The organism is Bacillus sp. JJ1566, assembly GCF_036962685.1.
Taxonomy (GTDB): domain Bacteria; phylum Bacillota; class Bacilli; order Bacillales; family Bacillaceae_L; genus Ferdinandcohnia.
The window spans coordinates 120,176-177,846 of sequence record NZ_JBALOP010000003.1 but is presented as its reverse complement, the minus strand read 5'-3'; the positions used below and the strand labels follow the sequence as shown (position 1 = coordinate 177,846).

Here is a 57,671-nt window from a genome sequence, read left to right as displayed (position 1 = left end):
GAAAGTAAGCCATTACTAACAAAGATTGATAGCGCGATCGGTGATGGTGACCATGGAATCGGAATGTCGGTTGGTTTTACGAAGGCCGATGAGAATTTAAAAGCTAATGAATTTACAACAGTTAATGATGTGTTTAAAACGATTGGTATGTCGATGATTTCCTCCATGGGAGGGGCATCTGGTGTGATTTTTGGTACAATGTTTGTTGGCGGAATCAAGGGGCTAGAGCGAAAGGAAACACTTGAACTGGCGTCATTAACTGAGATTTTTGAAAAGGCACTAGACGCAATTAAACAACGTGGAAAAGCTGAACTCGGAGACAAAACAATGATTGATGCATTTCAACCTGCTGTTGAAGCTTTAAAAGCAAGTGCTGCTGCGAATGATAGCTTCATAGATGGACTTCGTAAAGCAGAATCTGCAGCCCTTGAAGGTGTGGAAGCTTCAAAAGATTATATCGCGAAGTTTGGTCGAGCAAAATCTCTAGGAGATAGAGCAATTGGCCATCAGGATGCAGGTGCTACAACCGTTTCGATTATCTTCAAATCGATGAAGGAATGGGTAGAAGGTCAGGACCAATGAGTAGGGTATGGATCGGCACCAATTGGAAAATGACGAAAACAATTGCTGAAGGAATTTCTTATACAAAGGAATTAAAGCAAATTGCAAGCGAGCTTCATTCAAATATTGAGTTGTTTATCATTCCTTCTCACACAGCATTAGTTGATATAAAAAAGGAAGTCGCTGACTCAAGAATCAAGCTTGGTGCACAAAATATGCACTGGGAGGATTCAGGTGCTTATACAGGCGAAATCTCGCCCAAAATGTTAAATGAGATTGGTTTAGACTTAATCGAGTTGGGTCATTCCGAGCGTAGACAATATTATAATGAAAATGATGCAGATATTAATAAAAAGGTGTTCGCAGCGCTGAAGTATGGAATGAAACCTTTAGTTTGTATTGGTGAAAATATCGTGCAAAAGAATAACTCAATTTCACGTGAGGTACTTGCTTCGCAGTTAAAGGTATGTTTAAAAGGACTCTCCGAGGAACAGGCTAAGCAAGTTCTCATAGCCTATGAGCCTGTTTGGGCAATCGGAGAAAATGGAATTCCAGCGGATCCTGAATATGTCTGGGAAATTCATTCCTTTTTACGTGAGACATTAGTCGAAATGTTTCCAGAAATCGGCCTTGAGATTCCAATTTTGTATGGTGGAAGTGTCAACCTCGATAATTTCCTAAAATACATAGATCATCAGGATGTTAACGGATTGTTCGTAGGAAGAACTGCGTGGAATATGGAGACATTTACAATCCTGCTTCACGAGCTTGAAAAGCATCTATATCATCAAGAAAGGATACTCTGAGTGAGTATCCTTTCTTAGCGTTTATATAACTTTAATGTTTTGTTTTGCTAATTCTTTTAGGAAGCTGACATCCAATTCCTTTTCACAAATAATCGTATCAAGCTGGTCACAGGTTGCAAAGGTTGCAATTGAACTTGTACCAATCTTTGAATGGTCTAATAATGCAACAATCTTATCTGCCTTACCTGCCATCACCTTTTTTAATTCTACTTCATAAACATTAAAATCGGTCAGCCCTTCCTCAATTGAAAAACCTCTGGCAGATGTAAACATGGTATCGATATTGATTTTATTTAAAACATTCGTACCTAATAAACCTTCAAGTGCCATTGAACCCATTCTCGCCATACCACCAACTAATATAACATTTACTCCTGGGTTTTCCTTTAATTCAATCGCGGCAGAAATCCCATTTGTTACAACTGTTATATTTAAAGTAGACTGTCTTATTAATCTAGCTAAAGCAAGGGCTGTCGTACTAGCATCTAGCAAGATACAGTCTTTTTGGTTGATTAGATTAATTGCTTTTTGTGCAATGATGTTTTTCGAATCAGGATTTTTCTTCTCACGCTCAGAAAAGCTTACCTTCGGCGATGTTAAATCTTCGTTTAACACTGCGCCGCCATGAGTACGAGTCAACAGACCTTCGTCTTCCAACACATTAAGATCGGTTCTTAATGTCGCTTCGGAAACGTTTACATCTCTGGCTAAGTCCTTAACTGTTACTCGTTTTTTTTCCTCGAGTATATTTAATATTAATTGCCTTCTTTCAGTAGCGAATAATTTATTCATGTTTACCCCTCATTTGAATCAAAATAAAAATAAAAAATAATTAAAATAAAAAATATTAAGGTTACCTAAGTATTCATCACTAATTAAAGTTTAATCCTATTTCTTATAGAAGGCAAGGGTTTATTTGATTAATATAGGATATTTTGTTTATTGTAAAAACAAAAACAAACGAAAATAAATGTTGATAAAAGAAAATAATTAATATAGAATAATAGTATAGTAATAATGAATAATAACTCCGTGTAAACAAACGAAAGGGGATTCGAAATGAAAATTGGTATTGGGTGCGATAACAATGCTTTCGATTTAAAAGAAATCGTAAAAAGCTTTGTTGAGGAACTTGGTCATGAGGTTGAAGACTTTGGCTGCTTTTCAAAGGATGCGGTTGATTATCCAGATGTAGCTTTTAAGGTAGCAGCAGGTGTAAGTAATGGCGAGGTGACAAGGGGAATTTTACTTTGCGGTACTGGAATTGGAATGTGCATTGCAGCCAATAAATATCCAGGAATTCGTGCAGCTCTTACTCACGATGTATATTCCGCTGAAAGAGCTCAATTAAGTAACGATGCTCAAATTATCACGATTGGCTCTCAAATTATCGGACCAGAAGCTACGAAAAAGGTTGTTGCGGCATACCTAAATTCCCATTGGGCTGGTGGCTCTCAACGTAAGGTCGATAAAATCGTAAATCAAGAAAAAGAGTTTTTCACAGAAATCAGTAAAGAAATCTCTTCAAATTCTTGTAGCTAATTTTGGGACGAAAAGCATTTGCTAAGGAGTGTTCTCCAATGAATCAATTAATCTATGATTTTTTACGTGTAACAGAATCTGCTGCCATTGCTTCACTTCCTTGGGTTGGAAGCGGAAACAAAATAGAAGCCGATCGGGCCGCAACGAATTCAATGAGAACAATGTTAAGTCAAGTTGAGATGGACGGCATAATTGTTATTGGTGAAGGTGAAATTGACGAGGCGCCAATGCTTTATATTGGTGAAAAGGTTGGAACAGGTAAGGGGAAACAAATCGATATAGCGGTAGATCCGATTGATGGAACAACCTCCACATCGAAAGGGCAAAATGATGCGATTGCTGTTATTGCCGCTGCTCCAAAGGGTACCTTACTACACGCACCAGATATGTACATGGAAAAAATCGCAGTTGGTCCAAAAGCAGCAGGAAAAATCGATATAAATGCGCCACTTGAAGAAAATTTGTATGCGGTTGCAAAGGCGTTAGGAAAGAAAGTACATGAGCTAACCGTCATTATCCAGGATCGGGGCAGACATCAGGAATGGATTGATATTGTTCGGGGTTTAGGTGCAAAAACATATTTATTTGAAGATGGGGATGTTATTCCAGCGATTTCTACTTGTATTGAATCATTGCACGCTGATTTGTTTATTGGAATTGGAGGCGCTCCTGAAGGTGTATTAGCGGCTGTTGGTATTAGAGGCTTAGGCGGAGAAATGCAGGCTCGACTTCTTCCAAGAACAGATGAAGAGCTCGAAAGATGTAGAATTATGGGGATTGAAGATATTAATAAAGTATTGAAACTTGAACAATTAGTTGCAACCAACGATTGTGCATTCGTTGCAACAGGTATCACAAGTAATATGCTTCTCAATGGAATCAAACGAGATGAAAACAAAATCATCACCCACTCTATCATGATTAATGGCAATGATCAAAACTTAAGATGTACCGAAACAGTGCATCTGGGTCAGAGGGACAGGTTCCTTGTCCCATAAATCAATAAACTGGGACAAGGGACCTGTCCCCATGTCCCAAAAGGAGGTAACGATAATGGTAAAAACAGTTTCAGTTGATCAATTATCGGTAAATGCCATTCGTACGTTATCGATTGATATGATTGAAAAAGCAAACTCAGGGCATCCCGGATTACCAATGGGTGCAGCGCCAATGGCATACGTACTTTGGACGGACTTTTTAAAGCATAACCCTAAAAATTCAAACTGGTTTGATCGTGATCGCTTTGTTTTATCTGCTGGTCATGGTTCCGCTCTTTTATATAGTCTTTTACACCTCTCTGGCTACAATGTGACTATTGATGATTTAAAAAACTTCCGTCAATTTGGTTCAAAAACACCAGGACATCCAGAGGTTCATCATACAGATGGTGTAGAAGCGACAACTGGACCACTTGGACAAGGGATTGCGATGTCAGTTGGAATGGCAATGGCAGAGCGGTTTTTAGCAGCTAAATACAATAAGGAAAATTTTTCGATCATTGACCACTATACATATGCCCTTGTTGGCGATGGTGACTTGATGGAGGGAATTTCTCATGAAGCGGCATCATTAGCAGGTCATTTAAAACTCGGTAAGCTAGTCGTTTTATATGATTCAAATGATATTTCGTTAGATGGAGATCTAAATCGTTCCTTTTCTGACAGTACCGAAGAACGTTTTATAGCCTATGGCTGGCAGGTTATACGCGTTGAAGATGGCAATGATTTAGATGCCATTCGAGATGCTATTCAACAAGCAAGAAACAATACGAGCAAACCAACCTTAATAGAAATCAAAACTGTAATTGGCTATGGTTCACCAAATAAAGCGGGCTCTTCGGATGCACATGGAGCACCACTTGGTAAAGATGAAATTCATTTAGTAAAACAATCATTTAATTGGAATTACGCGGATTTCGAAGTTCCAACAGAAGTATATAATGATTTTAAAGAAAAGATTGTTGAACCTGGCATTGCTGGAGAAGAGAGATGGAATGAATTATTTGCAGCTTATAAAGGTGAAAATCCTAAAGATGCGGTCGAGCTAGAAAGAGCAATCCAAGGCGAGCTACCTGAAGGCTGGGAGCAAAATCTACCTCAATTCACACCAGGAATCGATACGCTAGCAACTCGTGCATCTTCTGGAAAAATCTTAAATGCGATTGCCAAAGCTGTTCCATATTTTATCGGCGGAAGTGCCGATTTAGCCGGATCCAACAAAACCACGATTACTTCTGAGGATGACTTCACACCAACTCATTTTGCAGGACGCAATATTTGGTTTGGTGTTCGTGAATTTGCAATGGGAGCAGCATTAAATGGAATGGCCCTTCACGGTGGGGTTAAAGTATTCGGAGGAACCTTCTTCGTATTTAGTGACTATTTAAAACCAGCAATCCGCTTATCTGCATTAATGAATACACCGGTTACTTATGTGTTAACACATGATTCAATTGCGGTAGGGGAAGATGGCCCGACACATGAACCGGTTGAACAGCTTGCTGGGTTACGTTCAATTCCAAATCTATCTGTAATACGTCCGGCTGATGGTAACGAAGTGCAAGCTGCGTGGCGCTTAGCTGTTGAAAGTAAGAATCAGCCAACAGCACTCGTGTTAACGAGACAAAATCTTCCTACCCTTGAAGGAACAAATGAGAAAGCCTATGATGGTGTAAAATTTGGAGCTTATGTTGTTAGTAAAGGGGAGAAAGAAGTCCCTGATGCATTACTACTTGCTACCGGTTCAGAGGTACAGCTTGCTGTTCGCGCTCAAACAGAACTAAAAGCAAAAGGCATAGACGTCAATGTTATCAGTATGCCTTCCTGGGATCGCTTTGAAAAACAAGATGAAGCATACAAAGCGAGTGTACTACCTGTAAATGTAAAGGCAAGGGTCGCTGTTGAAATGGCATCATCAATGGGCTGGCATAAATATGTCGGAGAAAATGGAATCATCTTATCGGTTGATACCTTCGGTGCATCTGGAAACGGAGATAAACTAATCGAAGAATTTGGATTCACTGTTGAAAATGTAGTGAAACAAGTAGAGAAACTAGTGATAGCATAAATGAGAGTGGAGTCAGCGGATTCGTGCTGGCTTCTTTTTTATCTTACCCACCCAGTGAATGAGAATAGGTAAACTTGTAAAATCTACTAGTAAGTAGAAACACAAATTTATTAAACTGGGGGTACTAACAATGAAGAAATTACTTTTTCTTTTTTCGATTTTATTTACAATATCCTTTGTCCTAGCAGGGTGCGGTGGCACGGATGAAGATAACAATGCTAATAATGAAGAAAACAACAATGCGGCACAAACGGGCACATTGTTTGATGAAATCAAGGACAAAGGTGTTTTAACTGTAGGAACAGAAGGTACGTATGCACCTTATACCTTCCATAATGAAGAGGATCAATTAACAGGCTATGACGTGGAAGTAATTAGAGAAGTTGCAAAGCGGATGGACCTTAAAGTGGAATTTATGGAGACCCAATGGGATTCGATGTTTGCGGGTCTTAATTCAAAACGTTTTGATTTAATTGCAAACCAAGTGGGAATTAACGAGGACCGTTTAGCCAATTATGATTTTTCAGAACCGTATACATACTCATCAGCTGTCCTTGTTGTTCCAAAGGATAATAGTGACATTACGACATTTGCGGACTTAAAAGGAAGAAAAGCGGCGCAATCCTTGACGAGTAATTACGGTGCAATCGCCCAAGAAAATGGTGCTGAAATAGTTGGTGTAGAAGGGCTTGCCCAGTCGATTCAATTAATCAAGCAAGGACGAGCGGAGGCGACCGTTAATGATAAACTCGCAGTCCTTGATTATATCAAATCACAGGGTGATAAGGATATTAAAATTGCAGCTAGCTCAGAAGATGTTTCAGAGATGGCCTTTACCTTTAATAAGGGTAATGAAGATTTGGTGAAAGCTATTAATGAACAATTGTCTGCAATGAGGGATGACGGAACTTTAGCTAAAATCTCCCAGGAATGGTTTGGTGAAGATGTTTCTACAAAATAGCCTACTATTAACAATTACTGCAAATATGGAGGGATGGGAGCTATTCATGAACTCCCTTCCTTCCATGCTTTCAGGTGCAATTCAATATACGATTCCACTCACCCTTATTTCTTTTATCGGTGGACTTATACTTGCTTTGTTCACAGCGATGATGCGATTGTCGAAATCAAGACTTGTCCAGGCTCCTGCTATTATCTATGTTTCAGCAATTCGCGGAACACCTTTACTTGTGCAATTATTTATTATTTTTTACGGACTACCCAATATCGGGGTGAATATTGACCCTTTCCCGAGTGCAGCAATCGCCTTTATTTTAAATGTTGGTGCTTATGCATCTGAAATTATTCGCGCATCCATTCTATCGATTCCAAAGGGTCAATGGGAAGCGGCATTTACGATTGGAATGACAAGATGGACAGCGCTAAGGCGGATTATTCTTCCACAGGCGACAAGGGTCTCGGTACCTCCGTTGTCCAATTCATTTATCAGTCTGGTAAAAGACACATCCCTAGCTTCACTAGTTTTAGTTGCAGAATTATTCCGTAAGGCACAGGAGATCGCAGCAAGGACATACGATTTCCTTCTATTGTATGTGGAAGCGGCCCTGATTTATTGGGTCATTTGTTTTATCTTATCCCTAGTCCAAGCAGGGCTAGAACGAAGATTAGACCGTTATGTGGCAAGGTAAAGTGAAATTTATATCAGTTGGGGGTTTCTTCATCCCCTACTGATGGTTAGTTGAGGCCACAGGATGTGGGTCACAAAGACGTTGCCACAGGAAGTGGCAATCTTATTATAGTCTTTGTTCATTTAATCGGGCTTTACGGGCAGTCTATCACCCACATAACCTTCTCTAGAGGGGGGCTTACTGCCCATTAATGCGGGGTAAAGAGGTGAGGGTATGTTTTTAACGGTAAAAGGCTTGGCTAAATCATTTGGTGAAAATGAAGTATTAAAAAATATCGAAATCAGTGTAGGAAAAGGAGAAGTAGTTTCCATTATCGGTCCGTCCGGTTCCGGAAAAACAACAATGCTCCGTTGTTTTAATGGGTTAGAGCAACCGGATAAAGGGATTTTTCAGTTCGAAGATGGGTTTTCGCTTAATTTTTCTGAAAAAATGAGTAAACAGGATAGAACCCGGTTAAGTAGAAAATCAGGGATGGTTTTTCAATCCTACAACCTTTTTCCACATAAAACAGCTCTTCAAAATGTAATGGAAGGTCCTGTTATTGTTCAAAAACGACATAAAACCGAGGCAAGAACTGAAGCAGAGGAACTGCTAGAAAAGGTCGGATTAAAGGAGAAAATGAATTTATTTCCCCACCAACTTTCAGGTGGACAGCAGCAACGGGTTGGGATCGCAAGGGCATTAGCCCTAAAACCTGAATTGATTTTATTTGATGAACCAACCTCAGCATTAGACCCTGAACTAATCGGAGAAGTTTTAAAGGTAATGAAGGACTTAGCAACCGAAAACTGGACAATGATCATTGTGACTCATGAAATTCAATTTGCAGGAGAAGTATCCGACAAAGTCCTGTTTATGGATGGGGGGTACATCATCGAACAAGGAACTCCTGATGAAGTATTGAAAAAACCAAAGGAAGAGCGGACAAAACAGTTTTTACAACGAATTCTAAATCCTACATAAAAATGGAAGAATAAAGTTCATATGGTCTAGGGAAATTAATATTGTAATGCTTTTCTTAACTACATAGGTGGTGTTAAGTATGGGCTTTTTAGACAAACTGTTTGGCAAAAACAAAGCAATGGAGGAACCAAGAATGACTGATGAAAAATTAAATATAGGGATTATTTTAGGAAGTACTCGTGAAGGACGCGTAAGTCCACAGGTCGGAGAATGGGTAAAGGGGTATGGTGACAAGAAAGGGAATGCGAATTACGAAATTGTAGACATTAAAGATTATGATTTACCGTTTTTAGGAACTGGAGATTCACCTGGAATTGCGAAATGGAATGAAAAATTAGCAAATCTCGACGGATTTATATTTGTTGTCGCTGAATACAATCACAGTATAACAGGAGCATTAAAAAATGCGCTCGATTCGGCCCGTGAAGCTTGGTACAACAAATCCGCTGGAATTGTTAGCTATGGTTCAACCGGAGGTGCTCGAGCAGCTGAACATCTCCGTGGTATCTGTGGTGAATTAAACATTGCAGATGTTCGCACCCATCCAACATTATCACTCTTCCTAGACTTTGAAAATGGAACTGATTTTAAACCACAGAATATTCACGACGATAATATGAACATGCTTTTAGACCAAGTCGTTTCTTGGGGTAAAGCATTGAAGACAGTACGATAGAATCATGAAAAAGCAACGTTCAACTTGTGAAGCGTTGCTTTTTTATGTTTGAATCAATGGAGACATCATATGGAAATCCTAAGAAGTGGGGAAAATCCCAAGTGATAGACCTAGTTTTTTATGTATTATGACCCTTTAATAAACACAGTTTTAATGGATGTAAAGAACTCAATTGCTGCCTGACCTTGTTCTCTGGAGTGGGAACTTGATTGTTTCATACCACCAAAAGGAGCCTGTAATTCAACTCCAGCGCTTTCAGCATTTACACGAACAAGACCTGCGTCCATATCTTCGATAAAATGTAGCATTTTTTGAATATTGTTCGTAAAGACCGACGCACTTAATCCGAACTTCACATCATTAGCAATGTTCAGAGCCTCTTCGAATGTCTCCACTTTCATTAATGCTAGGACTGGACCAAAGATTTCTTCCTGAGTTAACGTCAACTCATGATTATTTACTTCAAATACTGTAGGTTCAACAAAGAAACCATTGTTACATCCATTATCTAAATAACGGTTACCGCCGCAAAGAAGCTTGGCACCTTCCGCTTTTCCTTTTTCAATATAGGATAAGACAGTATTAAGTTGGCTTTCGCTAGCACATGGTCCCATCCATATACCATCTTCGATTCCATTTCCTAATTTGATTTCTTTCACTTTTTTTACTAGTTTTTCTCTAAATTCATCATAGATATCCTTATGCACCAGGACACGGCTTGTTGCCGTACATTTTTGTCCAGTAGACCGAAGGCCGCCACTGATTGTTGCCTCAATGGCTAAATCTAAATCTGCGTCTTCAGCCACAATAACTGGATTTTTACCACCCATTTCTAGCTGGTACTTTGCTCCGCGTGATAATGCCCCTTGCCCAACAAGTCTTCCAACAGCATCCGATCCAGTAAAGGTAATCCCATTGACATCTGGATGATCGACTAGCTGTTGTCCGACGACGGAACCAGAGCCAACCACCAAATTTACAACGCCTTCCGGTAAGCCAGCGTCAGCAAAGCATTCAATAACTTTTGCCGCTGTTACTGCTGTTTCAAGTGCAGGCTTGATCACAACCGTATTTCCGTAAATTAATGCAGGAGCCATTTTCCAAATCGGTATCGCTACTGGGAAATTCCATGGAGTAATAACACCAACAACACCAAGAGGTGCACGAGTAGTAAACATCAGTGCCCCAGCTTCAGATGAAGGGATTACATCGCCAACCCTACGCATGCCTTCACCAGCATAATAGCGTAAAATTGCTACACCACGGGCAGTTTCACCTTTTGCCTCTGGAAGAGTCTTTCCCATCTCTCGTGTCATTGTTTCTGCAATATCATCAAGACGTGATTCAAGAATATCGGCCACTTTAAATAAGTATTTTCCTCGGTCAGCACCTGCTAGTTTACTCCATGACTTTTGTGCTTTCTTCGCCGCTTCAACTGCTGTATTTACATCTCTAATCGTAGACTTCTGTACGTATCCGACAATTTCACTTTTGTTGGCAGGGTTGATACTTGCTACCGTTTCAGTATTCTCTGATTCAATCCATAAACCATTTACAAAGTTTAAAAATATTTTTGTTTCAGTTTGAGTTGTCATTACAAAATCCTCCTTAAGAGATTATCTATTTATCTATTCATTCACTATTTTTGTCGCAACTTGATTTTTGACGATATTAGATAAGATGCCAATCCCAGAGATTTCAATATCAATCCGGTCCCCATCAGATAGGGTGAACTCATTTGGAGGAACAATACATGTTCCAGTAAGTAGGACATTACCAGGGAAAATAATATTATCTTTCTTCAAATATGAAACAAGCTCATCAAATCTGCGATTTAATTGACTTGTACTAGCAGAGCCTTCAAACACAAGTTCCTCTTGATGATAGATCCGGCAAATTATATTAAATTGATATGGATCTTCAACAGAATCAGCTAATAAAACCGCAGGTCCTATCGAACAAGATCGTGCCCACATCTTAGCTTGCGGTAAATAAAGAGGGTTTTCTCCTTCAATATCACGGCAACTTAAATCATTTCCAATTGTATAGCCGATAATTTCTCCCTCACTATTAAGAACAAGTCCAAGTTCTGGTTCTGGAATCTGCCAGTTTGAGTCACTTCTTAAATAAAGATCTCTATTAGGTCCAATTGTTCGTTCTTTTGTTGACTTAAAAAAGATTTCTGGACGCTCTGCATCATAAACCTTGTCGTAAAAAGTTTCACGATCTAGTTTCCCGTCCGTCGCTTCATAGTTACGTGCTTCTCTACTCTTTTTATAGGTTACACCAGATGCCCATACTTCTGGGGCCTCAACTGGTACCTGAAGGTTTAACTCTTCAAGGCGCTCCTTTAATGGCAAACTATCTTCAATGATTGTCTGAATCAATTCTGTTGTTTTTACATTTTTGTTTTTTGCTGCTTCAACCAGCTTCATCAAATCGCTAAATGGAAGTGAGTAAATATTGCCTTCTTGAGTTACGACTGCAAGTGTAGTTTTCTCTTCATTTTTTTGTTCAAATCGAATAATTTTCATAAGGTCCCCCTAATCTTCTTTGTAGTATTTGTATAATCGGTGTGCTTGGTAATATTGTAATTTTTTTAAAGTGACTTTATGTTCTTAAGATGAATTATAGGTAACTAATGCCTTACTCAACAGTGCTTCGATGAATTGGAACGCTTCGACCAATTCTTTATTTTAGTCAGGTACTCTGGTACTACCACATAAAACTTATCATCATTTTATGAATATTGCAATAATCATTTCGGAACAAAAGACATAAAAAAAGGTCTAAACCAATCGGTTTAGACCTAATTTATTTGAATTCTATTTGGTTTGTTTATAAAATTTTTTGGCTCCGGAAAAGTTTAGTTCAATGGCTTCTCTTACCTTTTCATGGTTTCGTTCTTTGATGGCCTTGATTAATTTTATCCGGGAATTGAGACTGTTCTCCTGTGCCCCAGGGACATTTAAAATTTTGAGCATTGATTGGTTTCGAAGATGAACAATGGTCTGCATTAACTTGTTATAGATTTTATTACCGCTACATGAGCCCATATATAGATCAAAATCATCTAATAAACGTTGAAATTCGTCCTTGTCATTTTTTGGTGTCTTTTTCAAATCTACCATAATTTCATCTAAAACTTTAATCTCATCTTCAGTCATACGTTCGGCAGCTTCTATATAAACTTCAGATTCGATTAATTTCCTTGCAGCATAGACTTCCTCCAAATTATTTACCTCGTTATGATACATCCAAAGAATAGTCTCGGCAGGAAGCATTGATTCTTTACCACTAACAAAACTACCTTCCCCAGGTTTAATCGTGATCATGCCAATGAGTGCAAGCGCTCTTAGAGACTCACGTATCCGACCTCTATTTACTTGGAATTCTTCTGCCAATAATCGTTCGTTTGGAAGCTTATCTCCGGGTTTTAATTCATTTGAAGTAATCCATGAAGCTACTTGCTCTAGAATTTGCTCCGTTAAAGTCACTCGTTTTATAGGATTGATTTTTACCATCTACACCACCCTTAGTGAATAATTTTTTTGGTGCTACCAGAATACCATAAAATATGCTAGAAAAAAATATAAATGATTTGGAATAAATCTTGCAATTTATTAAGTCTGTAAAATAGTTGATAAGAAAAGCAAGAAATGAATTTGTATAAAGGGTTTGATAGACAGGGACAGGGTTTATAAAAACTAAATTTAATTTTAAAAAGAATTAGAAAATTTATTGAAAACAGAAAAGTTACGTGGTAACATCTTATTACTGGTACTACCACCCAGTGATATTTTTATTATTAAGTTTGTATGTAAGCGGTTTATTAACAGTCTTGAGAAGTAGAATCCATAAAGGGGGAAAGACAATTTAATAAACTACGTCATTTTTTGGTGTTTCGTGGTACTACCATCATATGTTTGAAGAAAAAGTACTTGTAGTCTTTGAAACAATTATAAAACGAAAATACCTCTAATAGGAGGATGAGTGAGATTGGTTGATAAAAAATATCGAACATTAGTCATGCAACCGATAGACAGTGTTGCAGTTTCTTTACAAGATATACCCCAAAACGAGGAGGTAGAGATTGAATTAACATCTGAAATATCAAAGAAGATTATTTTAAAAGATAAAATCCTTTTTGGTCATAAATTTGCTGTGAAGGCGATCCGAGAAGGAGAAACCATTTTAAAGTATGGAGAAGTTATTGGCAGAGCCATTAGGGATATTGCGGAAGGTGAACATGTTCATGTTCACAATCTTGAAGGAACACGAGGAAGAGGTGACCAAATTGGAACTAACTAAAGAAGGAAAATTTTTAGGATATCGACGACCAGATGGAAAGGTAGGAGTACGAAATCACGTTTTAATCTTGCCTACAATTACCTGTGCAACACAAACAGCTCAAAGAATTACAGAACTTGTTCATGGGACGGTGACTTTCATTCACCAACATGGCTGTGCACAAGTTGGAATCGATTATGACCAAACATTTCGAACTTACGTTGGTTTAGGGAAAAACCCAAATGTTTATGGAGTTGTTGTTTTAGGATTAGGTTGCGAAACACACCAAGCAAGAAGTGTCGCGGCGGAAATTGCCAAGTCAGGAAAACCGGTAGTAACCATCTCGATTCAAGATCATGGTGGAACTTTAACTACAATCGCAAAGGGAGCACAAGCAGCCGCTGAACTTGTTCAGGAAGCCTCTGCTCAAATGAGGGAATTATGTGATTTCAGTGAATTGATCATTGGCACAGAATGTGGAGGATCTGATGCCTGTTCAGGTTTATCGGCCAATCCAGCTGTAGGTGCGGTTAGTGATCTGATTGTTGAAAGAGGTGGAACTTCCATTTTAGCAGAAACCACCGAATTAATTGGAGCTGAGCATCTACTGGCGAAACGCGCCGCAAACGACAGAGTGGCAAAGCGGGTATATGAGGTCATCGAGGCAATGGAGAATCGCTCCATTTTCATGGGTGTAGATATCAGAACTGGAAATCCAAGTCCTGGAAATATTGAAGGAGGATTAAGTTCCTTAGAAGAAAAATCTCTAGGAGCAGCTAATAAAGCTGGGACTAGCGAGTTAAAAGAATTAATTGATTATGCAGAAGAACCAACTGAAAAAGGGTTAGTTTGGATGGATACACCTGGACATGATATTGAACAATTAACTGGAATGGTTGCCGGTGGCGCTCAAGTGGTTCTATTTACAAGCGGAAGAGGAACACCGACAGGTTCACCAATTGCTCCCGTTATTAAAATTTCGACAAACACAGGTATGTTTGAAAGAATGCGTGACAATATGGACCTAAATGCGGGTACGATTATTGAAGGGAAAGAAACTGTACAAGAGGTTGGAAAGAGAATATTTGATGAAATTGCATTAGTCAGTTCTGGCAAACTAACAAAAGCTGAAATATTAAAACAACATGACTTTGGCATCTGGAGAATAGGTCCAACCTTCTAATCTATTAAAAAGAAGTTGTTTAATGGAATCAACTGGATTGTAAGTAAATCCGTTTGAGAATAAATTATAAGAAAAAAAGGGGTAATAGTATGAAGAGAAGTCAAAAATGGATGTCTGTTTTATTGATTGCAATGTTGGTAGCCTTTTTATCTGCATGCTCATCAGGTTCAAGTTCCACTTCATCTGGAAAAGGCAATGATGAAAAAATTTCAATCAATGTTGCCCATGGAAATCAGCCTGGAGAACCGATTGACCTATTAGCAAAAAAATGGAAGGAATTAGTTGAAGAAAAGAGTAATGGGAAAATTGAATTAAAACTTTATCCAAGTTCCCAATTAGGATCTGAAAAGGATGTTCTCGAACAAGCAACTATGGGAAATAATGTGATTGTTATGGCAGGATATGACTTCTTAATGGACTATGTACCAGATGCTGGAATTATGACCGCTCCGTATATTACAGATAGCATTGATGACTTGTTATATTTAACAACAACTGACTGGTTTAATGAATTACATGAAGCCTTAAACGAGAAAGGAATTCATATTGTTACAACGAATACTGTATACGGTGAACGTCAACTGTTAACGACTAAACCAGTTTTATCACCAGACGACTTAAAGGGAATGAAAATCCGTGTACCAAACAACCAAATGTCGATTGCTACATTTGCGGCATTAGGGGCTACACCAACTCCAACACCGTTAGGGGATTTATATACTTCCCTTCAACAAGGACTTATTGATGGTGCTGAAAATCCCCTTCCAGTACTTGAAGGGGTAAAGGCACATGAAGTCTCAAAACATCTAACACTTTCAGGTCATCAAAAGTTTATAACAACGTGGGTTGCAGGAAAGAGTTTCATCGATACACTACCTGAAGATGTTGTACAACTTCTTGAAGAAACAGGTGATGAGGCTGGAGAATATGCAAGAGGAGTACTAGAAGAACAAACTAATAGCGTCTTAGAGGAATTTAAAAAGCAAGGCGTAGAAGTACACGAAGTTAATGTAGACCAGTTTAAAGAAAAAGTTCAAAGCGTATATGCAGAGTTTTCAGAATGGACTCCAGGTTTATACGATAGAATTGTAGAATTGCTAGAAAACAACCCATCCTAGTAAAATTCCATTCTGAGAAAAGGTTTTACCTACTTTCTCAGAATGGATTAATAATTTTTCTTTAAAAACTAAAGTTTATTAATCTCTTTTTTACATAGCATTTTAAACATAACTCGGGAAAACAGGAGGGACAGATTATGCCGAAAAAATGGTTTTACCCAATTGATGATATTATGTCTGTTTTCGCTATATCGCTAATTTCGTTCTTAACGATTATCAATGTTTTTTGCCGCTTTGTATTAAATGATCCTATTTCATGGGCGGAAGAAATAACACTTGGCTGTTTTATTTGGCTCATTTTTATTGGAGTAAGTTCGGCAATGAAAAGGGATGGACATATCGGAGTAGATTATTTAATTCAAAAGATGCCTAAAGTCATGCGTAATGTGTGCACAGTCATAGGAGCAGCAGCAATTTATTTTGTACTTATTTATATCTTTATCTATTTAGGTTTCCAGCTCGCATTTCAAGCTGGCAATAAAGTAACTCCTGTATTAGGAATTAGTTACACCTATATTGATCTTGCTGTTCCTATTGGAGGATTGTTGACAGCTATTCATTTTACAATTAAGCTGATTCGTTCTTTCCAAACAGACTTAGAGAAAAAGGAGAGAGCATGATATGGCCTTAACTCTTATGTTAATCGTACTAGTTGTATTATTTTTAATTAATGTTCCTATCGCGTTTGCTATGATTGTAGCTTCGGCAGTTTATTTCTATTTCTCGGATAGCTTTTCTATGATGGTTCTCATCCAGAGAATGATCGGTGGGGTGGAATCGGTACCACTGCTAGCCATTGTTTTCTTTATGACAGCGGGGATTCTTATGAATTACACAGGTATAACTTCAAGGATGCTCCGATTTGCTCAAGTTGTTACTCGACCACTTCCTGGAGGTCTTGCTCAAGTAAACGTTGTTCTTAGTACACTAATGGGAGGCTTGAGCGGTTCGAACATTGCGGACGCAGCAATGCAATCAAAAATACTAGTTCCTGAGATGATCAAAAAGGGTTATTCAAAGTCGTTTTCCACTGTGTTAACAGCATCAACGTCTTTAATTACCCCGATTATTCCACCGGGAATTGCCCTAATCATGTATGGTTATGTAGGAAATGTTTCGATTGGTAAATTATTTTTAGCTGGTATTATTCCCGGACTCCTTCTTTGTTTAACTTTTATGATCTACGTTCATTTCTACGCAAAAAAACATAACCTAGAAACGGAAAAAGGGGAAAAAGTCACATTAAAGGAATTTTTATCTAGTTTCAAGGATGCCTTATTAGCCCTTCTTCTACCTGTTATTATCATCGGTGGAATTCGCTTTGGTATATTTAGTGCAACAGAGGCAGGAGCATTTGCGGTATTGTTTGCTTTAGTACTTGGATTGGTTGTCTATCGAGAAATGAAGATAAAACAGTTAATGGAGGCTTTATTAGAAACGGCTCATACTGCAGCATCTATTCTAATTATTATTGCAGCAGGTTCTGCATTCGCTTGGGTCCTTACTTTAGAACAGGTACCACAAAAAATGACAGAGTTTATGGTTGGAAATGTTTCTTCCACTATCATGTTCTTTATCGTAGTCCTTTTATTCCTTTTAGTCATAGGAATGTTTGTTGAAGGTAACGTCACAATCATTATCTTAACACCGTTATTTATGCCGATGCTAATGCAGTATGGAATTGACCCTGTTCATTTTGGGATTTTCTTCATTGTCTGTATTAGTATTGGAACCTTAACACCACCTTTAGGGACAATTATGTTTGCAACTTGTTCAATTACAGGAACTAAGATTGAGGAATTTGTTAAACATAGCTGGCCGTTTTTACTACTCTTGGTGATTGTAGCACTGTTAATCGCGTTTATTCCAGCAATCTCAATGTTGCTACCAAATACACTATTTTAAATAGATGTAGGGTCTAGGTTCAAATAGACCCTTATTTCATTAAAAGGGAGTCACGAAGGATGAAAACGATTGTCTGTCAAGAACCGGGGAATATGATAATGGTTGAACAAGAAGTCCCTACAGCTTTAGGGGAAAAGAATATAATGATTCGTGTGAAGAGAATTGGAATTTGCGGTACAGACTTACATGCGTTTGCGGGAAACCAGCCTTTCTTTCAATATCCACGTGTACTTGGTCATGAACTTTCGGGGATTGTGGAAAAAGTCGGGGAAAAGGTCCAAAAATTTAATTTAGCTGACCGAGTCTCGGTTATTCCGTACATGCATTGCGGTGAATGTATTGCCTGTAAGAATGGAAAAACAAATTGCTGTACCCAAATGCAAGTAACGGGTGTACATATAGATGGTGGTATGACGGAATATCTTGTACTTCCGGAAAGCCATGTTGTAAAAGTAAATGAACTTTCATTAGATGCTGCAGCCATCATCGAACCTTTAAGTATTGGGGCTCATGCTGTAAGAAGAGCTCAGATTCAAAAAGGGGAAAGTGTACTGATTATTGGAGCGGGTCCAATTGGGCTTGGTACTGCAAGGTTTGCAAAACTCCAGGGGGCGAAAACAACCATAATGGATATCAGTAAAGAGCGCTTAGCTTTTGCTAGAGAATGGACCGGTTGTGATCGTGTGTTGGTGGCCGAAAATGATGTTGATCTTGTTAAAGAACTCATGACTATTAATGAAGGTTACTTACCCACAATTGTCCTAGATGCAACTGGAAATAAGCATTCTATGATGAATGCCTTCAATTACGTCTCGCATGGTGGAAAACTAATCTATGTGGGCCTTGTGAAGGATCAAATAACTTTCAATGACCCGGATTTTCACGCAAAAGAATTAACTTTGATGGGAAGCAGAAATGCAACGATTGAAGACTTCAATTATGTCATTGATTGTATGAATCAAGGAAATGTTGATATAGACACTTATATCACACATAAAATTCCATTTGGAAAAGTAGCAGAGTACTTCCAAGCAAAAATGTACAATACGAATAAAGTATTAATTGAACTAGATTAGAGACAATGTTCTTGCATGATGACCGATTTAATAATTTTATGGAAAGGTATGATGACATGGACAAATTCGTACAAGAAATCAATAGTATTGTTATGTCCGAGATTGATAATGTTGCTACACTTCTACAAGAAACCGTGTCCGGTGGTGTTGCACAATTCATGTATAACGGAAAAAAGGAAGAATTGATTTTAAAACAAGCAATACCTTTTGGCCATAAAATTGCGATTAAGCCAATTTCAAAAGGAGAAAATGTTGTGAAGTATGGGCAAGTCATTGGTGCAGCAAGTGCTGATATTTCACCTGGAGAGCATGTCCATGTACATAACATTGAAGGAATTCGAGGCAGAGGAGATAAAGCGAAAGGAGTGGAAACGAATGAGCACTCTTATTAAGGGATATCGTCGACAAAATGGGAAAATTGGCATCCGTAATCATTTACTTATTATCCCGACAGTTGTGTGTGCAAATCACGTATCAAATCGAATTCAACAATCTGTACCTGAATCCGTAGCGATTCCACATCAGCATGGCTGCAGCCAAATTGGTGAAGACAAAGAACGTACTCATAAGCTACTTGCAGGTATGGGAAAAAACCCAAATGTCGGTGCCGTTTTATTAGTAAGCTTAGGCTGTGAAGTTATTGACGCTAGTGAATTACAGAAGGAAATCATAGAAGAAACAGGAAAGCCAGTTGAATGGATCGATATTCAAGATGTCGGCGGTTCAATAAAAGCGATTCAAAAAGGCTCAGAAATCCTAAAGAAATTATATAAAGAAATTGAAAATAGTCCGACTGAGGATGTACCTCTATCAGAATTAATAGTTGGAGTAAAATGTGGCGGCTCAGATTCAACTTCAGGACTATGTAGTAACCCGGCGTTAGGAAAAACATCTGATTTGCTCACCGCACAAGGCGGCACAATAGTGATGGGAGAAACAACTGAAATCATTGGTGCTGAACATATTGTGGCTGAAACAGCAATCAATGAAGAAGTCGCAAAGAAAGTCTATATGGCGGTTGAAAAATTTGAAAAAGAAGTTGAGCGCATCGGAGCGGATATGCGAGGCGGAAATCCTAGCCCAGGTAATATCGAAGGTGGTTTATCGACCATTGAAGAAAAATCACTTGGTTGTATTAGTAAGGCTGGAACAAGCCCATTGAAGGATGTTATTCCATTTGCAGATCAAATTCCAGGTAAGGGCTATTATTTCATGGACTCTCCAGGTAATGATATTGAGTGCGTTTCTGGCATGGCTGCTGCAGGCGTACATATGGTTTGTTTTACAACAGGAAGAGGGACACCAACTGGAAACCCAATTATTCCAGTCATCAAAATTACGGGCAATGAGTTAACAGCAAAAAAGATGGAAGACAATATTGATGTCGACACTAGTCCAGTTATGAAAGGGAACGAAACGTTAGACGAAGCAGGTAGCCGAATTCTTGAAACAATCGTTAATGTGGCAAATGGAGAGTTGACGAAAGCTGAATTTTTAGGCCATCAAGAATTCAGTATAAGTAGAATCAGCATCAGTCTTTAATAGAAGGAAGTCATTGAAGTGGAGGTTACATTGTGAGACTACAAAATAAGGTTGCAATTATAACAGGCGCTGGAAGTGGAATTGGGAAAGAAACAGCACTCTTATTTGGAAAAGAAGGCGCAACGGTAAATGTTCTCGATGTAAATATCGAAAATGGTCAACAAACTGTCGCTGAAATTGAAAATAATGGTGGGAAGGCAGCATTTTATCAGGTAGATGTGACAAACCCGACAGAAGTAGAGAATGTCATTTCAGTAATTGTCGAAAAAAATGGAAGAATTGATGTGTTATTTAATAACGCTGGAATCAGCAATGTAGGAAGATTAGACGAAGTTGAGCCTGATGCATGGAATCGAATTATGCAAGTAAATGTAAACGGTGTCTATCTCGTTTCCAAATATACGGCTCCTTTTATGATGAAACAGCAAAGCGGTTCAATCATTAATATGTCATCATGCGTTGCGGAAATTGGATTAGCAAAACGTGCTGCTTATGCGGCAACAAAGGGAGCTGTACTTGCAATGTCAAAATCTATGCAAGTCGATTATGCTCCTTACAACATTCGTGTTAACGCGCTACTTCCAGGTACAATCATGACACCATTCGTAGAGGATTATTTACGAACAAGTTATGATAATCCAGAAGAAGCAATCGGAAATATCAAAAAAAGACAATTAAGTGGAGATTTAGGTAGACCGGATGATGTGGCTAAGGCTGCGTTATTCCTTGCTTCTGATGATTCTTCATTTGTGATGGGATCACCATTCTATGTAGATGGCGGAGCCGTTTTTGGGAAAAATGCTTAATTTGGGAGGAATAGATCATGAAATTTGCAACTATTAATGAAAAGCTAGCGGTGCAACTTGAAGGAAAATTAATTGATATTGAAGCAACAGCAACACAAAATAACTGGGATGGCATCCCAACAGATGTGATGGAAGTTATCAATTTTAACGATGTGGAAATAAAAAGGTTCGAAGAAAAACTAATGAACGCAGTACAAGACGATCGCGTTGTGGCGTACGATGAAAATGAAGTAACATGGGGTCCTGCGGTTACAAAACCTCATAAAATTATTTGTGTTGGTTTGAATTACAAAAAGCATGCCGATGAAACAAATGCTCCGTACCCAGAATTTCCAATTCTATTTAATAAATTTGACAACACTTTAACAGGACACAACTGTGAAATTGCGGTGCCTAATGTGACAAATGAACTCGATTACGAGGTTGAACTAGGAATCGTAATAGGCAAGAAAACAAAGGATGTGTCAGAAGAAGACGCTCTTTCTCATGTATTTGGCTACTGCACAGTAAACGACCTGTCCGCACGTGACTTACAAATGAGAACACATCAATGGTTATTAGGAAAAACTTGTGACGGTTTCAGTCCAGTTGGTCCGTATCTAGTAACATCTGATGAGGTTGGAAATCCAAATGATCTTACGTTGAAAACATACGTAAATGGTGAACTACGTCAGGATTCTAATACATCGGACATGATTTTCAATTGTGCAGAAATCGTAAGTTATATCTCAAAATACATGACATTAGAGCCCGGCGATTTAATTCTAACAGGAACTCCTGAAGGCGTCGTATTGGGTCTCCCTGTCGAGGAACGTGTATACATCCAACCAGGTGATGAGGTTACGGTCGAAATTGAAAAATTAGGCCGTCTAACCAATGCATTTGTTAAAGAGGAATCTTTGGTAAAAGCTTAAGGGGTACACCGTAGCTTACATACCAGATTAAATCAAACCCCTATTGGAAATGGGATTATTTACGAAAGGAAAGCCAAGCTTTCCTTTCTATTTTATTTTCAGAAAGAAATTTGAACTAGTTATTGGTCATATGTTTGTCCTCCAAGATGCCCCAGTAGCCATGTTGAACTTGAAAATTTACATATTTTCTATTCTTGCTAAATACAAGTATAATCATAATGAATTCATATGACGGAGGTCCATCAATGGAATACAAAAAAATCAAACCGAAAAAAATCTATGAAGAGGTTGCGGATACTTTACAAGAGGCGATTCGGTCTGGCGAGTTAACCCCTGGAACAAAGCTTGAGTCCGTTCAACAGCTAGCGGAAAGCTTTCAAGTCGGACGTTCTGCCATCCGTGAAGCATTAACGGCACTAAAAGCGATGGGCTTAATCGAAATGCGCCAAGGCGAAGGAACATACGTAAAGGAATTTCAAGCAGAAAATCTTGCATTCCCTTTAGCTTCAGCGATGTTAATGAATCAACAGGATGTTATGCACCTTCTCGAAGTACGAAAAATCATTGAAACTGGGGCAGCGGCAACCGCAGCGAAAAAACATAATCCCGAAAACATTTTAAAGATGGAAACAGCACTAAATGGGATGAAGGTAGCTTTAGGAAACGAAGAAATAGGAGAAACCTCTGATCTGCAGTTCCATCTTGCCATATCAGAAGCTACCCAAAATCCAATGTTGACGAATTTATTATTACACGTTTCTGACCTTATGCAAGAAACGATGAAGGAAACAAGAAGAATCACTTTATTTTCAAAAGAAAAAACAACAGAGCGATTATACAATGAACATCTTGCCATCTATGAAGCGATTGTATCAGGAAATGAAGAAGCTGCCCGAAGCACAATGCTCACACATCTTACTAATGTTGAGGAAACCTTAGGGAATTTTTTTAAGGAAGCTCTAAAATAGTCTTTAATCACAAGGAAAAAAGTAGTAGTATAGTTTTTAATAATATGGTCATCAGATGACCTGTTTACTTGTTTTATTCAAGGGGGAAAAACAAAAATGAAGGTCACTTTATTTGCCACCTGTCTTGTTGATATGTTTCAAACAAATGTGGGGAAAGCGACAGTTGAGCTACTAGAACATCTTGGCTGTGAAGTGGAGTTTCCAGAAGGTCAGGTTTGCTGCGGACAGCCTGCCTATAATAGTGGATATGTCGAAGAAACAAAAAAAGCCATGAAAAAAATGATGGAAACCTTTGAAAAGGCGGAGTACATTGTATGCCCGTCAGGCTCTTGTGCGAATATGTTTCACGAATACAAGGATATTTTTAAGGGAGATCCAATTTGGGAACCAAGAGCAATTGAACTTGCGAAGAAAACATATGAATTAACGCAATTCATTGTCGAAGTTTTAGGAATGACAGATGTTGGTTCAACTTTTAAAGGGAAGGTTACCTACCATACATCCTGTCATATGACGCGACTATTAGGTGTGAAAGAACCACCTATTAACCTATTAAAAAATATTGACGGTGTTGAATATGTAGAGCTTCCAGGCAAGGAAAATTGCTGTGGGTTTGGTGGAACCTTCTCGGTGAAAATGGGGCAAATCTCTGAGAAAATGGTGGATGAAAAAGTCCAATGCGTTGAAACAACGGAAGCCGACTATCTCATTGGAGCAGATGGAGGTTGCCTCATGAATATTGGCGGAAGAATCAACCGCCTTGGAAAACAGATTAAAGTCTTGCATATTGCTGAAGTATTAAACTATCGAAAATAAAGGAGGGGAGAAAAGTGGCATTAAAAACTAGCAATGAAAAATTTAAGACACGTGTTGAAAAGGAAGTTCAAAACGACTTCATGAGAGGGGCGGTATCAAAAGCCCAGGAAACGATTCAAGGAAGAAAGCAAACGGTTACGGATGAATTGGGAAATTGGGAGGAATGGCGTAACCACGGGGAAGAAATCCGTCAGCACGTTCTCGAAAATTTAGATTATTACCTTTATCAATTAAGTGAGCAGGTTTCAAGCCGAGGCGGGCATGTATTCTTTGCCCAAACCGCTGAAGAAGCAAGTACATACATTAGTGACCTCGCGAAAAAGAAGGAAGCAAAAAACATTGTTAAAGCAAAATCGATGGTGACTGAAGAAATCAGTCTAAATCCAAAGCTTGAGGAAGCGGGTTGCCGAGTCATCGAAACCGACCTTGGCGAATACATCCTGCAAATGGATGACCACGATCCCCCATCCCATATCGTTGTACCGGCCTTGCATAAAAACAAAGAACAAATTCGCGATGTATTTGCGAATAAAATGGACTATAAGAATTCGGAAAAGCCTGAAGAACTTGCTTTATTTGCAAGAGAGTCATTGCGACAAGAGTTTTTACAAGCTGACATGGGGATTACGGGATGTAACTTCGCGGTTGCAGAGACAGGCTCGATTACTCTCGTAACCAATGAAGGAAATGCCGATCTTGTCGCTGCGCTTCCGAAAACACAGGTCGTTGTAATGGGAATGGAGCGTCTCGTTCCAACCTTCGAAGAAATGGAAGTTCTAGTTGGAATGTTAACAAGAAGTGCAGTCGGTCAAAAATTAACAAGCTATATCACGACATTAACAGGTCCTCGTGAGGAAGGCGATGTCGATGGACCAGAGGATTTCCACCTTGTTATCGTCGATAATGGACGTTCAAATATTCTTGGTACGGAATTCCAATCCGTTTTACAATGTATTCGCTGTGCTGCTTGTATTAATGTTTGTCCAGTATATCGCCATGTTGGCGGTCATTCCTATGGATCGATTTATCCAGGTCCAATTGGGGTTGTATTAACGCCATTGCTCGGAGGCTATGATGATCACAAGGAATTACCATATGCATCAACCCTTTGTGGCGCTTGTACAGATGTTTGTCCAGTTAAAATTCCACTTCATCAGTTAATTCATAAACATCGCGAGGTCATCGTGGAAAGGGAAGGCCGTGCGCCTATCTCAGAAAAACTATTAATGAAGGCATTTGGTTTCGGAGCCTCTTCACCATCTCTTTACCAAATGGGTTCAAAACTCGCGCCAACGTTAACTAAGCCAATTACTCATGGTGATAAAATCACAAAGGGAGTCGGTATGCTAAAAGAATGGACCGATGTACGCGACTTACCTGCACCAAATAAAGAAAGATTTAGAGATTGGTTTAAAAACCGAGAAAAAGGAGGCGAATAGTAATGAAAGGAAACATCCAAAACCGCGATGCCTTCCTCGACCAAATTGCGAAACAGCTTGGTCGTGAGCGAAAAACAGCGTTAGCACCACCAGTTTGGAAGCATAACCCACAGGAAGTCGTGTTAAAGGATGCATCCGTGGATGAGTTAGTCGAAATTTTAAAGCTTCAATGTACAAAAATTCATACTGAACTCATCACAACATCAAAATCAAAGCTACCGGAAGACTTAGAGAAAAAAATAAAAGAATTCGGAAGTGGTCCAATCATCACGTGGAAGGATAAACGCTTCGAACAATTTGGTCTTAAATCTTTATTAAACGAAAAGCTTCCTTCTGAACAAGTAGAAGTATTTGAATGGAATCCTAACTTAGGAAAAGAAAACATCACAAAAGCAGAACAAGCGAATATCGGGATGACGATTAGCGAAATCACATTAGCGGAATCAGGTACAGTTGTGCTATATAGTGGTCCAAATCGTGGAAGAACCATCAGCTTCCTGCCAACCCACTCAATCGTAATTGTCCCAAAAAGCACGATTGTCCCGCGGATGACCCAAGCGGCGAAACTTATCCGCGAAAAAGTGAAAAAGGGTGAACAGGTTCCTTCGGCTATCAACTTCATAACAGGACCAAGTAACTCTGCTGATATTGAATTGAACCTTGTAGTGGGGGTTCATGGACCGGTGAAGGCGACTTATATTTTGGTGGAGGATTTGTAATATACACCTTGAACCGTGATATAGTTCTTTTTACTTTTCTAAAAAAAATAAGACTATTATAATTCAACCCAAAAATATAAAAAGCCCTTCATCCCCTTTGAAGGGCTTTTCCCATAAAATTCTACCAAACTATCAATCTATCACTTTTAAAAATCTATCCAGAACTCTCTAAATATTGTTACAATAGAGGCATAGTAGAAGGTACAGGGGACAGGTTCATGTCACAAAATTCCACTAATGGTGGGACGAGGGACCTGTCCCCATGACCCACACATTGTCTCAAAAAAGGAGCATGTCTATGTTCGAACTATTAATTACAATGTTAGAGCGCCTAGGCATTATTGTTGCGATCGCTTTTATTTTAACGAGATTGAAATTCTTCAGAGGGATGATGTACCAGGATGAACTTAATCGGTGGCAAAAGCTCGTGGCAATTATATTCTTTGGCTTTTTTGGAATTATTGGTACGTATACGGGACTTAGCCTTAATACAGAAAGCCTCCAATTTAACCGATGGGCATCTGGTTTAACTTCTGACGAAGCTTTAGCAAATTCACGCGTTATTGGTGTAGTGTTAGCAGGTCTATTAGGTGGCTACAAGGTTGGTTTAGGTGCGGGGCTAATTGCTGGAATTCATCGCTTTACGCTTGGTGGGTTTACTGCTTTTTCCTGTGGTTTCGCCTCCATTATCGCAGGCTTTATATCAGGTTACTTTTATAAGAAAAACAAGCATGTGAAACTGAGTTCCGCCTTTTTAATTGCAGCCTCAGCAGAAGCGCTTCAAATGCTAGTCATTTTGCTGTTTTCACGCCCTTTTGAAAAAGCGTGGGCTTTAGTTGAAATCATTGGGGTTCCAATGATAGTTGCAAATGGACTTGGCTGTGCTTTATTCCTCATGATTATTAAGAGTGTAATCAATGAGGGAGAGCGAGTCGGTGCGGTCCAGGCACAAAAAACCCTACGGATTGCAGATAAGACACTTGCGTATTTACGAAATGGGTTAAACCGTGAAACGGCACAAGCGGTTTGTCATATTATTCAGGATGAGATCCAAGCAAAGGCTGTTTCAATGACAAACACACATGAAATACTTGCCCATATTGGCCTTGGACATGACCATCATCGTACGCAAATGTCAATCCAAACGCAAATTACAATGGATGTTATTCAGAACGGGAAAATTGTAATCGCTAACAAGAAGATGATTCAATGTCGTTATGAGGACTGCCCACTTGGTGCAGCTGTAATCGCTCCATTGAAACGTAGAGAAGAAACCATCGGGACGCTTAAATTCTACTTTCGTTCTGAAAAAGAAATAACACCTGTAGTCACGGAGCTTATTTCAGGTTTGAGCTCCCTTTTAAGTAATCAGCTCGAAATTGCGGAAGCTGATAAAGCGTTTCAACTAGCAAAAGAAGCAGAAATCAAGGTGCTTCAAGCCCAAATTAGTCCGCATTTTCTTTTTAACACCCTGAACACAATTCTTTCTTTAATAAGAAGAGACCCAACAAAAGCGAGGAAACTACTCGTTTCCCTGTCCCATTTCTTACGTCAAAACCTATCTGTTACAACACAAAATATAACAACCTTGGAGCAGGAGCTAAGGCAGGTGAAGGCCTATTTGGAAATAGAGGGAACAAGATTTGTAGATAAATTAAAGGTGTTTTATAAGGTTGAGGAAGCTGCTTTATTTCAGCTTATCCCACCACTTACCCTCCAGCCGATTGTTGAAAATGCAATCAAGCATGGGATGAAGAATCGAGATGGGGATTTCCATGTGATTATTTCGATTCAAAAAGAGAAAGACTGTGTTTACGTAAAAGTTGAAGATAATGGAAAGGGAATGAAGGAAGAACGTGCTAGGGAAATTTGCATTACTCCAATCAAATCAGAAAAAGGCAGTGGTGTTGCATTGTATAATGTTAATAGAAGGCTTACAATGCTGTTCGGTGAAAAATCCGCTTTAGCCATTAAAAGTGAAGAAAATAAAGGAACGGAGATTGCTTTTTCAATTCCACTATCGGAGGCTATTTAAAATGGAAGCAAAAATCAAAACCCTTATTGTCGATGATGAACTATATAGTCGTGATGAACTATCTCATCTATTGGAGACCAATCCAACCATTCAAATAGTTGGAGAAGCTGATTCAGGTGAGTCTGCGATTTTAAAGGCAATCCAACTCCAACCAGATGTTGTCTTTTTAGATGTTGAAATGCCTAAGGTTAATGGGATGGACGCTGCAAAAGCCCTGTTGGAATTGAAAAAGCAGCCACTGATTGTGTTTGCAACGGCCTACCCGGAGTTTGCTGTGGAAGCATTTCGTTTTAATGCGATCGACTACTTATTAAAACCCTTTGATGAAGACCAACTTGAGGAAACGGTCAAGCGAATTGTAAAACACCTTCATACACCGGAGGAAAAGGAAAAAGGTAAACATACGGGGAAATTGGCCGTTGATTCAAGCGGTGAGATTATCTATCTTGATCCAATGGACATTTTATATATTGTGAGAGATGAAAAGCTTACAAAGCTTGTGACACAATTGGGGGAGTATGACTCAAAAACACAACTTAAAGATTTGGAAAGCAGGCTCGAATCATTCGGTTTCTTCCGGATTCATAAAAGCTTCCTCGTTAATTTAAAATATGTCACAAGACTTACCCCGTGGTTTAACGGTGCTTATCAATTAGAAATCGAAGGAAGGGAAGAACAGCTTTCAGTAAGTAGAAATTATGTAAAAGCGTTAAGAGCTGAATTGGAAATCTAAAAATGAAAGGTAGAAATTTTGCGTTTTAGTTCACAAAATTGACACGTTATCGTCAAATTGCTACCTTTTAATCTTATAACCTTCTAGAACTCTATTTATCTACTATAATGAATGTAAACGCATTCATATTTTTAATAAAGGAAAAAAAGGGGGAAATAAGATGATTACATTTTTAGTGAGTATAGTTTTGTTAGTCGTCGGATACTTTACGTATGGTAAATACATTGAAAAAGTATTCGGTGTGAAGGAAGAACGCGCTACTCCAGCTTATGTAGATGCTGACGGTGTAGACTATATCCCAATGAGTACAAAGAAAAATTCATTAATTCAGCTGTTAAATATAGCGGGTACTGGACCTGTATTCGGCCCAATCATGGGGGCGCTTTACGGACCGGTCGCTTTCATTTGGATCGTTGTTGGATGTATATTCGCTGGAGCGGTTCATGACTATTTAACTGGAATGATTTCGATTCGAAACAAAGGAGCTCACTTACCAGAGCTTGCAACAAAGTTTTTAGGGAAAGCAATGAAACACGTAGTTAATGCTTTTGCTGTTTTGCTTTTACTATTAGTTGGAACTGTTTTCGTTGTAACTCCAGCGGACCTCTTATATTTATTAATGAACGGAAAAGTGGCTATCGGAATTTTAATCGCGGTTATTTTCATCTACTACATCTTAGCTACTTTACTACCAGTTGATAAAATTATCGGTCGTCTATATCCATACTTTGGAGCAGTTCTTTTAATCAGTGCTGTTGGGGTTGGAGGTGGATTAATCGTTAAAGGTGCACCAATTCCAGAACTTTCATTAACAAATTTCCATCCTGATGGATTATCAATATTCCCATTATTATTCTTTACGATCACTTGTGGTGCTTTGTCTGGATTCCATGCAACTCAAACACCTATCATTTCACGTACTACACAAAAAGAAAGCCAAGGACGTAAAATTTTCTACGGTATGATGATTGCTGAAGGTATCATCGCAATGATCTGGGCAGCAGCAGCAATGAGCTTATTTGATGGCTACGGTGGCTTACAAGAACTTCTTAAGGCTGGTGGACCAGGAGCTATCGTTAGTGAAGTCTCTACGATGATGCTTGGTGCTATCGGTGGAACACTTGCAGTATTAGGAGTTATCGTATTACCAATCACTTCCGGTGATACTGCATTCCGTAGTGCACGTATGATTATTGCTGATTATTTAAAAATGGCTCAAAAGTCAATGCCAAGTCGTCTATGGATTGCTGTCCCATTATTCGCTATCTCAATTGTTCTTACTCAAATCGATTTCAACATACTTTGGAGATACTTTAGCTGGGCGAACCAAGCAACAGCTGTTATTGCCTTATTCGTAGGTGCTATGTATCTATACATCGCGAAAAAGAATTACTGGATTTCACTAGTTCCAGGAACTTTCATGCTATGCTTGGTAATCACGTATATCTTGAATGCTCAAATCGGTTTCCGATTACCGATGGATATTGCATGGTACGGTGGATTTTGTGGAACTGCCTTGTTACTAGTGTTATTCTTCCGTCAAGCAAATAAAGCACGAGCAGCAAATCTTCCTTTGGAAGTAGATATTTCTTCCTATAAGAAGGTATCCTGATGGGATGCTGCAGTCCTGAATATCGAAAGGTAGTAGAAGCCAAGGAGCAGAAGGTCAATCAAAATAGCAATGACAAAGTTCCCGTTTGGGGAAAGATCGTGAGCGTGGGTATTATCGTTGGAGCCACAATTGCCTTCGTCCTCTTATAAGTTGATAAAAAAAATGCACGCAGTCTTCAGATTGCGTGCATTTTTTAATTGAGTTTGAGAAACATTTCACAAATTAGTTGGTATCTTATTCACGAAAACTTTAGTAGTATTGAGTTAATAAAGTCCAAAATTTTCGCGTACAATATCAGAAGGACGCCCAGGGAGGTTCATACATATGGAAATGACAATAAGCGACGCAGCATTAAAATGGTTTAAAGAAGATATAAGTGTAAAAACAGGAGATACGGTTCGATTCTATCCGATGTTTTACGGAACTAGCCCCGTACAAGAAAAGTATTCACTCGCCTTTTCAACACATGACGAACCCATCCAAATTCACACAAGTCATAAGATTGATGATATCGAGTTTTATGTAGAAGAGGATGACATCTGGTTCTTCAATGGCCATAACCTCATCGTCGACTATAATCCAGATAAAGATGAATTAGAGTACCAATATCCAAAACCGTAGGCTCACAATATGTGAGTCTTTCTTTTTTTATGTGATTCGTATCACGAACCTTTTCCTCAATCTATGTTAATTTCATCATAACAGCATAGTTTGAAAGGAGAAATTTACGTGAGTGAACTTATTAATAACCGAGAACAAAATAAAATGAGTGATATTGAGAGAGAAGCCATCATAAAACAAAGCTTTAAGGATTTACATAATGGGAAATCAGTAGAAGAGATTAAATCCCATTTAGCAAATAAAGTTGGTTATATTACGATAGGAGAAATCTCCAGACTACAGCAAGTATTGGTGGAAGAAGAGAACATCCCAGCAGGTGACGCAACAGAAATTTGTTTACAGCATCGGGAGATTTTTAAAGATTTAATTGAAGAAACTCTGGCTAGTCATCCAGAAGAGCAACCTGGGCACCCCGTGCATACATTTAAGCTTGAAAATAGGGAACTTGAAAAGCTAGTAAACGGTAAAGTAAAAAAACATTTGGAGTTATTTGAAGTGGATGATCATCATGAAAATCGACTGAAATTACTTGAGGATTGTAATCTTTTACTGGATATCAGAAAGCATTATGAACGAAAAGAACAGCTCCTGTTTCCATATTTAGAGCAGTACGGAATTTATGGACCAACAAATATGATGTGGAAAATTGATGATTTTATTGTTGATGCGATAAAAGATGCAAAACGTTTGCTTACTGATTATGATGGAGATAAACAGGCTGTTATAGAGGTTATTACTTTTGTTGTTGATCAAGTTGATGAAATGATCTATCGAGAGGAAAATATTCTCTTCCCAATGTCAATGAATAATCTAACAGAAGACGAATGGCTGAAAATTGCCCGTGAGAGTGATGAAATTGGATTTTGTTTGATTTCACCTGAAGATTGGAAACCTGAGCGAAATGTAATCGGTGATGAACAAATTTCAACTAAAGGGTTTATTAAGATGGAGACAGGTATCTTATCCTTAAAACAACTTGAATTACTTTTAAATCACTTGCCAGTTGATATTACGTTTATTGATAAGGATGATGTCGTCCGTTATTTCAGCAAGGGAAAAGAGCGTATTTTTGCAAGGACAAAAGCAGTTATTGGGAGAACGGTTCAAAACTGTCACCCACCAAGAAGTGTTCACGTGGTCGAAGAATTACTCGAAGATTTCAAATCAGGTAAAAAAGATACAGAAGATTTCTGGATCAAAGTAAAAGGTAAATACGTGTATATCCGATACTTTGCCGTACGGGATGAGGCAGGGGAGTATATCGGAACGATGGAATTCTCCCAAAATATCGCTCCAATCCAGGAAATTGAAGGAGAAAAACGAATTTTATCATAGAGTTGAAGAAAAATGCTGATACTTTGGTGTCAGTGTTTTTTATTAGGTAAAAAACGGGTTATGAAAAATCATCCACAAAAACAAAAAGAACCATCATTTCCACCTTCGAATGATTGGTTCTTATGTTTCGTACGGTATAAGTGATCCTTTTTCGTTTTTGTCATTCTTGTTTGCATATCCGTTAATGCAAATGGGCTTCTCCCGTTTTCCGGATTTCTCTTTCCTTCTCGAACAAGCCTCTCGCGCGTTTTCCTAGCGTTTGATTTAGCCATCTTCAATCACCTCTTCAAAATTTTTACATCTTAAGTATACATGGTTTATGTGTACACTTCCATCACGAATTTTTCAGTGTATATGGGCAAATTCCCTAAACGAAAAGTCAGCTACTTGAATAGGATATAAACGATAATTAATTTGGGAGGTGTCGGTTTTGGCCGATAACAAAGAACAGGAATCACGTGAAGAGCAGGAAGTTCAACGAATGGATGCGTGGGAATTCTTTTGGGGAAGAAGACCAAGATCTGAAGAGGAAGAAATTGAAGAAGAATAGATTCTTATGAAGTACCAATCACCATAGATAAAAAGAACTGTGATGATTGGTACTTTTCTTTTAGTGTAGGAGATACCAGTATTAGGGTAAAATGGTGATAGCGAGCAATAACTAGATTTATATATAGAAATGAGGGCTGGGTGGAGATGCAGAAACAACGTATTTTAATTGTGGAAGACGAAGAGAAGATTGCACGGGTATTGGAGCTAGAATTGACATATGAAGGTTATGAAACTGGAAAAGCATACGATGGGAATTCAGGGCTGGAAAAGTTCTTAGATGAAACATGGGAATTAGTTTTACTAGATGTCATGTTACCGGGCATCAGCGGAATTGAGGTACTAAGGCGGATTCGCGCAGCAAATGCAACAACACCGGTCATTCTTTTAACTGCAAAAGACTCTGTCGAGGACAAGGTGTCTGGCCTTGACTTAGGAGCAAATGATTATGTGACAAAGCCTTTTCAAATTGAAGAATTGCTGGCACGTATCCGAGTTGCACTTCGCAACAATCGTAATCAGGGAACATCTGGAGAAGACCAAGTTAATGACTGGTTAAGTATAGGGGACCTAAAACTTAATGAAAGTACTTATGAAGTAATACGTAATAATGATCCGATTGAATTGACGCCTCGTGAATTCGATTTACTTGCTTATTTAATGAAACATCCACGCCAGGTGTTAAATAGGGAGCAATTATTAAATGCAGTTTGGGGCTATGACTACTACGGTGACACAAATATAGTTGATGTGTATATCCGATATTTACGAAATAAAATGGATAAGCCATATGACCTGCCATTGATCCACACAGTACGTGGTGTAGGCTATGTGATGAAGGAAACGAAATGAAGTTACGAAAAAAGATTAATTTATTCACGGCTGCTGTGTTTATCGTCTTGCTTGTTTTGATCAATATTGCTTCCTATTTTACATTTAGTCACATGATGTTTAACAGTGAATTGGATCGTACTGAAGCCGAGGCAGAACGTGCTATGAACGGTATATCTAAAGCAGGTAGTTCAGTATCTGCTGGGGCTTTACTACGTACATATCTCCCCATAGATGGAATGATGCAAGTAGTACGACCAGATGGAAGTACAGTGGCTCAGGCAGTCGTACCAGAACAACAGGATTTGGAGAACTTTCCAACAACCTATCATAAAACGAAACAACGAGAAATCATTGATTTTAATGGGGCTCCACATGCATTCGTGTCATATCCAATTATTTGGTTGAATGGGGAGATAGCGGAGCTTCAGGTGATTGAAAACCTCTCGCCGACAGCAACTAACTTAAAAACATTAAGTCTTGTTTTACTTGCTGTCACGTTGATTGCAACCATTCCGGTTCTAGTTTCAACAAGGCTATTAAGTAACGTTATTACTCAGCCAATTACGACCATGACCCAGACGATGCGAGAAATTCGAAGAAGCGGACAATATAAAAGAATCGAATTATCAAAGGAATCAAAAGATGAATTGTATGAAATGGGACAAACCTTCAATAAAATGATGGATTTATTAGAAGTGAACTATGAGAAACAGGAGAATTTTGTCTCAAATGCTTCTCATGAGTTAAAAACACCATTAACCGTAATTGACTCATATGCTAGCCTTTTAAAACGAAGAGGACAAGCTGACCCAATACTTTTTCATGAAGCGGTGGATGCGATTCAGTCTGAAGCTGTCCATATGCGTGAATTAACTCAACAGCTTCTACTACTAGCAAAGCATGATGAACAGTGGAAGCTTCACATTGAAACTATACCTCTTATCCAACTTGTCGAAGAGTCCGTTGGGTCTTTTCGTGAGGCGTACAAACGTGAAATTTCGGTTGTTGCGGAGAAAGAAATCGATGTAAGAACAGATAAACAAAAGCTTAAGCAAATTTTATATATACTTTTGGAAAATGCCCTAAAGTACAGTGAAAAACCTGTGATAGTTGTAATCGGCCGGGAAAGAAAAAGGCCGACCATTAAAATCATTGATCAGGGAGTTGGAATCCCTAAAGAGGATTTGGAAAAGGTGTTTGACCGTTTTTATCGAGTGGATAAGGCAAGAGCAAGGAAAACAGGTGGCTACGGATTGGGACTTTCGCTGGCAAAGGAATTGGCAGAGGCGATTCGTGCAAAAATTCAATTCGACAGTATAGAAGGGGAAGGAACTACAGCCAATATTCTCCTTACCGATGAGGCTTCTCATTAATTTCTCATAAAAATTAGGTATAGTAGTTACAAATGTATGTTCAAAAAGAGGGTGAAATTCGATGTGTCATTTTCAGCCGACTTTTGAACTTCCTCTCAAAGAAATGATGGAGTGAGTGCAATGAGAAAAAGGACCCTTCGAAATAGTCTATTTGCTGTAGCGGGCATCTTGATTGCAGCAATTATCATTTGGCAGCTGACAAAAACGTTTACGTCTGCAGAGCCATTGTCAGAAAGTGATGCCATTAACCTCGTGGAAAAAATGTATAGCGGAAAAAATACAAACGCGAGCCGAAAAGGCGATGTTTATAAAATTAAGTTTGAAATTGATTCCGGAATTTATGAAATTGACGTTCACCGAAAAACAGGTGATATCTCAAATTTAACAAAGGTTTCTCAGGAAGCTTTGGAAAAGACAGAGTCTGAGATCCGGGATATTTTAGAAAAAGATCAAGCTGGAGAAATCAAAACAATCGAAAAGAAAGTCGAACAAGAACAAACCTATTATTATGCGACCGTCATTAAGGGAGATACAGAAGCGACTTATAAATTACAGGCAAAATCAGGTGAAATTGTTGATGTTGTCCAGAATATGAAGCAGCCACAGAATCCAACAGAACCAAAGTCAACTACACCAAATCCGACTGTCCAACAGATTACAGAAAAACAGGCGATTGATCTGGCCTTACAGCATGTAGAAGGTGTAGTTGATGAGGTTGAATTTGAAGAAGAAAACGGGCAATATTATTACTTTGTCGAAGTGGAAACAAACCAGGGAGAAGAAAAAATCGTACAAATTCATCCGATCTCAGGTGAGGTCATCACGATTGTTTTAGAGGACTAATTCTTAGAAAAACTCATTTGATTCTCATCAATTTCTCATTTTATTATCTGAGTTTCCTCATTTTCATTGTCTAAGATAAAGATAGTTCAAATAAAGGAGGAAACAAAAATGAAGAAAAAACTAGTAGTACTTGGAGTTGTTGGAGCAGTTGTATTAGGAGGAGCAGTAGGAGTCGGTGCGTTTTCAAAAGAAGCTCAGGTTCCATTGTCAAAAGCACAGGAAATTGCTACACAAGAGGTAAAAGGTAAAAAAATCAAAGAGGTTGAGCTAGAGCATGAGAATGGAGAGCTTGTTTACGAAGTGGAGCTTGAAGGTACACATGATGACGAGGCTGAGGTTGTAATCAATGCAACTACTGGTAAAATCGTTAAAGTAGAAGATGATCGTGATGATGATGATGACGATCGAGTTACTTCTGAGGTTGATACAACTTCAGTTAAAATCTCTAAGGAAGAAGCAGTGGCTATAGCGACAAAGGATACTCCCGGTAAAATCACGGAAATCGAATTAGACGATGACGGCTATTATGAAATTGAAATGAAGCATGAAGGAAATGAAGTTGAATTGAAAATATCAGCAGTAGACGGAACAATTTTGAAAAAAGAAATTGATGACGCTGATGACCAAGATTAATATTTTGAAAAAAAGAGGCCAGGACGAATCCTGACCTCTTTTTTAATTACACCGTAAAATACAAGTTTTTTGGTTTCAATGATATTAATTATGAGATAGAATATATGTAAACTTATAGTTTTGTATGGTTAACAAAAAGGGGGAGGGGGGACTATTATGTACAAACTGCGCGGTCATCATTTATTTTGCCTTTTAGGCTACCGAGGAATGGGCTATTCACAGGAATACGTAGAAAATATGACGATTGTCCATCAAACCCTTAGAAAGAACCCTATGACACTTGTTCAGATTATAAATGGCCCGGATCATTTATGTGAAAAATACCCAAACAATGGTAAATACCACTGCCAAAACATCTCTATCTATGATAGGGATGCTATGATTCTAGAAAAAATGGGACTGCGAGTCGGACAAATTTTAAGATGGAAGGACATCGAATCGCGAGTTCAGAAGCATGTCATCCCATCAGATATTCAAACAGTGTGTGAATCGTGCTCATGGCGTGCCTATGGCGTTTGCGAAGAAGGGGTAAAAGACATTCTCGATGGAAAAGGGTTACGAGAGGTAAATTAAGCTAAGAAAAGATGCCTTTAAGGGCATTTTTTTCATTTACAGGAATGAAACCTTGGATTAAGCTTTGGGTGATTACATAAATCTAACTTTATTTCAGCAGAAGTCTCTACTTCTGCTGAAATAAAGTAAAGCCTCCGGCGGATGCCATGATTTTTTAAAGGAAGTATTTCGATCAATTAAGATCAAAGACTAAGTACGCCACTTCCTGTGGCAACGTCTTTATGACCCACTTCCTGTGGGAAAAAAAAATCGGGCGCAAATACGCCAAGGCGCATTTGATCTTGTTTTCCCAAGGGGAAGGATTTATTTTTTTTGTATATTATTGACCACTGGTTAATAAATTAATAAGGGGAGGGAATTTTTATGAAAAAGGCTTTAGTATTAGGTGCTACAGGTGGTATGGGGTATGCAATTGTCGAAGAGTTAGTTGAAAGAGGGATTGAAGTAATTGCTTTTGCAAGAACCAAGGAAAAATTAGATAAGCTTTTTAACAACAGAAAAAAAGTAGAAATCATGAAGGGAGATGTGTTTCATAAGACAGATCTAATAAATGCGGCGAAAGATGTTGATGTTATTTTTCATGCGGTTAATATCCCTTATAGCGAATGGTATGAAAAGCAACCAACATTAATGAGAAATGTTGTCGAAGCGGCTGAATCAGCAAATTGCAAGCTTGCAATCGTTGATAATATTTACGCTTACGGTCGCGGAAATGGAAGTAAAGTCAATGAAGAATTTCCAAAAGAACCTCATACTAAAAAAGGGAAAATACGGGTAGAGCTTGGCCAAATAGCATTCCAAGCAAATATTCCAGTTCTTATCGCACACTTTCCTGATTTTTACGGACCAAACGCAGAAAATGCCATGTTGACCTACACATTTAATAAGGTGATTCAAAATAAAAAAGGGATGTTTGTTGGGGATAAACAAAATGCTCGGGAATATATTTATACACCTGATGGGGCGAAAGCAATTATCGAGCTTGCCTTACATGATAAGGCATATGGGCAAAGCTGGAACATTCCAGCAGCAGGAGTGATTTCAGGAGAAAGAATTTTAAATATAGTACGCAGTCATTTAGATTATCAAAAATCCGTTTCAACCGTAACTAAGGGGATGATTCGATTTTTAGGTGTTTTTGATAAACAAATGAAAGAGGTTGTAGAGATGCTGTATTTAACGGAAGATCCAGTAGTGTTAGATGGATCAAAATATGAGCAGGAAATTGGTCCTCTACCTGCAACACCTTATGAAGAAGGAATTAAAGGAACATTGGATTATATGAGGGAAAATAGCTAAAAGACATTGAAAAAGACAGAACAACATGGTAAGATATCATTGTTCTGTCTTTTTTTTGAATTGTGTAAGTAAATGCGTTCAATATACCCTATTATAAGTTTACAACAAGTTATAATGATTGTCAACTTTTATTATTTTAATAGGTAGAGACAGAAGTTCACGTATACGAGGAGTGGTGTTCATGGAGGAGCAAAATACAGACTGGATTCAGGAACAAGACAGACTTGAAGATGTGTTGAAGGTTATTGAAAGTAAGAAAACAGCCATCGATTCGAAGGTGGGAGGCTTTAAAAGTGAAATTGTCGATCTTCGAAAAGCGTTTTGGGAAGATGTAACTGTCAACCTTGATGAACCTGATGACGTCATTGAAACATTTCAAAGTATAAAACAGCAGTCCGAGCTATTAGGTGAACGTGAAAGAAATCATCGCCAGATTTATAAGCAGATAAAAATCCTTGAAAGACTGAAGGAATCCCCTTATTTTGGTCGATTTGACTTTGACGAAAATGGGGAAACAGGCGAAGAAAAAATATATATTGGAATTGCATCATTATTGGATGAGAACGAAGAAGATTTTTTAATCTTTGACTGGAGAGCACCAATCTCAAGCATGTACTACGATTTTTATCCGGGCCCAGCAAAGTATGAAACCCATTTTGAAACAATCGAAGGGGAAATGTCATTAAAACGGCAATTCATTATAAAAAATGGCAAGCTGAAAAGCATGTTTGATACAGGGGTTACAATCGGGGACGAGATGCTCCAAGAGGTACTTGGCAATAATGCCAATACACAAATGAAAAGCATCGTTGCAACGATTCAACGTGAGCAGAATAAAATCATCCGAAATGAAAAAAGCCGTTATTTAATTGTACAGGGTGTTGCTGGTTCAGGAAAAACATCAGCTGCCTTACAGCGGGTTGCCTATTTACTATATCGTTATCGTGAACAGCTAAGCTCAAATAATATTATGCTTTTTTCACCGAATCCCCTTTTTAATAGCTATGTTGCGACGGTATTACCTGAGCTTGGGGAAGAAAATATGCAACAATCAACCTTTCAGGAATATGTCGAACATCGGTTAGGGGGAATTTTTGATGTAGAAGATCCATTTTCACAAATGGAATACTTATTAACAGAGATGGATCAACCCGATTTTGATGTAAGACTCAAAGCTATTCACGTCAAAGCGAATCTAGAATTCATGGCACTCATTGATTCATATGTAAAAAAACTTGAAAATCAAGGTCTTCTTTTTAAAGACATTGTGTTTAAAAAGAAAAAAATGATTTCAAAGGAATTGATTGGGGAGTATTTCTATTCATTAGATTCAGCCATTACAATTCCGAATCGATTGATGAAGGTCACAGAGTGGCTGATGAAAGAAGTAATCAAATTCGAGCGTAAAGAACGTAAAAAAGATTGGGTTCTTCAGGAAGCTGAACTGATGGATAAGGAGGACCATCTTGAAATCTTTAAACAACTACAGAAAAAACAGGAGTTCTCCGAAGATACTTTTAATGATTATGAGCGTGAGGAAAAACTAATAGTAAAAGAAATTGTCAGAAAGCATTTTAAACCAATAAAAGTAGCCATCAAAAAGCTTGAATATCTTGATCGTAAAGGAATCTATAAGCAATTATTTTTAAAAACGAAAGAGCAAAAGATAACAGGAAATTGGAGTGAAATTTGTTCATATACAATTGAAAAATTGGAACAAAACAGCTTGAATTATGAGGATGCTACTCCATTTCTATATTTACAAGATTTAATTGAGGGAAAAAAGTCAAATACAAGCATTCGCCAATTGTTCATCGATGAGGCTCAGGATTATTCACCATTCCAATTTGAATATTTGAAGCAGCTGTTTCCAAATTGTCGCATGACCATACTTGGAGACTATAATCAAGCAATCTATGCACATTCCTTGAATGCACCAACATTGCTATCTCCTGAGCTTTATGAGAAAGATAAATCTGAACTCATTCAATTGAAGAAAAGCTATCGTTCTACAAAGGAGATTGTTGATTTTTCAAAAGGTGTTGTATTTGGTGGGAGTGAAATTGAGCCATTTAACCGTTCTGGGGGGCTTCCATTATTCAAAGAAGTGAAGACGAGAGAGGAACTTAATAAAGAAGTCCTAACAAAAATAAAGGAACTTCAGGAAAAGGGACATGAAACGATTGCGTTGATTTGTAAAACGGAAGTAGAGAGCAAGGAAGCTTTCAATGCGTTGAGGAATGAAATACCTATTCGTCTAATGAATCAGGAAACGTATCATTTCGATAAAGGTATTCTCGTATTGCCAACATATTTAGCAAAAGGAATCGAGTTTGATGCAGTTGTTATTTATAACGCCTCAAATGAAGTGTACGGAAGAGAATATGAGCGAAAGCTTTTTTATACAGCCTGTACACGGGCAATGCATGAACTCCAGCTATTTTCAGTTGGGCAAAGAAGCTTTTTCTTTGATGGAATTGATAAGGATAAATATATAGAAGTGTAATAAACGAGTCAGCAAACGCTGGCTCTTTATTTTTGTCCAGCTGCAGTTCCTGGCCCCTTGAGGTCAAATAACCTGTGGCAGAAGTTAGTCGATGTTCCTTTTTAAGGCGCTTCACATTTCGAATTTGGATATTATTAACTTGAAAAAACTCCTTGAGAATGGATAAAAATAAGAAAAAACATTAATCATTTTGGAGGTAAAATAGATGACAACAAATTGCTTTTATTGCCAAGATGCTTTCGAAAAAGAAAGATTTCACTATGTTGCATTTGTGAATGTAGATGGGGAGCGCGAAGAAACATTATGTAAAGAATGCTATCAGGAATGGCTAGCTGAGATGAGGGATTAACGGAAATAAGATGAGGCTCCTTTATTCCCCGCACTTTGTTATAATTTTCTTATCTAGTTTGAAAAAGGTGGGAGAGTTTTGAAAAGATGTGGCTGGGTGAATGAGGATCCTCTTTATATGGACTATCATGATCATGAATGGGGTGTCCCTGTACACGATGACCGTTTGCTCTTTGAGTATTTGAATTTAGAGGGTGCACAGGCAGGTCTTAGCTGGTACACCATTTTAAAAAAGCGAGAAAATTACCGCAAAGCCTTTGACAATTTTGATCCAGAAAAAATCATTTTATATGATGAAAAGAAAATAGAAGAACTTTTATCAAATGAAGGTATCGTCCGAAATCGGTTAAAAGTCAATGCGGTTGTCACAAATGCAATAGCGTTTTTTCGTGTTGTTGAAGAGTATGGAAGCTTTCATACATATATTTGGTCATTTGTTGAAGGAAAACCGATTAAAAATCATTTTAAAACCTTGGACGCCGTACCAGCGACAACGGAAATTAGTGACCGGTTAAGCAAGGATTTAAAAAAGCGCGGGTTTAAATTTGTTGGTTCAACGATTTGCTATGCATTTATGCAAGCAACTGGGATGGTAAATGACCATGTTGTAAGTTGCCATTGTTATAATCGTACATAAAACGAGGGGCTTCCATCATTGGAAAGCCCCTAATGAGTTACATGACGGGATTGTCATCATCTTCCTCTTCGTACAAATAAGCCATTTCTTGTTCCCTCGTAGTCAATGTGTTTGTGAGATCATGCCAACCCGTATATCCAAACACGGTGTCAAGGAGTCTTTCAAATCGTTGCATTGTTTTCACCTCTTTTTTTGGATTAGTTTGTCCGTTATGTTAAAAAGTATGTACATAAGCGCCTCAGTTTTTTTATCTTCATATTTTCTCTATAATAAAATAAAGAGGAGGTTCAACATGAACAGAAATATTGGCTTTATAGGGTGTGGAAAAATGGCTCAAGCGATGATCCAGGGAATGATTGCTTCTGAGGTCGCAGCTCCACATCAAATAATTGTGAGTGCAAAAACAAAGGAAACCCTTCAATTCGTGGAAAATACATATAAAATTAGAACAACGCTTAACAATAAAGAGGTTGCAGAACGTGCAGACTTTTTATTTTTAGCCGTTGAACCAGGTTTGTATGCCGAAGTAATCAACGAGGTTAAAGAACTTGTAAACGAAGAAACGATTATAATAACAATCGCTGCTGGGATCACTCTTGATTTTATTGAAAATCAGTTTGGACGACTAATGAAGACTGTACGATCAATGCCAAATACCCCTTCATTAGTTGGCGAAGGGATGAGTGTTCTTTCCGTCAACTCTAATGTGACGACTGAAAATCTATCTGAAATTATTCGACTGTTTGAAGGGTTTGGAAAGGCTGAGATTATTGATGAACAACTTATGGATGCCATTCCTGCAGTAAGTGGTTCGTCACCAGCTTATGCATATTTGTTTATCGAAGCGTTAGCAGATGGCGCTGTTATGCAGGGGATTCCCAGAAAACAAGCGTACAAGCTTGCCGCACAATCACTTTTAGGTGCAGCCAAAATGGTTTTAGAAACTGAAAAACACCCAGGCGAACTAAAGGATGATGTCTGCACCCCAGGAGGCTCAACCATCCAAGCAGTTGCAACCCTTGAAAAAGAAGGGTTCCGCACAAGCATCATCGCTGCTATGGAAAGCTGTACACAAAAATCAAAACAACTTTCCCAAGGGGACCAGGGGGACGGTTCTTGTGGTTCCAATTAACACAAAAACTGCAATCAATTGTTGGTTGATTGCAGTTTTTTTAGTTGATTCGTTCTTTATAAAGAATGTATAATAAAAATATGACAAATATTACAAAAAATAGTAACATATACAAGCTATCTCGCGTCTAATGAGGTGAAAAAGGTTTCCTTCATCTTTCGTAAAACTTCTACATTCACTATACAATCGCTTCTATCCTCCAATCATCTTAGTCTATATCCCATGTATGAGAAGGCAATTAAAGAACTTGAAGCAAATAGGAATATATTCTGTTTTCATAAATAAAATTCCTATGTGAGTTCTTTTGTTAACCATTTTTAATATTTGTAACATTGTCCACTAAAAGAAACAAAGACAATTAAACATTGGGAGAGAGTTAATTGAAGAAAACAACATTACCATTATTATTAGGTGTTTTATTAATGAGTGGGTGCAGTCTCATCGAGAAAAAAGAACCAGTGAGCGTGGAGCTTCATCAAGTTTCACCTATTGAAACGATTGAAACAAAGCAAGTACTTGACACACGTGAAATTTCCATTATTGATCCTCGTGATAATAGTGTCGTCGAAGTTCTGAATAGAGATGAGTTCCAAAATGAAGAAGAATTAAAAGCGAAAGCTACACAATTAGCTAGTGACTTAGCTGCTACAATAGACCGTCCTATGAAACCAGTAAAACTAAGCAGTAGTGGAGAATTACAGGGCGGGGAAAGCCGAATGATATTAAAAGAAGCTGAGCTAGTTACTAGAATACTAGATAATTCCATTTTTAATAAACAGGTCGTTCTGCCGATTGAGGAAACCAATCCAAATGTGACACAGGATCAAGTTCAGGGCATTAATGAAGTTGTCCTTGGAAGCTTTACAACCTATTTCAATCCATCTGTAACCGGAAGAAACTTTAATATTTCAAAGTCAGCAACTGAAGTTAACGATGTTGTGTTAGGACCTGGGGATCATTTTTCTTTTAACAATGTGGTTGGAAATGGGTCCAAGGAAAATGGATATGCGCTAGCGACTGTCATTATTAATAAGGAGTTTGTCCCTGGGTATGGGGGAGGAATATGCCAAACTTCAAGTACTCTTTATAATGCAGTTGCAAAGGCGGGCCTTGAAATCACTGAGCTTCACCATCATTCAAAACCTGTTGGATATGTTCCACTCGGGCACGATGCAACAGTTGCTTACCCATATTTGGACTTTAAATTTGCGAATAATCGTCCATATCCGGTTGTTTTGAAAACAATTGTAACCGCTAGTTCGATTCAAGTCGAAGTTCGTTCCGCAGCAAATTATGTATCTAATTAGATTGTCGTTAGGAGGTCAGCGCAGCTGGCCTTTTTTTGATATAATATTGATAGTTTCAAAATGAAAGGGGTTGCAAGGCTTTGAGAATACTAGTTGTAGGTGCAGGCGCAGTTGGCGGTTATTTTGGAGGAAGACTTCTTGAAAAGGGAGAAGATGTAACCTTCTTAGTCCGCGAAAATAGACAAAAACAATTACAGGAACGTGGACTTCAAATTGAGAGTATCCATGGAAATGTGACACTCATGCCGAAGACAATCAAGTCAGGTGAAGAAGCTGGTCCATTTGATGTAATTATTCTTTCTACAAAACAATATCATCTTGAAGGTGCTTTACATAGTATTGAACCATATGTGAGCGAAGACACGATGATTCTTCCGTTATTAAACGGCTATAGTCATGTGGATGTATTAAGGTCTAAGTTTAATCCAGAAAATGTAATAGGTGGATTATGTTTTATCGAGTCAACCCTGAATGATGAAGGGAAAATTGTTCAGACAAGCCCTAACCACCGCTTATTATTTGGAGAATTTTCGGGGGAAAGAACAGAGCGTATTTCAACATTAGCAGATACTATGTCTGGTACAAAAACAAATATTCAATTAAGTGACAATATCATACGGGAAATGTGGCATAAATACATGTTCATCACCGGATTTTCAGGTGTGACAACTCTAATGAGATCACCGATTGGTCCAATCCGTGAAGAGCAGAATGGGCAAAAGCTTATTTTAAGCCTATTTAAAGAAATTGGTTCTGTGATGAGGATGCTCGGTGCACCAATTGATGAAGATATTGAGGAAAAACATGTAAAAACAACGAACCAAATGACATTTGAAATGAAATCTTCGATGCAGCGTGATATGGAAAAAGGTTTAGATATTGAGGCTGATCAATTACAAGGCTATTTATATATAATTGCCCAGGAAAAAGGAATTGAAACTCCATTTTTAGAGGTTATTTATTCAAACTTAAAAGTTTATCAGGCACTAAGGAGATAATTTGAGAGAAAGGTAGTGTGTGGACGCACTGCCTTTCATCTTTTATACGTTCGAAAGCCAAAATAATGTCACTAATCAAGGTAATACTGTCGCTATCTGAGAAATACTGTCACTATCCAAGAAATACTGTCACTATCCAAGAAATACTGCCATTAGCTTAATTTTGCCCAGACACATAAAAAATCCCTCTCGCAAGGAATTCCCCTACAAGAGGTAATCTGAAATACTTTTATCCAACCACTTGTACAACCGGTTCAGCCGTAATCTCAACATTGCCTTTGAGCGTTTGCGAGATAAAACAGGCTTTTTCTGCACGGTGCGCAAGTTGAATCAATTTTTCTTGAAGTTCTTCATCGGCTTGATTTACAAAAATAACTGGTTTATGAACAATTTTTTCAAAGACTAAGCGCTTTCCATCCTTGCCAACGGTTCCTTCAGTTTCAACCTCAAGATGAGTGTATTCAAGATCACGATTTGACAAGATGGCAGCAAGGGTAAGCATATAGCAATTTGTGGCGGCAGCAATTAACAATTCTTCAGGATTTGCGCCAATTCCAGGTCCGTCAAGCTGCTTTGGAGCAGAGACTGCTGTTTCCAATCCATCTGTGGTAATCGTACCCTCTCCATTTCTATTTCCGGTCCAGGTGCCTTTCACTATAAAAGAACTCATTTTGTTCATTCCCCTCATCTATTTTTCTAACATACTACTTCTATTATATGCATAAAAAATGGAAACACGAAAGGCATTGACTGAAAATAGTGAATACCTTTTCATATCTATATTGTAATAATCAGAATATAATAGACGTAAAAGGAGGCCACGGTGATGACGAGTACGGATTTTACATTTTTAACTGATGATGGTGTCACGATATTTTGTAAAAAGTGGGAGGGTGAAAGTAACACACATCCAAAAGGAATTATTCAAATTGCCCATGGCATGGCAGAGCATATTGAACGTTATGATTTATTTGCAAAGGTACTCATCGAAGAAGGCTACATCGTATATGGAAATGACCATCGCGGGCATGGAAAAACAGGCTCAAACGCAAAACTATTAGGATTTTTTGCGGAGGAAAATGGGTTTGAGCAAGTGGTTGAAGATATGCTTCAGCTAACAGATTTGATCAAAAAAGATTATCCCAATCTACCGATTTTTCTATTCGGACATAGCATGGGCTCCTTTTTAACGCGAAGATACATACAAACACATGGTGATCAATTAGCGGGTGTCATTTTATCAGGAACCGGTGGAGACCCAGGTCTCATTGGAAAAGTTGGAATTGGAATTGCCAAGCTTGAAATGAAGCGGAAAGGAAAGACAACCGAGAGTCCGCTTATGAACAAGCTTACGTTTGGTAGCTACAATAAAGCCTTCAGTCCAAATCGAACTGAATTTGATTGGCTTTCAAGGGATGACAAAGAAGTAGACAAGTATATTCAGGATCCTCTTTGTGGTGGAATTTTCACGGCTGGCTTCTTCTATGACCTTGTTGGGGGAGTAGCAAAAGTAAATAACCATAGCGCAAATGAAAATATTCCGAAAAGATTACCGTTGTACTTTTTAGCTGGGGATAAAGACCCTGTCGGTAACTATTCAAAAGGAGTACTCCAAGCTGCTGATATGTACAAAAAAATAGGAATCAAGGATGTAACGGTCCAACTATATGAAAATAGCCGGCATGAAATCTTAAATGAACTTAATAAAGAGGAAGTTTTCAAAGATGTTATCAATTGGCTAGATATGCACTTATAAAAAAAGGTGTCTCAGAGGTTTCCGCCTCTGAAACACCTTAAAGAGGAGATATTATAGGGATACGCGGTGGATGCGTTTAAAACATATGGACTAGTAGCCCATAAAAGAAGCTCCTACAATGACTAATAGGATAAACAGAACCACGATTAACACAAAGTTGTTGTTGTTGCGTCCGCCTCCATCATAGCTCATAAATAACACCTCCTTCATATGAAAGTTACTGTATTTTATGAAGGAATGCAGAATCGGTAATGGACAATCATGGAGAAAACAAAAAAGAGGTATCAACCTATATGTTAATAAGGATGACACCTCTTTTTTTATAATTTACAAGTTACCCAATCGATAAATTGCGTGTGCGTAAATAGCGGTTGCTTTTAATAAGTCATCGATTTCAATGTACTCGTTCTTTTGGTGAGCGGTCATTGGTTTATCTGGGAATACAGCTCCAAAGGCAACCCCATTTTTCATAAAGCGTGCATATGTAGCGCCACCAGTTGTTAAAAGCGTAGGTTCGTCACCTGTTTCTGCTTCATACACCTCCTGTAGGGTCTGAATCATTGGAGAATCCTTTGGAACATGGTGTGGTTCCTTACTAGCAAGGGAAGTGACCTTAAAGCTATAGGATTCTATAATTTTCGTTAATTGTTCGATTGTATTTTCGTAATTTGTCTCAACCGGGCAACGAATATTTAAGTGAATCTCAGCAATTACATCCTTCTTAAATGTAAAGATTCCAGCATTCACGGTAAGTGGACCCGTAATCTCATCTGAAAAATCAATTCCTAAACCTTCACCTTTAAATTGGTTATAGAGCGTTTTGTAGATAAATTGTATGTAATGATTAGCGCTTTCTTCAAACGAATATTGCTGTAGAAATGAAGCTAAATGAAGTGCAGCATTAACCCCTTTATGAGGCTCCATCCCATGGGCTGAAGTCCCGACTAACTTGAGCATTGTTTGGTTTCCATCCTGTGAATAGGAATAGACGACTCCTTTTTCCTTACAATATTTCAAAAATTGCTGAACGAGAGTATCGTTTTGGCCGTTAATAACGGCTTCGGCTACATCTGGCACCATATTTCCTTTTTCACCTGAAACAAAGGAGAGGAGAGATAGATCTCCATCTTCACTGTTTGTGACATTTTGTAGTCCTAGCTTTACATTGATTTGTCCTTTTTCAGCATGAATGATAGGAAAATCCGCATCAGGTGCAAAGCCAGCTAATGGCGCTTTTTCGACCTCAACATATTTTTTCATACAGCTCATGCCACTTTCTTCATCGGTTCCAAAGATGATGCGTATATTATGTTTTAAAGGGAGGCCAAGCTCTTTCACGATTTTAAGTCCATAATAGGCAGCTATCGTTGGGCCTTTATCATCAATGGCACCTCTTGCATACATTTTTCCATCTCGAATCGTTGGTTCAAATGGTGGTGACACCCAATCGCCGGTTGCAGGAACAACATCCAAGTGACAAAGGATTCCAATGTAATCTTCTGCTTTAGCAGGGGCATATTCTGCATACCCCACCATTCCATCAATATTTGTTGTCTTAAATCCAGCAAACTCTGTAATCGAAAGCATGGTTTCCAATGCTTCACCAATTTTATCTCCCATTGGACGTTTTTTGGTTGCGCTTTCTAGGTCCTTCACACTTTCAATCTTTAAAATGGTTTGGAGATCGTGGAGCAGGTCATCTTTTCTCTTCAATACTTCATCATAAAAGTTCATCATGTCACCTCAAACAGATTTTTCGTTGCTTAAATTATAGCAAAAAACAACATTCTCTATACAAGAGGATGTTGCAGACTGTAGGCAAACTCGAAATTTTTCGAGTTTGTCTACAGTCTGACGCTTGGAATTATTCCAAGCGTTTTTCATATATTCGTATTTTTTTCTTCAACGAAAGAAACGGATTCTTTTAAAATAAACCTTTGAAAAATGAAACAATTATAAATAATGTCGATAAAGTACCAAAAGTAGTTAAGGTTATTATTATTTTGTTATTTTGTTTTTCTGAAGGTTTAATTAGTTCGTATATTGCTGCAATCCACACCAATGCGGATGCAATGATAAAAATAGTCATATACATATGCTTATCATCCTTTCGCTTAAATTTTAATTTAACAACAACACGTCTATTTAGAATAATTAGTTATTTTACAAGTTCTATTCTAATTATATCTTATTTCTCACCAAGTTCTGAATTTTCCTCCGATAATTATTAATTAACATACCAAATAGCACCCCAATTCGCATTACAATTAGTACGTTGACAATAGTTATTGTCACACTGTTAATGATAATGTGATTTCATAAGTTAATTTCAGTTCAAAACACATACTATTTTCGTTACACCAACAAAAAATAAAGTGCTAAACCCAATGCGATTTAGCACTTTATTTATACTGTTATTTCTATTTTTCTCCACAAAAACTGAACTACTTAGTTTTTTTATCCAGCTTCTTTTTCCTTGTGATGGAATTTAAGAGTATGAATGAAGAAGTGTAAAAGCATATATAAGCAGTAGGTAAATAGAATGAGCAAACCGACAAAGTCTAAATGAAAAAGCTTAAATGCGAGACTCACTCCAGTTGCAATATATAGACCAGCTAAAAACAAGCGAACCTGTTTATCTCCATATACATTCGTAACTCTTGCGCCAAGCTGTCCTCCAATAAGTGCACCAACAATTAGGCTGCCAATAACTCCATAATCAAGTCGGACAGTTGATGCATAGGTAGTAAATCCTGCTACAACAATCATGAATACACTTAGCAGGCTTGTACCAACTGCGTATTTTGGCTGAAACGCAAGCACGCCCATTAATAATGGAACAATAATGAAGCCACCGCCTACACCTAATACCGTCGAAATAAACCCAGCGAATAGCCCAATTAACACAATTTTTACATAAGAATATTTTGTTTTCTTAGTTGGTTGTTCCTTAGTAGGAGATTTGCTTAAAAGTATTGAAATTGAAAAATATAAGGTAAGTGCTAAATACATCAATGGAATTACAGTATTTTCTAGGTTGTATTGTCCAAGGAAAATCACAAATGGATGTGCAAGCTGAGTAGCTATAACCCCACTTATTCCGATAATAATGGAAGTTTCCCATTTAATATGTTTTAGTCGAAAATGTGCTCCCACTCCGGAAAGTGTGGTAGCAACTGTATACAATAAGCTTGTAGCGATCGCGATAACTGGAGAAAAGCCCATTAGGATTAGCGTTGGCGTTAGAATAAATCCACCGCCAATACCAAAAAAGCCGGACATTACTCCAATACAAAGACCCAAGATGACGTAAATAAGTAAGTCCTGCAATGGCAAACTCCTTTCCTTATTCACTACTACTTCTAATCAAATACGCATTGGCGTATTTGTGCCCTATTTTTTTAGGCCCACACGATGTGGGTCACAAAGACGTTGCCACAGGATGTGGCGTATTTAGTTTTTGATCGTATGCTCGAAAAATTTCCTTTAAAAAATCGTGGCATTCGCCGGAGGCTTTAACTTTATTCAGTCAAGGTATGAACCCCAACCGAATTATTTAATTTTTTTATTCATCCCTACTTTATAAGAAGGGAATTCTGCTGAATAAAGTTAATTATACAGGAAAAATGCAATTCCTGCATGTGTACTAGACCCAAGCTTTGTGAAATTAGACCGTGGTATTTTCAAAAATGGGTGGGACATCTAGGAAAGGTGCCTCACACATAATTTTTTCATTTGTAAACGGGTGTTCCAAACTTATTCGAGCAGCATGTAGCGCCTGGCGTGGAACAATTGGTTGTCCACCATATAAGGTATCCCCAACGAGCGGGTAGCCTAGATGGCTCATATGTATCCGAATTTGATGAGTGCGCCCTGTTAAAAGCTCAAGCTCAACTAAAGTCATGTTTTTAGTTGAAAATGTTTGAAGGACTTTAAATTTCGTAATTGCCTTTTGACCTGTCGGGGATACTCTTCTGCGTGTTGGATGATGGCGATCTCGACCAATGGCAGCATCGATTGTTCCCTTTTTCTGTTTGATGATTCCGTGAACCAAGGCCAGATAGGTTCGTTTGATTTCCCGTTTTTCCAGTCTGCGGTCTAAAATAGCTGAAGCTAATTTGTGCTTTGCAAAAATAACCGCTCCGGTTGTATCGTGATCAAGTCGATGGATATGACGTACTTTTGTTTGAACACCATGCACTTGGAAATGATAGGCAACAGCATTAGCAAGGGTACCAAGCTGACCGTCTTCATTTGGATGGGTGTCCATTCCAGAAGGTTTGTTGGCGATTAAAAGGTGGTCATCCTCAAATAAAATTTGTAGGTCTGGAACATATTCTGGCTGGACTCCAAAATCCTCATCTATAAAAAGATGAACCTGCAGCTTGTCATTATGTGTGAGAGGTGTGTTCCAAGGTTTGGTCTCCCCCTTGAACTTCACGCCTTTTTCCATACGTAATTGATGAAGCATTTGCTTTGGCAACGACCATTCATCTTTAAGAACTTCTTCAATGGTTTTGCTTTCCCAATCTTTAGGAACTGTAACCTCAAACCATTCTCCCAATCTTTTAGTTAACATTTAATCACCTTTAACTTCGACTTTTCTTTTAAAAGTATATCCAATCTACGCAATGAATGAAAGAGAAAGGTGGATATGGAGGAAAGAGTTACCGTATCAAAAACAAAGAGTCCTATGGTATTCTAATCTTATTATTATGGGTATACAAGGGTGGGTTTTACATTGAAAATTGTAGTAGCATCAACTCCGGTGCAGGAACTTCATATTACGGAGCTAATCGATTACATGTATTCTTCTATTTTTCCAATCTATTTCGAGGATGAGTATATTGGAAAACTTGAAGAATGGAATGTGTTAGCGCCAAAAGAGGAAGACGTCTACTATAACCGAACATTGGATAAGGCTTTTAAAGTCATTTCAAGCCTTCAAGCGATTATTGCAGTTTTAGAAACGATTCAAGAAGAAGGCTACCAGAAAAACTATGGAGAAATTTTTGCAAAGAATGTGCAAATTTTGAATGATTACGGTTATTTGTTTCCTTTCACCATCGAAGAATTTCAAAGTGTGAACAATCCAGAAGTGTTAAGTAAATATTCAAAGCCTGCAAATCAATATTTGGCTTAATACATAAGGTATTAGTAGCCTTTATTTACAAAAAATCCCTGCTCCAATTTGAGCAGGGATTTCCTCTTATTTTGAGCTAGCCATTGCAGTTTCGAACCAAATTTTATAATCATTGTGGTCAGGATGATACCCGACAAGGCGTGATACTTCTTCACCATTTTCAAAGTGAATAAGTGTAGGTGTAGAATCTATGCCATATTTGTTCCATTGATCTTTAAATTCAAGTAGATTTAATTTTTTCAAATCAAGTCCCATTTCTTCTACCATTGGGACGATGACTGGAGTTGTATTTTGACAGTGCACACAGTCAGCTGCATAAAAGTACACAGTCATTGTTTCCCCATTTTTTAACTTAGTTTCTAATTCGTCTGGAAGAATTTGATTTCCATAGTTTGGATCGTCTAGCTGAGCAATTGTCGCAGGCTCTAATTTTTCTTTACCAAATGGATTCCCTTCAGCTTTTTGCTTGTTTTGTGAAGTTGTCACATACGCAAGCGCCCCAAATAGAGCTACAATAACAACTGTAAAAATGATAATTTTTTTCATATCTATTTCCCTTCTTTCATTTTTTTAAGTGTGATAAAGCTAGTAATTGCAATGATTGTAAAACCAATTAAGGCTAAAAAAGGAATCGTTACAAAACCAAACCAATTAATATATTGGCCTGTACAAGGAACAATTCCACAGGCGAGTGAATTCTCACCCACAGCAGGCACCTTTTGAACAAGATAGTGGTAGATGGAAATCGAACCACCAATTACAGATAGAATAAAGGTATAGAGTGCGATTGAGTAATTCTTTTTAAAAATAGCGATTCCCAAAATGATAACGAGAGGGTACATGAAAATTCGCTGGTACCAGCATAATTCACAGGGTACGTATTTTTGGATTTCTGAAAAATAAAGACTACCAAGCGTGGATATCAATGCGGCAGCAAAAGCAATAAATAAATATGTTTCTAGCACCTTTTCATTTTTTTTAGAGTTCATCGAATCCCTCATTCCACATAAGTATACTCACCAATTATATTATCACGGCAGCCGATTGTAAAATGTAAAATCTTGATGTGAAGATATTGTGAACAAAATGTGTCTATTGAAAAAAAGGGGAAAATGGACTTTGTTTAATAATTCCTTATAATAGTAGGTGGAATTAGATAAACAGGAGATGATTTTTTGATAAAAGCGGTTATTTTTGATTTTGATGGATTAATTTATGATACAGAAACGAATGAATACAATGTATTAAATGAAATTTTTCAGGAGCATGGTTCAGAGCTTCCCATGTCCGTGTGGGGCAAAGTCATTGGAACGCAAGCTGGATTTAATGCCCTTACATTTTTAGAGGAGCAAATTGGGAAGAAAGTAGACCATGAGCAATTGACCAAGTTAAGACGCAATCGCTTTAATGAACGAATGAAGAATGAAGGGGCACTGCCGGGTGTAGAGGAGTATTTATCGGCTGCAAAGAAGGCAGGCTTAAAAATCGGACTAGCATCAAGCTCTGATTATAATTGGGTTTCTACTCATTTAAAAAATCTTTGCTTATTTGATTACTTTGAGTGCATCCGTACCTCAGATGACGTTGAAAAGGTAAAACCCGACCCAACTTTATACTTAGAAGCAGCTAAATGCTTAGGTGTGTCACCGGAAGAGTGTCTTGTCTTTGAAGATTCCGCAAATGGGGCATTAGCAGCGAAACGCGCCGGAATGTACTGTGTGATTGTACCTAACCAGGTGACAAAGGATTTGGATTTCTGTGAAGTGGATCATCGATTGGAATCGATGGCTGCGGTTCAATTAAAGGAACTAATTGAGAAAATCGAAAACAATTAATGTACCCACCACTCTTAAAAGAGTGGTGTTTTTTTATTCATTAGCAGGTAGCCAAAAATATGTAAGCGTGTTAATTTTAAGTAAGAAATATGTTTTTAGGGGGCTAATCAAGTGGAAAAATACATACTTTCATTAGACCAAGGTACCACAAGTTCACGGGCTATATTGTTCAATCAAAAAGGAGAAATCGTGCATGTTGCACAAAAAGAGTTTACACAAATTTTTCCAAAGCCTGGCTGGGTGGAGCATAATGCAAATGAGATTTGGGGCTCGATTTTATCAGTCATGGCATCATTATTATCAGAAGCTAATGTAAAAGCAGATCAAATTGCTGGGATCGGGATTACGAACCAACGTGAAACCACGGTTGTGTGGGACAAGGAAACAGGTCAGCCCGTGTACAACGCAATCGTTTGGCAGTCTCGGCAAACTGCTAGCATTTGTGAGGAGCTAAAAGCGAACGGATTAAGTGAAACATTCCGAAATAAGACAGGCCTATTAATCGATGCTTATTTTTCAGGCACAAAGGTAAAATGGATTTTAGATAACGTAGAGGGTGCGCGAGAAAAAGCCGAAGCGGGCAAGCTGCTATTTGGAACGATTGATACTTGGATTATTTGGAAGCTCTCAGGTGGAAAAGCTCATGTTACAGATTATTCAAATGCCTCCAGAACATTGATGTATAACATTTATGAGTTAAAATGGGACGATGAGATATTGGAGCACTTAACTGTTCCAAAGTCGATGCTACCTGAGGTTCGTCCATCATCAGAAGTATATGCCAAAACCGTTGACTACCATTTCTTTGGTCAAGAGGTGCCGATTGCAGGTGCAGCGGGAGACCAACAGGCAGCTCTTTTCGGGCAAGCATGCTATGAAAAAGGTATGGTAAAAAACACTTATGGCACAGGCTGCTTCATGCTGATGAATACAGGTGAAAAAGCAGTACCATCTAAGCATGGGTTGTTAACCACAATTGCATGGGGAATGAACGGCAAAGTTGAATACGCTTTAGAGGGAAGTATATTCGTCGCAGGTTCAGCGATTCAGTGGCTTCGTGATGGGCTCCGTATGTTTAAAGATGCAAAAGATAGTGAAGGGTATGCCAAGAAGGTTGACTCAACCGATGGAGTCTATGTTGTTCCGGCATTTGTAGGACTTGGTGCTCCGAACTGGGATAGTGATGTTCGCGGAGCTGTATTTGGCCTTACACGTGGGACCTCGAAGGAACATTTCATACGCGCAACCTTAGAATCACTCGCTTACCAAACAAAGGATGTCTTGACTGCAATGGAAGCTGATTCAGGCATTTCCTTGAAAAAATTGCGTGTCGATGGTGGGGCGGTTAAAAATAACTTCCTTATGGATTTCCAATGTGGCATTTTAGGAGTGCCTGTGGAACGACCAGAAATTAATGAAACAACAGCATTGGGTGCCGCTTACCTAGCGGGACTAGCAGTTGGCTTTTGGAAGGATCAATCCGAAATCGCAAGTAAATGGGCAATTGACAAAACCTTTGAACCTAATATGACTGAAGAAAAGCGTGAAGAATTATATAACGGCTGGAAAAAGGCAGTACAAGCAGCTCTTGGTTTCAAATAATATCTATGCTATGATAAAGATAAGTTAATAATTCGGTAGGAGACTAGGGAGAGACCGCAGGAGCATTGTCACTATATGTGCAATGTCTTTTGTGGTCTCTTTTTTTCTACCTTCAAGGAGTGGGAATAAATGACAAAGTTTTCAAATATAAATAGAAATTCCATCCTAGAGGACATGGAAAAACAGGTTCAAGACTTATTTATTATTGGTGGAGGAATCACGGGTGCCGGAATTGCGCTTGACGCTTCAACTCGCGGACTTAAAACGGCTCTTGTTGAATTGCAAGACTTTGCGGCCGGAACATCCAGCCGTTCTACAAAGCTTGTGCACGGTGGTCTTCGCTACTTAAAACAATTTGAGGTAGGTTTAGTAGCTGAAGTAGGGAAAGAAAGGGCGATTGTGTATGAAAATGGCCCACATGTAACAACTCCTGTATGGATGCTGTTGCCACTTCATAAGGGAGGCACCTTTGGAAAGTTTTCAACATCAATCGGTCTTCGTGTTTACGATTTTTTAGCAGGAGTGAAGAAGTCTGAAAGAAGATCGATGTTGAGTGTGGAAGAAACACTGGGAAAAGAACCTCTCATAAAAAAGGATGGTCTTAAAGGTGGCGGTTATTATGTTGAATATCGGACAGATGATGCACGTCTAACGATTGAGGTCATGAAAAAAGCGATCGAAAAAGGGACAAAAGCTGTCAACTATGCCAAGGTCGAATCCTTTATTTATGAAAATCAAAAGGTAAAAGGTGTAAAAGTGGTCGACCAATTGACTGGTAAAGAATATAAAATTTTTGCTAAAAAAATTGTTAATGCAACAGGACCATGGGTTGATACAATGCGTGAAGCCGATAAATCAAAAAAAGGCAAAGTATTAAGGCTCACTAAAGGTGTTCATATCGTAATCGACCAATTTAAATTTCCGTTAAAACAGGCGGTTTACTACGATACACCAGACGGACGGATGGTATTCGCCATCCCACGAGATGGAAAGACATACGTCGGAACAACAGATACATTTTATGACAAAGATACCGCACATCCAACCGTCACAGCCGAGGACCGGACATATTTGATGAATACAATTAACTATATGTTTCCAACTGTAAAAGTAAAGGATTCCGATATCGAATCTAGCTGGGCTGGAGTACGGCCATTAATATATGAAGAAGGCAAGGACCCTTCTGAAATTTCACGTAAGGATGAAATTTGGGTTTCTGATTCAGGGTTGATTACAATCGCAGGTGGGAAATTAACAGGCTATCGGAAAATGGCCGAAACCGTGGTAGATAAAGTTGGGAATTTATTAGAGGAAGAAGGGACTACTGGGATTAAGCCTTGTCAAACAAAGGATATGGCGATTTCAGGAGGAAGCGTTGGCGGATCGAAAAAATATCCTGGGTTTGTCGCTGAAAAAGTGGAGCAGTTAGTAAAAGAGTTCCAGCTCACATATGAGGAGGCAGAAAAACTCACACGTTTATATGGTTCAAACATTGATATTGTAAAAGAGATTATGGCTGAATCAAAGGATAAAGCAAATGAAGTGGGTCTTCCACTTCACATCTTGGCATCCTTGGAGTATGGAATCCAGTATGAAATGGTCACAAAACCAATCGATTTCTTGATTCGACGAACTGGAGCAATGTTTTTCAATATTGATTGGGTCAACCAATGGAAAAAACAGATTGTTGCACACATGGCTGAACGTTTTAACTGGACTGAAGAAGAGAAAGAACGCTATGAAGTTGAGGTCGAGTCATCTATCAAAGACGCAACTCAGCCAAGTGGGGAAGATATGTAATGAGTGATACCAGACGGGGGAATCCGTCTGGTTTTTTACGGGTTGGGGTAGTGAATCGTACCCGATTGTCAAAATGCTAGAGCAAAGGGGTAACGCAAGCGTATGAATCGTGCCCGATTGCCGTGAGA

At 38.4% G+C, this 57,671-nt stretch carries 58 protein-coding genes (1 of these 58 cut by a window edge); 45 read left to right on the top strand and 13 right to left on the bottom strand.

Annotated features, from left to right (window positions below; all coding sequences use genetic code 11):
• Nucleotides 1-582: the 3' portion of a dihydroxyacetone kinase subunit DhaL gene (gene dhaL / locus V7112_RS03220; RefSeq protein WP_335415341.1), read on the top strand. It extends 78 nt beyond the left edge of the window; the window shows 582 of its 660 coding nt (coding positions 79-660); the start codon falls outside the window, past its left edge; its stop codon occupies nucleotides 580-582.
• On the top strand, nucleotides 579-1,367 hold the full coding sequence (locus V7112_RS03215) for a triose-phosphate isomerase (protein ID WP_335415338.1): 789 nt from the start codon (nucleotides 579-581) through the stop codon (nucleotides 1,365-1,367). Before dhaL ends, V7112_RS03215 begins: the two co-directional genes overlap by 4 nt.
• A 21-nt stretch (nucleotides 1,368-1,388) precedes the next feature.
• Here V7112_RS03215 and V7112_RS03210 read toward each other — a convergent pair whose 3' ends face one another.
• On the bottom strand, nucleotides 1,389-2,159 hold the full coding sequence (locus V7112_RS03210; RefSeq protein ID WP_335415335.1) for a DeoR/GlpR family DNA-binding transcription regulator: 771 nt from the start codon (nucleotides 2,157-2,159) through the stop codon (nucleotides 1,389-1,391).
• A 267-nt stretch (nucleotides 2,160-2,426) separates the two neighbouring features.
• Between V7112_RS03210 and V7112_RS03205 the strand changes: the two genes are divergently transcribed.
• The 7 genes from V7112_RS03205 (at nucleotide 2,427) to V7112_RS03175 (ending at nucleotide 9,263) form a co-directional block, all read left to right on the top strand.
• Nucleotides 2,427-2,909 (top strand): RpiB/LacA/LacB family sugar-phosphate isomerase, encoded by a 483-nt coding sequence (locus V7112_RS03205; protein WP_335415332.1) that lies wholly within the window; start codon nucleotides 2,427-2,429, stop codon nucleotides 2,907-2,909.
• Nucleotides 2,910-2,947: 38 nt separating this feature from the next.
• Nucleotides 2,948-3,907, top strand: coding sequence for a class II fructose-bisphosphatase (gene glpX / locus V7112_RS03200; protein WP_335415329.1), 960 nt, complete (start codon nucleotides 2,948-2,950; stop codon nucleotides 3,905-3,907).
• A gap of 55 nt (nucleotides 3,908-3,962) precedes the next feature.
• Nucleotides 3,963-5,975, top strand: a complete 2,013-nt coding sequence (tkt, locus tag V7112_RS03195; protein WP_335415326.1) for a transketolase — start codon at nucleotides 3,963-3,965, stop codon at nucleotides 5,973-5,975.
• A 130-nt stretch (nucleotides 5,976-6,105) separates the two neighbouring features.
• Complete coding sequence (locus tag V7112_RS03190; RefSeq protein WP_335415324.1) at nucleotides 6,106-6,936, top strand: amino acid ABC transporter substrate-binding protein; 831 nt, start codon at nucleotides 6,106-6,108, stop codon at nucleotides 6,934-6,936.
• Nucleotides 6,920-7,624, top strand: a complete 705-nt coding sequence (locus tag V7112_RS03185) for an amino acid ABC transporter permease (RefSeq protein WP_335415363.1) — start codon at nucleotides 6,920-6,922, stop codon at nucleotides 7,622-7,624. The genes V7112_RS03190 and V7112_RS03185 overlap by 17 nt, the downstream gene beginning before the upstream one ends.
• A 213-nt stretch (nucleotides 7,625-7,837) precedes the next feature.
• The gene (locus V7112_RS03180) at nucleotides 7,838-8,587 is read left to right on the top strand and encodes an amino acid ABC transporter ATP-binding protein (protein ID WP_335415321.1); all 750 of its coding nucleotides are present in this window, start codon (nucleotides 7,838-7,840) and stop codon (nucleotides 8,585-8,587) included.
• A 79-nt stretch (nucleotides 8,588-8,666) separates the two neighbouring features.
• A complete protein-coding gene (locus tag V7112_RS03175; protein ID WP_335415318.1) occupies nucleotides 8,667-9,263 on the top strand; it encodes an NADPH-dependent FMN reductase in 597 nt (198 codons plus the stop codon).
• A gap of 125 nt (nucleotides 9,264-9,388) precedes the next feature.
• On the opposite strand, the gene gucD is transcribed toward V7112_RS03175, so the two are convergent.
• The 3 genes from gucD to V7112_RS03160 form a co-directional block, all read right to left on the bottom strand.
• Nucleotides 9,389-10,858: an alpha-ketoglutaric semialdehyde dehydrogenase GucD gene (gene gucD, locus V7112_RS03170; protein WP_335415315.1), complete on the bottom strand. Its 1,470-nt coding sequence runs from the start codon at nucleotides 10,856-10,858 to the stop codon at nucleotides 9,389-9,391.
• Between the two features lie 33 nt (nucleotides 10,859-10,891).
• Entirely contained in the window at nucleotides 10,892-11,797 is a 906-nt protein-coding gene (locus V7112_RS03165) for a fumarylacetoacetate hydrolase family protein (RefSeq protein WP_335415312.1), read from the bottom strand.
• Nucleotides 11,798-12,088: 291 nt separating this feature from the next.
• A complete protein-coding gene (locus V7112_RS03160; protein WP_335415310.1) occupies nucleotides 12,089-12,787 on the bottom strand; it encodes a FadR/GntR family transcriptional regulator in 699 nt (232 codons plus the stop codon).
• Nucleotides 12,788-13,262: 475 nt separating this feature from the next.
• On the opposite strand from V7112_RS03160, the gene V7112_RS03155 reads away from it, so the two are divergent.
• The 19 genes from V7112_RS03155 (at nucleotide 13,263) to V7112_RS03065 (ending at nucleotide 32,375) form a co-directional block, all read left to right on the top strand.
• Nucleotides 13,263-13,574 carry a UxaA family hydrolase gene (locus V7112_RS03155; protein ID WP_335415307.1) on the top strand — a complete coding sequence of 104 codons (312 nt, stop codon included), beginning with the start codon at nucleotides 13,263-13,265 and terminating at the stop codon, nucleotides 13,572-13,574.
• Entirely contained in the window at nucleotides 13,561-14,736 is a 1,176-nt protein-coding gene (locus tag V7112_RS03150) for a UxaA family hydrolase (RefSeq protein WP_335415305.1), read from the top strand. The genes V7112_RS03155 and V7112_RS03150 overlap by 14 nt, the downstream gene beginning before the upstream one ends.
• Nucleotides 14,737-14,825: 89 nt before the next feature.
• Nucleotides 14,826-15,854 carry a C4-dicarboxylate TRAP transporter substrate-binding protein gene (locus V7112_RS03145; RefSeq protein WP_335415302.1) on the top strand — a complete coding sequence of 343 codons (1,029 nt, stop codon included), beginning with the start codon at nucleotides 14,826-14,828 and terminating at the stop codon, nucleotides 15,852-15,854.
• A 137-nt stretch (nucleotides 15,855-15,991) separates the two neighbouring features.
• The gene (locus tag V7112_RS03140; RefSeq protein ID WP_335415300.1) at nucleotides 15,992-16,474 is read left to right on the top strand and encodes a TRAP transporter small permease; all 483 of its coding nucleotides are present in this window, start codon (nucleotides 15,992-15,994) and stop codon (nucleotides 16,472-16,474) included.
• Nucleotide 16,475: 1 nt separating this feature from the next.
• The gene (locus V7112_RS03135; RefSeq protein WP_335415296.1) at nucleotides 16,476-17,759 is read left to right on the top strand and encodes a TRAP transporter large permease; all 1,284 of its coding nucleotides are present in this window, start codon (nucleotides 16,476-16,478) and stop codon (nucleotides 17,757-17,759) included.
• A 59-nt stretch (nucleotides 17,760-17,818) separates the two neighbouring features.
• The gene (locus tag V7112_RS03130; protein ID WP_335415292.1) at nucleotides 17,819-18,835 is read left to right on the top strand and encodes a zinc-binding alcohol dehydrogenase family protein; all 1,017 of its coding nucleotides are present in this window, start codon (nucleotides 17,819-17,821) and stop codon (nucleotides 18,833-18,835) included.
• A 56-nt stretch (nucleotides 18,836-18,891) separates the two neighbouring features.
• Nucleotides 18,892-19,227: a UxaA family hydrolase gene (locus V7112_RS03125; protein WP_335415290.1), complete on the top strand. Its 336-nt coding sequence runs from the start codon at nucleotides 18,892-18,894 to the stop codon at nucleotides 19,225-19,227.
• A complete protein-coding gene (locus V7112_RS03120; RefSeq protein WP_335415287.1) occupies nucleotides 19,211-20,377 on the top strand; it encodes a UxaA family hydrolase in 1,167 nt (388 codons plus the stop codon). Before V7112_RS03125 ends, V7112_RS03120 begins: the two co-directional genes overlap by 17 nt.
• Nucleotides 20,378-20,409: 32 nt before the next feature.
• Nucleotides 20,410-21,183, top strand: a complete 774-nt coding sequence (locus tag V7112_RS03115) for an SDR family NAD(P)-dependent oxidoreductase (RefSeq protein ID WP_335415284.1) — start codon at nucleotides 20,410-20,412, stop codon at nucleotides 21,181-21,183.
• A gap of 17 nt (nucleotides 21,184-21,200) precedes the next feature.
• Nucleotides 21,201-22,097: a fumarylacetoacetate hydrolase family protein gene (locus V7112_RS03110; protein ID WP_335415282.1), complete on the top strand. Its 897-nt coding sequence runs from the start codon at nucleotides 21,201-21,203 to the stop codon at nucleotides 22,095-22,097.
• Nucleotides 22,098-22,342: 245 nt separating this feature from the next.
• A complete protein-coding gene (locus V7112_RS03105; RefSeq protein ID WP_335415279.1) occupies nucleotides 22,343-23,065 on the top strand; it encodes a FadR/GntR family transcriptional regulator in 723 nt (240 codons plus the stop codon).
• Nucleotides 23,066-23,161: 96 nt separating this feature from the next.
• Nucleotides 23,162-23,881, top strand: coding sequence for a (Fe-S)-binding protein (locus V7112_RS03100; RefSeq protein WP_335415276.1), 720 nt, complete (start codon nucleotides 23,162-23,164; stop codon nucleotides 23,879-23,881).
• A gap of 14 nt (nucleotides 23,882-23,895) precedes the next feature.
• Complete coding sequence (locus tag V7112_RS03095) at nucleotides 23,896-25,320, top strand: LutB/LldF family L-lactate oxidation iron-sulfur protein (protein WP_335415274.1); 1,425 nt, start codon at nucleotides 23,896-23,898, stop codon at nucleotides 25,318-25,320.
• Nucleotides 25,321-25,322: 2 nt separating this feature from the next.
• On the top strand, nucleotides 25,323-26,039 hold the full coding sequence (locus tag V7112_RS03090; protein WP_335415271.1) for a LutC/YkgG family protein: 717 nt from the start codon (nucleotides 25,323-25,325) through the stop codon (nucleotides 26,037-26,039).
• Between the two features lie 298 nt (nucleotides 26,040-26,337).
• A complete protein-coding gene (locus V7112_RS03085; protein ID WP_335415268.1) occupies nucleotides 26,338-28,074 on the top strand; it encodes a sensor histidine kinase in 1,737 nt (578 codons plus the stop codon).
• Between the two features lies 1 nt (nucleotide 28,075).
• A complete protein-coding gene (locus tag V7112_RS03080; RefSeq protein WP_335415265.1) occupies nucleotides 28,076-28,807 on the top strand; it encodes a LytR/AlgR family response regulator transcription factor in 732 nt (243 codons plus the stop codon).
• Nucleotides 28,808-28,967: 160 nt separating this feature from the next.
• Nucleotides 28,968-30,419 carry a carbon starvation CstA family protein gene (locus tag V7112_RS03075; protein WP_335415262.1) on the top strand — a complete coding sequence of 484 codons (1,452 nt, stop codon included), beginning with the start codon at nucleotides 28,968-28,970 and terminating at the stop codon, nucleotides 30,417-30,419.
• Nucleotides 30,420-30,743: 324 nt separating this feature from the next.
• Nucleotides 30,744-31,040: a HesB/YadR/YfhF family protein gene (locus V7112_RS03070; RefSeq protein WP_335415260.1), complete on the top strand. Its 297-nt coding sequence runs from the start codon at nucleotides 30,744-30,746 to the stop codon at nucleotides 31,038-31,040.
• 108 nt (nucleotides 31,041-31,148) lie between these two features.
• On the top strand, nucleotides 31,149-32,375 hold the full coding sequence (locus tag V7112_RS03065) for a DUF438 domain-containing protein (protein ID WP_335415258.1): 1,227 nt from the start codon (nucleotides 31,149-31,151) through the stop codon (nucleotides 32,373-32,375).
• A gap of 68 nt (nucleotides 32,376-32,443) precedes the next feature.
• Here the strand turns inward: V7112_RS03065 and V7112_RS03060 are convergent, their stop codons facing one another.
• A complete protein-coding gene (locus V7112_RS03060; protein WP_335415254.1) occupies nucleotides 32,444-32,647 on the bottom strand; it encodes a hypothetical protein in 204 nt (67 codons plus the stop codon).
• A gap of 424 nt (nucleotides 32,648-33,071) precedes the next feature.
• Here V7112_RS03060 and V7112_RS03055 point away from each other — a divergent pair, with 424 nt between their 5' ends.
• The 9 genes from V7112_RS03055 to V7112_RS03015 all read left to right on the top strand — a co-directional run bounded on the left by V7112_RS03055 (nucleotide 33,072) and on the right by V7112_RS03015 (nucleotide 41,970).
• Nucleotides 33,072-33,776, top strand: a complete 705-nt coding sequence (locus tag V7112_RS03055) for a response regulator transcription factor (protein ID WP_335415251.1) — start codon at nucleotides 33,072-33,074, stop codon at nucleotides 33,774-33,776.
• Complete coding sequence (locus V7112_RS03050) at nucleotides 33,773-35,131, top strand: sensor histidine kinase (protein WP_335415248.1); 1,359 nt, start codon at nucleotides 33,773-33,775, stop codon at nucleotides 35,129-35,131. The genes V7112_RS03055 and V7112_RS03050 overlap by 4 nt, the downstream gene beginning before the upstream one ends.
• A gap of 120 nt (nucleotides 35,132-35,251) precedes the next feature.
• Complete coding sequence (locus V7112_RS03045) at nucleotides 35,252-35,974, top strand: PepSY domain-containing protein (RefSeq protein WP_335415245.1); 723 nt, start codon at nucleotides 35,252-35,254, stop codon at nucleotides 35,972-35,974.
• 108 nt (nucleotides 35,975-36,082) lie between these two features.
• Nucleotides 36,083-36,607, top strand: coding sequence for a PepSY domain-containing protein (locus V7112_RS03040; protein WP_335415243.1), 525 nt, complete (start codon nucleotides 36,083-36,085; stop codon nucleotides 36,605-36,607).
• A 156-nt stretch (nucleotides 36,608-36,763) separates the two neighbouring features.
• Entirely contained in the window at nucleotides 36,764-37,180 is a 417-nt protein-coding gene (locus V7112_RS03035; protein WP_335415240.1) for a DUF1284 domain-containing protein, read from the top strand.
• Between the two features lie 363 nt (nucleotides 37,181-37,543).
• Complete coding sequence (locus V7112_RS03030) at nucleotides 37,544-38,479, top strand: SDR family NAD(P)-dependent oxidoreductase (protein ID WP_335415238.1); 936 nt, start codon at nucleotides 37,544-37,546, stop codon at nucleotides 38,477-38,479.
• A gap of 181 nt (nucleotides 38,480-38,660) precedes the next feature.
• Entirely contained in the window at nucleotides 38,661-40,985 is a 2,325-nt protein-coding gene (helD, locus tag V7112_RS03025; protein ID WP_335415236.1) for an RNA polymerase recycling motor HelD, read from the top strand.
• A 205-nt stretch (nucleotides 40,986-41,190) separates the two neighbouring features.
• The gene (locus tag V7112_RS03020) at nucleotides 41,191-41,334 is read left to right on the top strand and encodes a hypothetical protein (protein WP_335415234.1); all 144 of its coding nucleotides are present in this window, start codon (nucleotides 41,191-41,193) and stop codon (nucleotides 41,332-41,334) included.
• 78 nt (nucleotides 41,335-41,412) lie between these two features.
• On the top strand, nucleotides 41,413-41,970 hold the full coding sequence (locus tag V7112_RS03015; RefSeq protein ID WP_335415231.1) for a DNA-3-methyladenine glycosylase I: 558 nt from the start codon (nucleotides 41,413-41,415) through the stop codon (nucleotides 41,968-41,970).
• Nucleotides 41,971-42,007: 37 nt separating this feature from the next.
• On the opposite strand, the gene V7112_RS03010 is transcribed toward V7112_RS03015, so the two are convergent.
• Entirely contained in the window at nucleotides 42,008-42,145 is a 138-nt protein-coding gene (locus tag V7112_RS03010; RefSeq protein WP_335415227.1) for a hypothetical protein, read from the bottom strand.
• 117 nt (nucleotides 42,146-42,262) lie between these two features.
• On the opposite strand from V7112_RS03010, the gene proC reads away from it, so the two are divergent.
• From proC to V7112_RS02995, 3 genes are all read left to right on the top strand, one after another.
• Entirely contained in the window at nucleotides 42,263-43,102 is an 840-nt protein-coding gene (proC, locus tag V7112_RS03005; RefSeq protein ID WP_335415224.1) for a pyrroline-5-carboxylate reductase, read from the top strand.
• 380 nt (nucleotides 43,103-43,482) lie between these two features.
• Nucleotides 43,483-44,409 (top strand): VanW family protein, encoded by a 927-nt coding sequence (locus V7112_RS03000; RefSeq protein WP_335415221.1) that lies wholly within the window; start codon nucleotides 43,483-43,485, stop codon nucleotides 44,407-44,409.
• Nucleotides 44,410-44,489: 80 nt separating this feature from the next.
• Entirely contained in the window at nucleotides 44,490-45,407 is a 918-nt protein-coding gene (locus tag V7112_RS02995) for a ketopantoate reductase family protein (RefSeq protein ID WP_335415217.1), read from the top strand.
• A 229-nt stretch (nucleotides 45,408-45,636) separates the two neighbouring features.
• Here V7112_RS02995 and V7112_RS02990 read toward each other — a convergent pair whose 3' ends face one another.
• Nucleotides 45,637-46,077 carry an OsmC family protein gene (locus V7112_RS02990; RefSeq protein WP_335415215.1) on the bottom strand — a complete coding sequence of 147 codons (441 nt, stop codon included), beginning with the start codon at nucleotides 46,075-46,077 and terminating at the stop codon, nucleotides 45,637-45,639.
• A 156-nt stretch (nucleotides 46,078-46,233) separates the two neighbouring features.
• Between V7112_RS02990 and V7112_RS02985 the strand changes: the two genes are divergently transcribed.
• Nucleotides 46,234-47,163: an alpha/beta hydrolase gene (locus V7112_RS02985; protein WP_335415212.1), complete on the top strand. Its 930-nt coding sequence runs from the start codon at nucleotides 46,234-46,236 to the stop codon at nucleotides 47,161-47,163.
• A gap of 90 nt (nucleotides 47,164-47,253) precedes the next feature.
• On the opposite strand, the gene V7112_RS02980 is transcribed toward V7112_RS02985, so the two are convergent.
• The 4 genes from V7112_RS02980 to V7112_RS02965 form a co-directional block, all read right to left on the bottom strand.
• On the bottom strand, nucleotides 47,254-47,355 hold the full coding sequence (locus V7112_RS02980) for a YjcZ family sporulation protein (RefSeq protein ID WP_335415209.1): 102 nt from the start codon (nucleotides 47,353-47,355) through the stop codon (nucleotides 47,254-47,256).
• A gap of 135 nt (nucleotides 47,356-47,490) precedes the next feature.
• On the bottom strand, nucleotides 47,491-48,897 hold the full coding sequence (gene pepV, locus V7112_RS02975) for a dipeptidase PepV (RefSeq protein ID WP_335415206.1): 1,407 nt from the start codon (nucleotides 48,895-48,897) through the stop codon (nucleotides 47,491-47,493).
• Nucleotides 48,898-49,620: 723 nt separating this feature from the next.
• The gene (locus V7112_RS02970; protein ID WP_335415202.1) at nucleotides 49,621-50,493 is read right to left on the bottom strand and encodes a sulfite exporter TauE/SafE family protein; all 873 of its coding nucleotides are present in this window, start codon (nucleotides 50,491-50,493) and stop codon (nucleotides 49,621-49,623) included.
• Between the two features lie 337 nt (nucleotides 50,494-50,830).
• On the bottom strand, nucleotides 50,831-51,742 hold the full coding sequence (locus V7112_RS02965; protein WP_335415198.1) for an RluA family pseudouridine synthase: 912 nt from the start codon (nucleotides 51,740-51,742) through the stop codon (nucleotides 50,831-50,833).
• Between the two features lie 162 nt (nucleotides 51,743-51,904).
• Here V7112_RS02965 and V7112_RS02960 point away from each other — a divergent pair, with 162 nt between their 5' ends.
• On the top strand, nucleotides 51,905-52,306 hold the full coding sequence (locus V7112_RS02960; RefSeq protein ID WP_335415195.1) for a DUF5365 family protein: 402 nt from the start codon (nucleotides 51,905-51,907) through the stop codon (nucleotides 52,304-52,306).
• A 66-nt stretch (nucleotides 52,307-52,372) separates the two neighbouring features.
• Here the strand turns inward: V7112_RS02960 and V7112_RS02955 are convergent, their stop codons facing one another.
• Together V7112_RS02955 and V7112_RS02950 are read right to left on the bottom strand one after the other, a co-directional pair.
• Entirely contained in the window at nucleotides 52,373-52,852 is a 480-nt protein-coding gene (locus tag V7112_RS02955; protein ID WP_335415192.1) for a thioredoxin family protein, read from the bottom strand.
• 2 nt (nucleotides 52,853-52,854) lie between these two features.
• Complete coding sequence (locus V7112_RS02950; protein WP_335415188.1) at nucleotides 52,855-53,295, bottom strand: disulfide oxidoreductase; 441 nt, start codon at nucleotides 53,293-53,295, stop codon at nucleotides 52,855-52,857.
• A gap of 186 nt (nucleotides 53,296-53,481) precedes the next feature.
• On the opposite strand from V7112_RS02950, the gene V7112_RS02945 reads away from it, so the two are divergent.
• The 3 genes from V7112_RS02945 (at nucleotide 53,482) to V7112_RS02935 (ending at nucleotide 57,543) form a co-directional block, all read left to right on the top strand.
• Nucleotides 53,482-54,141 (top strand): HAD family hydrolase, encoded by a 660-nt coding sequence (locus V7112_RS02945; RefSeq protein WP_335415186.1) that lies wholly within the window; start codon nucleotides 53,482-53,484, stop codon nucleotides 54,139-54,141.
• A gap of 111 nt (nucleotides 54,142-54,252) precedes the next feature.
• Nucleotides 54,253-55,743 carry a glycerol kinase GlpK gene (gene glpK / locus V7112_RS02940; RefSeq protein ID WP_335415184.1) on the top strand — a complete coding sequence of 497 codons (1,491 nt, stop codon included), beginning with the start codon at nucleotides 54,253-54,255 and terminating at the stop codon, nucleotides 55,741-55,743.
• A gap of 129 nt (nucleotides 55,744-55,872) precedes the next feature.
• Nucleotides 55,873-57,543, top strand: coding sequence for a glycerol-3-phosphate dehydrogenase/oxidase (locus V7112_RS02935; protein ID WP_335415181.1), 1,671 nt, complete (start codon nucleotides 55,873-55,875; stop codon nucleotides 57,541-57,543).
• Nucleotides 57,544-57,671 lie beyond the last annotated feature (128 nt).

Coding starts and splice junctions, on each gene's coding strand:
- V7112_RS03215 (WP_335415338.1), top strand. CDS start 579: ATGAGTAGGGTATGGATCGGCACCAATTGGAAAATGACGAAAACAATT.
- V7112_RS03210 (WP_335415335.1), bottom strand. CDS start 2,159: ATGAATAAATTATTCGCTACTGAAAGAAGGCAATTAATATTAAATATA.
- V7112_RS03205 (WP_335415332.1), top strand. CDS start 2,427: ATGAAAATTGGTATTGGGTGCGATAACAATGCTTTCGATTTAAAAGAA.
- glpX (WP_335415329.1), top strand. CDS start 2,948: ATGAATCAATTAATCTATGATTTTTTACGTGTAACAGAATCTGCTGCC.
- tkt (WP_335415326.1), top strand. CDS start 3,963: ATGGTAAAAACAGTTTCAGTTGATCAATTATCGGTAAATGCCATTCGT.
- V7112_RS03190 (WP_335415324.1), top strand. CDS start 6,106: ATGAAGAAATTACTTTTTCTTTTTTCGATTTTATTTACAATATCCTTT.
- V7112_RS03185 (WP_335415363.1), top strand. CDS start 6,920: ATGTTTCTACAAAATAGCCTACTATTAACAATTACTGCAAATATGGAG.
- V7112_RS03180 (WP_335415321.1), top strand. CDS start 7,838: ATGTTTTTAACGGTAAAAGGCTTGGCTAAATCATTTGGTGAAAATGAA.
- V7112_RS03175 (WP_335415318.1), top strand. CDS start 8,667: ATGGGCTTTTTAGACAAACTGTTTGGCAAAAACAAAGCAATGGAGGAA.
- gucD (WP_335415315.1), bottom strand. CDS start 10,858: ATGACAACTCAAACTGAAACAAAAATATTTTTAAACTTTGTAAATGGT.
- V7112_RS03165 (WP_335415312.1), bottom strand. CDS start 11,797: ATGAAAATTATTCGATTTGAACAAAAAAATGAAGAGAAAACTACACTT.
- V7112_RS03160 (WP_335415310.1), bottom strand. CDS start 12,787: ATGGTAAAAATCAATCCTATAAAACGAGTGACTTTAACGGAGCAAATT.
- V7112_RS03145 (WP_335415302.1), top strand. CDS start 14,826: ATGAAGAGAAGTCAAAAATGGATGTCTGTTTTATTGATTGCAATGTTG.
- V7112_RS03140 (WP_335415300.1), top strand. CDS start 15,992: ATGCCGAAAAAATGGTTTTACCCAATTGATGATATTATGTCTGTTTTC.
- V7112_RS03135 (WP_335415296.1), top strand. CDS start 16,476: ATGGCCTTAACTCTTATGTTAATCGTACTAGTTGTATTATTTTTAATT.
- V7112_RS03130 (WP_335415292.1), top strand. CDS start 17,819: ATGAAAACGATTGTCTGTCAAGAACCGGGGAATATGATAATGGTTGAA.
- V7112_RS03125 (WP_335415290.1), top strand. CDS start 18,892: ATGGACAAATTCGTACAAGAAATCAATAGTATTGTTATGTCCGAGATT.
- V7112_RS03120 (WP_335415287.1), top strand. CDS start 19,211: ATGAGCACTCTTATTAAGGGATATCGTCGACAAAATGGGAAAATTGGC.
- V7112_RS03110 (WP_335415282.1), top strand. CDS start 21,201: ATGAAATTTGCAACTATTAATGAAAAGCTAGCGGTGCAACTTGAAGGA.
- V7112_RS03105 (WP_335415279.1), top strand. CDS start 22,343: ATGGAATACAAAAAAATCAAACCGAAAAAAATCTATGAAGAGGTTGCG.
- V7112_RS03100 (WP_335415276.1), top strand. CDS start 23,162: ATGAAGGTCACTTTATTTGCCACCTGTCTTGTTGATATGTTTCAAACA.
- V7112_RS03090 (WP_335415271.1), top strand. CDS start 25,323: ATGAAAGGAAACATCCAAAACCGCGATGCCTTCCTCGACCAAATTGCG.
- V7112_RS03085 (WP_335415268.1), top strand. CDS start 26,338: ATGTTCGAACTATTAATTACAATGTTAGAGCGCCTAGGCATTATTGTT.
- V7112_RS03080 (WP_335415265.1), top strand. CDS start 28,076: ATGGAAGCAAAAATCAAAACCCTTATTGTCGATGATGAACTATATAGT.
- V7112_RS03075 (WP_335415262.1), top strand. CDS start 28,968: ATGATTACATTTTTAGTGAGTATAGTTTTGTTAGTCGTCGGATACTTT.
- V7112_RS03070 (WP_335415260.1), top strand. CDS start 30,744: ATGGAAATGACAATAAGCGACGCAGCATTAAAATGGTTTAAAGAAGAT.
- V7112_RS03060 (WP_335415254.1), bottom strand. CDS start 32,647: ATGGCTAAATCAAACGCTAGGAAAACGCGCGAGAGGCTTGTTCGAGAA.
- V7112_RS03055 (WP_335415251.1), top strand. CDS start 33,072: ATGCAGAAACAACGTATTTTAATTGTGGAAGACGAAGAGAAGATTGCA.
- V7112_RS03050 (WP_335415248.1), top strand. CDS start 33,773: ATGAAGTTACGAAAAAAGATTAATTTATTCACGGCTGCTGTGTTTATC.
- V7112_RS03045 (WP_335415245.1), top strand. CDS start 35,252: ATGAGAAAAAGGACCCTTCGAAATAGTCTATTTGCTGTAGCGGGCATC.
- V7112_RS03040 (WP_335415243.1), top strand. CDS start 36,083: ATGAAGAAAAAACTAGTAGTACTTGGAGTTGTTGGAGCAGTTGTATTA.
- V7112_RS03035 (WP_335415240.1), top strand. CDS start 36,764: ATGTACAAACTGCGCGGTCATCATTTATTTTGCCTTTTAGGCTACCGA.
- V7112_RS03030 (WP_335415238.1), top strand. CDS start 37,544: ATGAAAAAGGCTTTAGTATTAGGTGCTACAGGTGGTATGGGGTATGCA.
- helD (WP_335415236.1), top strand. CDS start 38,661: ATGGAGGAGCAAAATACAGACTGGATTCAGGAACAAGACAGACTTGAA.
- V7112_RS03020 (WP_335415234.1), top strand. CDS start 41,191: ATGACAACAAATTGCTTTTATTGCCAAGATGCTTTCGAAAAAGAAAGA.
- V7112_RS03010 (WP_335415227.1), bottom strand. CDS start 42,145: ATGCAACGATTTGAAAGACTCCTTGACACCGTGTTTGGATATACGGGT.
- proC (WP_335415224.1), top strand. CDS start 42,263: ATGAACAGAAATATTGGCTTTATAGGGTGTGGAAAAATGGCTCAAGCG.
- V7112_RS02990 (WP_335415215.1), bottom strand. CDS start 46,077: ATGAGTTCTTTTATAGTGAAAGGCACCTGGACCGGAAATAGAAATGGA.
- V7112_RS02985 (WP_335415212.1), top strand. CDS start 46,234: ATGACGAGTACGGATTTTACATTTTTAACTGATGATGGTGTCACGATA.
- V7112_RS02980 (WP_335415209.1), bottom strand. CDS start 47,355: ATGAGCTATGATGGAGGCGGACGCAACAACAACAACTTTGTGTTAATC.
- pepV (WP_335415206.1), bottom strand. CDS start 48,897: ATGAACTTTTATGATGAAGTATTGAAGAGAAAAGATGACCTGCTCCAC.
- V7112_RS02965 (WP_335415198.1), bottom strand. CDS start 51,742: ATGTTAACTAAAAGATTGGGAGAATGGTTTGAGGTTACAGTTCCTAAA.
- V7112_RS02955 (WP_335415192.1), bottom strand. CDS start 52,852: ATGAAAAAAATTATCATTTTTACAGTTGTTATTGTAGCTCTATTTGGG.
- V7112_RS02950 (WP_335415188.1), bottom strand. CDS start 53,295: ATGAACTCTAAAAAAAATGAAAAGGTGCTAGAAACATATTTATTTATT.
- V7112_RS02935 (WP_335415181.1), top strand. CDS start 55,873: ATGACAAAGTTTTCAAATATAAATAGAAATTCCATCCTAGAGGACATG.